This is a genomic window from Gluconobacter japonicus (assembly GCF_002723975.1).
Classification (GTDB): domain Bacteria; phylum Pseudomonadota; class Alphaproteobacteria; order Acetobacterales; family Acetobacteraceae; genus Gluconobacter; species Gluconobacter japonicus.
Genome location: NZ_BEWO01000012.1, coordinates 1 through 57,337 on the forward strand (window position 1 = coordinate 1; position 57,337 = coordinate 57,337).

General features: G+C 56.3%; 49 protein-coding genes (1 of these 49 cut by a window edge). 29 read left to right on the top strand and 20 right to left on the bottom strand.

All coding sequences use genetic code 11. The features are described 5' to 3' along the window. A partial coding sequence (locus GJA01_RS09445) for a TonB-dependent receptor domain-containing protein (RefSeq protein ID WP_169925633.1) occupies positions 1-373 on the top strand: 373 nt, incomplete at its 5' end. Between the two features lie 212 nt (positions 374-585). Here the strand turns inward: GJA01_RS09445 and GJA01_RS09450 are convergent. Genes GJA01_RS09450 through GJA01_RS09460 form a run of 3 tightly spaced genes read right to left on the bottom strand, consistent with a single transcriptional unit; the run spans position 586 to position 2,905 of the window. Beyond that, a complete protein-coding gene (locus GJA01_RS09450) occupies positions 586-780 on the bottom strand; it encodes a hypothetical protein (protein ID WP_253783238.1) in 195 nt (64 codons plus the stop codon). Beyond that, positions 777-2,645 carry a ferrous iron transporter B gene (gene feoB, locus GJA01_RS09455; protein WP_062503518.1) on the bottom strand — a complete coding sequence of 623 codons (1,869 nt, stop codon included), beginning with the start codon at positions 2,643-2,645 and terminating at the stop codon, positions 777-779. The genes GJA01_RS09450 and feoB overlap by 4 nt, the downstream gene beginning before the upstream one ends. Positions 2,646-2,653: 8 nt before the next feature. Further along, the gene (locus GJA01_RS09460; protein WP_034880933.1) at positions 2,654-2,905 is read right to left on the bottom strand and encodes a FeoA family protein; all 252 of its coding nucleotides are present in this window, start codon (positions 2,903-2,905) and stop codon (positions 2,654-2,656) included. 263 nt (positions 2,906-3,168) lie between these two features. Here GJA01_RS09460 and GJA01_RS09470 point away from each other — a divergent pair, with 263 nt between their 5' ends. Further along, positions 3,169-3,522, top strand: a complete 354-nt coding sequence (locus tag GJA01_RS09470; protein WP_010503891.1) for a metal-sensitive transcriptional regulator — start codon at positions 3,169-3,171, stop codon at positions 3,520-3,522. Between the two features lie 25 nt (positions 3,523-3,547). Here GJA01_RS09470 and GJA01_RS09475 read toward each other — a convergent pair whose 3' ends face one another. From GJA01_RS09475 to GJA01_RS09490, 4 genes are all read right to left on the bottom strand, one after another. Beyond that, positions 3,548-3,823 carry a hypothetical protein gene (locus tag GJA01_RS09475; RefSeq protein WP_062503516.1) on the bottom strand — a complete coding sequence of 92 codons (276 nt, stop codon included), beginning with the start codon at positions 3,821-3,823 and terminating at the stop codon, positions 3,548-3,550. A gap of 27 nt (positions 3,824-3,850) precedes the next feature. Next, positions 3,851-4,624, bottom strand: a complete 774-nt coding sequence (locus GJA01_RS09480) for a copper resistance protein B (protein WP_062503514.1) — start codon at positions 4,622-4,624, stop codon at positions 3,851-3,853. Then, the gene (locus tag GJA01_RS09485; protein WP_062503512.1) at positions 4,621-6,405 is read right to left on the bottom strand and encodes a copper resistance system multicopper oxidase; all 1,785 of its coding nucleotides are present in this window, start codon (positions 6,403-6,405) and stop codon (positions 4,621-4,623) included. The genes GJA01_RS09480 and GJA01_RS09485 overlap by 4 nt, the downstream gene beginning before the upstream one ends. A gap of 84 nt (positions 6,406-6,489) precedes the next feature. Then, positions 6,490-6,891 carry a hypothetical protein gene (locus GJA01_RS09490; RefSeq protein WP_062503510.1) on the bottom strand — a complete coding sequence of 134 codons (402 nt, stop codon included), beginning with the start codon at positions 6,889-6,891 and terminating at the stop codon, positions 6,490-6,492. A gap of 276 nt (positions 6,892-7,167) precedes the next feature. Between GJA01_RS09490 and GJA01_RS09495 the strand changes: the two genes are divergently transcribed. The 4 genes from GJA01_RS09495 to GJA01_RS09510 all read left to right on the top strand — a co-directional run bounded on the left by GJA01_RS09495 (position 7,168) and on the right by GJA01_RS09510 (position 14,013). Then, entirely contained in the window at positions 7,168-7,380 is a 213-nt protein-coding gene (locus tag GJA01_RS09495; protein ID WP_062503529.1) for a heavy-metal-associated domain-containing protein, read from the top strand. A 79-nt stretch (positions 7,381-7,459) separates the two neighbouring features. Then, positions 7,460-9,856, top strand: a complete 2,397-nt coding sequence (locus tag GJA01_RS09500; RefSeq protein WP_062503508.1) for a TonB-dependent siderophore receptor — start codon at positions 7,460-7,462, stop codon at positions 9,854-9,856. Then, positions 9,843-11,558, top strand: coding sequence for an ABC transporter ATP-binding protein/permease (locus GJA01_RS09505; protein WP_062503506.1), 1,716 nt, complete (start codon positions 9,843-9,845; stop codon positions 11,556-11,558). Before GJA01_RS09500 ends, GJA01_RS09505 begins: the two co-directional genes overlap by 14 nt. Positions 11,559-11,637: 79 nt before the next feature. Continuing rightward, positions 11,638-14,013 carry a heavy metal translocating P-type ATPase gene (locus GJA01_RS09510; protein WP_062503504.1) on the top strand — a complete coding sequence of 792 codons (2,376 nt, stop codon included), beginning with the start codon at positions 11,638-11,640 and terminating at the stop codon, positions 14,011-14,013. Here GJA01_RS09510 and GJA01_RS09515 read toward each other — a convergent pair. Then, positions 14,010-14,681: an RBBP9/YdeN family alpha/beta hydrolase gene (locus GJA01_RS09515; protein ID WP_062503502.1), complete on the bottom strand. Its 672-nt coding sequence runs from the start codon at positions 14,679-14,681 to the stop codon at positions 14,010-14,012. The genes GJA01_RS09510 and GJA01_RS09515 overlap by 4 nt on opposite strands. Before the next feature lie 111 nt (positions 14,682-14,792). After that, on the bottom strand, positions 14,793-15,788 hold the full coding sequence (gene cysK, locus GJA01_RS09520; RefSeq protein ID WP_062503500.1) for a cysteine synthase A: 996 nt from the start codon (positions 15,786-15,788) through the stop codon (positions 14,793-14,795). 310 nt (positions 15,789-16,098) lie between these two features. On the opposite strand from cysK, the gene GJA01_RS09530 reads away from it, so the two are divergent. From GJA01_RS09530 to GJA01_RS09550, 5 genes are all read left to right on the top strand, one after another. Next, positions 16,099-16,293: a hypothetical protein gene (locus GJA01_RS09530; RefSeq protein ID WP_062503496.1), complete on the top strand. Its 195-nt coding sequence runs from the start codon at positions 16,099-16,101 to the stop codon at positions 16,291-16,293. A gap of 119 nt (positions 16,294-16,412) precedes the next feature. Continuing rightward, a complete protein-coding gene (locus GJA01_RS09535) occupies positions 16,413-17,363 on the top strand; it encodes an ABC transporter permease (RefSeq protein ID WP_062503528.1) in 951 nt (316 codons plus the stop codon). Beyond that, complete coding sequence (locus GJA01_RS09540) at positions 17,360-18,343, top strand: ABC transporter permease (protein ID WP_062503494.1); 984 nt, start codon at positions 17,360-17,362, stop codon at positions 18,341-18,343. The genes GJA01_RS09535 and GJA01_RS09540 overlap by 4 nt, the downstream gene beginning before the upstream one ends. Beyond that, positions 18,333-19,286 (top strand): ABC transporter ATP-binding protein, encoded by a 954-nt coding sequence (locus GJA01_RS09545; RefSeq protein ID WP_062503492.1) that lies wholly within the window; start codon positions 18,333-18,335, stop codon positions 19,284-19,286. The genes GJA01_RS09540 and GJA01_RS09545 overlap by 11 nt, the downstream gene beginning before the upstream one ends. Further along, a complete protein-coding gene (locus GJA01_RS09550) occupies positions 19,283-20,218 on the top strand; it encodes an ABC transporter ATP-binding protein (RefSeq protein ID WP_062503490.1) in 936 nt (311 codons plus the stop codon). The genes GJA01_RS09545 and GJA01_RS09550 overlap by 4 nt, the downstream gene beginning before the upstream one ends. 3 nt (positions 20,219-20,221) lie before the next feature. Here GJA01_RS09550 and GJA01_RS09555 read toward each other — a convergent pair whose 3' ends face one another. After that, positions 20,222-20,836, bottom strand: a complete 615-nt coding sequence (locus GJA01_RS09555; protein WP_062503488.1) for a LysE family translocator — start codon at positions 20,834-20,836, stop codon at positions 20,222-20,224. Positions 20,837-20,948: 112 nt separating this feature from the next. On the opposite strand from GJA01_RS09555, the gene GJA01_RS09560 reads away from it, so the two are divergent. The 6 genes from GJA01_RS09560 to GJA01_RS09585 all read left to right on the top strand — a co-directional run bounded on the left by GJA01_RS09560 (position 20,949) and on the right by GJA01_RS09585 (position 31,485). Next, positions 20,949-22,394 (top strand): aminotransferase-like domain-containing protein, encoded by a 1,446-nt coding sequence (locus tag GJA01_RS09560; protein ID WP_062503527.1) that lies wholly within the window; start codon positions 20,949-20,951, stop codon positions 22,392-22,394. Positions 22,395-22,519: 125 nt separating this feature from the next. Further along, positions 22,520-24,922, top strand: a complete 2,403-nt coding sequence (locus GJA01_RS09565; protein ID WP_062503486.1) for a TonB-dependent receptor family protein — start codon at positions 22,520-22,522, stop codon at positions 24,920-24,922. Between the two features lie 265 nt (positions 24,923-25,187). After that, positions 25,188-26,648: a xanthine dehydrogenase small subunit gene (gene xdhA / locus GJA01_RS09570; protein ID WP_062503484.1), complete on the top strand. Its 1,461-nt coding sequence runs from the start codon at positions 25,188-25,190 to the stop codon at positions 26,646-26,648. After that, positions 26,641-28,968 (top strand): xanthine dehydrogenase molybdopterin binding subunit, encoded by a 2,328-nt coding sequence (xdhB, locus tag GJA01_RS09575; RefSeq protein WP_062503482.1) that lies wholly within the window; start codon positions 26,641-26,643, stop codon positions 28,966-28,968. Before xdhA ends, xdhB begins: the two co-directional genes overlap by 8 nt. Before the next feature lie 2 nt (positions 28,969-28,970). Next, complete coding sequence (gene xdhC / locus GJA01_RS09580) at positions 28,971-29,762, top strand: xanthine dehydrogenase accessory protein XdhC (RefSeq protein WP_062503481.1); 792 nt, start codon at positions 28,971-28,973, stop codon at positions 29,760-29,762. 181 nt (positions 29,763-29,943) lie between these two features. Continuing rightward, entirely contained in the window at positions 29,944-31,485 is a 1,542-nt protein-coding gene (locus tag GJA01_RS09585; RefSeq protein ID WP_373317479.1) for a glucoamylase family protein, read from the top strand. Here GJA01_RS09585 and treZ read toward each other — a convergent pair. Genes treZ through glgA form a run of 3 tightly spaced genes read right to left on the bottom strand, consistent with a single transcriptional unit; the run spans position 31,482 to position 37,112 of the window. After that, positions 31,482-33,239, bottom strand: coding sequence for a malto-oligosyltrehalose trehalohydrolase (gene treZ, locus GJA01_RS09590; RefSeq protein WP_062503480.1), 1,758 nt, complete (start codon positions 33,237-33,239; stop codon positions 31,482-31,484). The two genes, GJA01_RS09585 and treZ, sit on opposite strands and share 4 nt — an antisense overlap. An 18-nt stretch (positions 33,240-33,257) precedes the next feature. Continuing rightward, positions 33,258-35,459: a 1,4-alpha-glucan branching protein GlgB gene (glgB, locus tag GJA01_RS09595; protein WP_062503478.1), complete on the bottom strand. Its 2,202-nt coding sequence runs from the start codon at positions 35,457-35,459 to the stop codon at positions 33,258-33,260. A 12-nt stretch (positions 35,460-35,471) separates the two neighbouring features. Then, complete coding sequence (gene glgA, locus GJA01_RS09600) at positions 35,472-37,112, bottom strand: glycogen synthase GlgA (RefSeq protein WP_062503476.1); 1,641 nt, start codon at positions 37,110-37,112, stop codon at positions 35,472-35,474. Between glgA and GJA01_RS15255 the strand changes: the two genes are divergently transcribed. The 3 genes from GJA01_RS15255 to GJA01_RS09610 all read left to right on the top strand — a co-directional run bounded on the left by GJA01_RS15255 (position 37,111) and on the right by GJA01_RS09610 (position 39,738). Next, positions 37,111-37,266: a hypothetical protein gene (locus GJA01_RS15255; RefSeq protein WP_169925634.1), complete on the top strand. Its 156-nt coding sequence runs from the start codon at positions 37,111-37,113 to the stop codon at positions 37,264-37,266. The genes glgA and GJA01_RS15255 overlap by 2 nt on opposite strands. 62 nt (positions 37,267-37,328) lie before the next feature. After that, positions 37,329-39,482, top strand: coding sequence for a glycogen debranching protein GlgX (gene glgX / locus GJA01_RS09605; RefSeq protein ID WP_062503474.1), 2,154 nt, complete (start codon positions 37,329-37,331; stop codon positions 39,480-39,482). A 67-nt stretch (positions 39,483-39,549) separates the two neighbouring features. Beyond that, positions 39,550-39,738, top strand: coding sequence for a YqaE/Pmp3 family membrane protein (locus tag GJA01_RS09610; protein WP_023944648.1), 189 nt, complete (start codon positions 39,550-39,552; stop codon positions 39,736-39,738). A gap of 57 nt (positions 39,739-39,795) precedes the next feature. Here the strand turns inward: GJA01_RS09610 and GJA01_RS09615 are convergent, their stop codons facing one another. After that, on the bottom strand, positions 39,796-40,590 hold the full coding sequence (locus tag GJA01_RS09615) for an SDR family NAD(P)-dependent oxidoreductase (RefSeq protein ID WP_062503472.1): 795 nt from the start codon (positions 40,588-40,590) through the stop codon (positions 39,796-39,798). A 175-nt stretch (positions 40,591-40,765) separates the two neighbouring features. On the opposite strand from GJA01_RS09615, the gene GJA01_RS09620 reads away from it, so the two are divergent. The 6 genes from GJA01_RS09620 (at position 40,766) to GJA01_RS09645 (ending at position 48,392) form a co-directional block, all read left to right on the top strand. Next, positions 40,766-44,398 (top strand): PAS domain-containing protein, encoded by a 3,633-nt coding sequence (locus tag GJA01_RS09620; RefSeq protein WP_062503470.1) that lies wholly within the window; start codon positions 40,766-40,768, stop codon positions 44,396-44,398. A gap of 60 nt (positions 44,399-44,458) precedes the next feature. After that, positions 44,459-45,298: an aldo/keto reductase gene (locus GJA01_RS09625; protein ID WP_062503469.1), complete on the top strand. Its 840-nt coding sequence runs from the start codon at positions 44,459-44,461 to the stop codon at positions 45,296-45,298. Between the two features lie 93 nt (positions 45,299-45,391). Continuing rightward, positions 45,392-45,865, top strand: coding sequence for a flavin reductase family protein (locus GJA01_RS09630; RefSeq protein ID WP_062503467.1), 474 nt, complete (start codon positions 45,392-45,394; stop codon positions 45,863-45,865). A gap of 411 nt (positions 45,866-46,276) precedes the next feature. Beyond that, a complete protein-coding gene (locus GJA01_RS09635; RefSeq protein WP_062503466.1) occupies positions 46,277-46,549 on the top strand; it encodes a hypothetical protein in 273 nt (90 codons plus the stop codon). Further along, positions 46,546-46,854, top strand: a complete 309-nt coding sequence (locus tag GJA01_RS09640) for a hypothetical protein (protein WP_253783234.1) — start codon at positions 46,546-46,548, stop codon at positions 46,852-46,854. The genes GJA01_RS09635 and GJA01_RS09640 overlap by 4 nt, the downstream gene beginning before the upstream one ends. Next, complete coding sequence (locus GJA01_RS09645) at positions 46,851-48,392, top strand: PepSY-associated TM helix domain-containing protein (protein WP_062503465.1); 1,542 nt, start codon at positions 46,851-46,853, stop codon at positions 48,390-48,392. Before GJA01_RS09640 ends, GJA01_RS09645 begins: the two co-directional genes overlap by 4 nt. On the opposite strand, the gene GJA01_RS09650 is transcribed toward GJA01_RS09645, so the two are convergent. From GJA01_RS09650 to queF, 3 genes are read right to left on the bottom strand one after another with little or no spacing between them, the layout of a single operon-like run. Then, positions 48,382-48,993 carry an aminoglycoside N(3)-acetyltransferase gene (locus tag GJA01_RS09650; RefSeq protein WP_253783232.1) on the bottom strand — a complete coding sequence of 204 codons (612 nt, stop codon included), beginning with the start codon at positions 48,991-48,993 and terminating at the stop codon, positions 48,382-48,384. The two genes, GJA01_RS09645 and GJA01_RS09650, sit on opposite strands and share 11 nt — an antisense overlap. Then, positions 48,965-49,198 carry an AAC(3) family N-acetyltransferase gene (locus tag GJA01_RS15545; protein ID WP_253783230.1) on the bottom strand — a complete coding sequence of 78 codons (234 nt, stop codon included), beginning with the start codon at positions 49,196-49,198 and terminating at the stop codon, positions 48,965-48,967. The genes GJA01_RS09650 and GJA01_RS15545 overlap by 29 nt, the downstream gene beginning before the upstream one ends. Before the next feature lie 3 nt (positions 49,199-49,201). After that, complete coding sequence (queF, locus tag GJA01_RS09655; RefSeq protein WP_010503841.1) at positions 49,202-49,690, bottom strand: preQ(1) synthase; 489 nt, start codon at positions 49,688-49,690, stop codon at positions 49,202-49,204. A 171-nt stretch (positions 49,691-49,861) separates the two neighbouring features. On the opposite strand from queF, the gene typA reads away from it, so the two are divergent. Both typA and GJA01_RS09665 read left to right on the top strand, forming a co-directional pair. Then, entirely contained in the window at positions 49,862-51,682 is a 1,821-nt protein-coding gene (gene typA, locus GJA01_RS09660; RefSeq protein ID WP_023944660.1) for a translational GTPase TypA, read from the top strand. Positions 51,683-51,951: 269 nt separating this feature from the next. Then, positions 51,952-52,257, top strand: a complete 306-nt coding sequence (locus GJA01_RS09665; protein WP_070356591.1) for a hypothetical protein — start codon at positions 51,952-51,954, stop codon at positions 52,255-52,257. Positions 52,258-52,551: 294 nt separating this feature from the next. Here GJA01_RS09665 and GJA01_RS09670 read toward each other — a convergent pair whose 3' ends face one another. Together GJA01_RS09670 and GJA01_RS09675 are read right to left on the bottom strand one after the other, a co-directional pair. After that, positions 52,552-53,805, bottom strand: coding sequence for a D-amino acid dehydrogenase (locus GJA01_RS09670; RefSeq protein WP_010503838.1), 1,254 nt, complete (start codon positions 53,803-53,805; stop codon positions 52,552-52,554). 96 nt (positions 53,806-53,901) lie between these two features. After that, positions 53,902-54,924: an NAD(P)/FAD-dependent oxidoreductase gene (locus GJA01_RS09675; RefSeq protein WP_061930275.1), complete on the bottom strand. Its 1,023-nt coding sequence runs from the start codon at positions 54,922-54,924 to the stop codon at positions 53,902-53,904. A 46-nt stretch (positions 54,925-54,970) separates the two neighbouring features. Between GJA01_RS09675 and GJA01_RS09680 the strand changes: the two genes are divergently transcribed. Next, a complete protein-coding gene (locus GJA01_RS09680; RefSeq protein WP_062503460.1) occupies positions 54,971-56,047 on the top strand; it encodes a glycosyltransferase family 4 protein in 1,077 nt (358 codons plus the stop codon). Here the strand turns inward: GJA01_RS09680 and GJA01_RS09685 are convergent. Next, positions 56,044-57,337, bottom strand: partial view of a Hint domain-containing protein gene (locus tag GJA01_RS09685; protein ID WP_099282353.1) — the end only. The gene runs 3,932 nt beyond the window's last position; the window shows 1,294 of its 5,226 coding nt (coding positions 3,933-5,226); its start codon lies beyond the right edge, outside the window — the gene reads right to left on this strand; the stop codon is at positions 56,044-56,046. The genes GJA01_RS09680 and GJA01_RS09685 overlap by 4 nt on opposite strands.

Here is a 57,337-nt window from a genome sequence, read left to right on the forward strand (position 1 = left end):
AGCCTATTTGGATGCACGATATGTTCAGGCTGCAGCGGGCTATCAAAATCATAAGCTGGAAGCAGTTGCTCCCTTTCAGGCAGCATTCAATGCAGAATACCGGCTGAAGTCCGTGCGGGGTTTGAGTGTCAACGCCGGATTTAATTATGTTTCACGCAGTTGGCTGGATGCAGGCAATACGGTGCGGTTGCCATCTTATATCGTGGGCAATGTCGGTGCAGCGTATAGTATGAAAATTGCGAACCACCATGTTGTATTGCGGGCCGCTGTCGAAAATATTGGGAATGTTCGTTATTGGATGAGTCGGGGGAATAGAAACCTGTTTTCAGGTGCTCCTCGTACAGTTTCCCTTAATGCCCGGTTTGATCTTTAGACTGAGAAGTCATCGGTATAATTTGATGATTGCAGCACACTGTGGCCGATCTGCCGCACTTCGGATATCTGCCACAGTGTGCTGCAATCCGCTTTCAGTTCTTAAGCTGATTTGTACGACCTTCTTTGGAAAAAGGGACGTAAAATAATTCGTCTGCTCTTTCGTCAGGCCATTATAGACCATCTGTCTTCAGTCCCCTTCCGGGGGCTGATTTAATGGCAACCACCAGATTTTCCGCTACATGCAGAGCAGTTGTCACAGCCTTTGGCATGTGAGGGGGAGGGAACACTGGTTGCAAGACCCATGGACATTTTGAGCCTTCTCCATCCTGTAGGAAAGAGGCGTGTGTACCAGTAAAGCGCTGCAAGGGAGACAAGCAGCACGGCAATGATCGTTTCAATCATCATGCTTCTCCTGTGATGGCCTTGGTCAGGTGGTAAACGATAAACGCAGCCAGATATGCCAGCCCGAAAAGGTAGGTGGTTGCACCTATAACGACCTTCATGGATCGGGTTTCCCTGCGCATCACAGCTAATGTGGAAATGCACTGGGGCGCATAAACATACCATGCCAGCAGAGATAAAGCAGTGGCAATGCTCCATTGGCTCGACAGGAGGGGGAGCAGTTTTTCTGGGGCTGCTTCTTCACTAACGCCGAGCGCATACACCGTCGCCAGTGCACTGACTGCGACTTCGCGCGCGGCGAGACCAGGAATAAGCGAGACGCAGATTTGCCAGTTGAACCCTATCGGGGCAAAAACCGGCAACATGAGATGGCCAATGCGCCCTGCCAGGCTGTAATCAATGGCTGCACCTGTGGCTCCCTGCGGGGGAAGGGGGAAGCTTGAGAGCCCCCAAAGCAGGACGTTTAGAGACACGATAATCGTCCCGACACGCGACAGGAACATGACCGCACGTTGCCAAAGCCCCAATGCGAGGCTCTTGAGGTTGGGACGGCGATAGGGGGGCAGTTCCAGAAGGAGCGGATGCTCTTCGGACTTTACGCCACGCGTCATGATGCGTGCCGCGACAACGCCACTGACAATGGCGACCGCATACAGTGCGAACAGGACGAGGCCCTGAAGCCCGAAAATCCCCAGAACTGTTTTGTGCGGAATGAACGCGCCAATCAGAAGCGTGTAGACCGGAAGACGTGCTGAACACGTCATCAGCGGAGCAATCAGGATTGTGACCAGCCGGTCCCGGGGATTCTGAATGGTCCGTGCGGCCATAATGCCAGGAATGGCGCAGGCGAAACTCGATAGCAGGGGAATGAAAGACCGGCCGCTCAGCCCGGCAAGAGCCATCAGACGGTCCAGCAGGAATGCGGCGCGGGGCAGATAGCCGGATTCCTCTAGAGCAAGAATCCAGAGGAAAAGAATCAGGATCTGCGGGAGGAACACGATGACCGTGCCCGCACCGGCAATGACGCCATCAGCCAGAAGGCTTTTCAGAACGCCATCAGGCAATGGCCTGAGGATCAGTTCGCCAAGCAGGGTAATGCCACTTTCCAGAGCGTCCATGAGGGGCTGAGCCCACGCAAAGACGGTTTGGAACATGACGAACAGGACAATGAGCAGGATGACCGGACCCCAAACAGGGTGCAGGAACCAGCGGTCAATACGATCGACCAGTCTTTCCTGCCCTGCGGAGCGGTCTGTGACATAGGTCTGAATCAGTCTGCGTACTTCTGCGTGAATATCCAGGCCATTCTGCAAGGGGGCCGGAGGGGCGGGGACCGGGTGATCCAGGACTTCCAGAAGTGGTTGTACACCCTGCCGGTGCAGGCTGATGACCGGGACAATGGTCAGCCCCAGATCGCGCTCAAGCCCCGCAATATCGATGGTCATGCCATTGCGTTTGGCCTCGTCCATCATACTGAGGGCGACAATGATCGGCACGCCAAGCTCACGGAGTTCCAGCAGGAAGCGGAGATGCAGGCGGAGATTTGTTGCGGACACCACGCCGATCAGGAGTTGCGGGCGAGGCTCCGTACGATGTCGCCCAAGGCAGACATCGCGTGTGACATCTTCGTCTGGGCTGGTTGAGGAAAGGCTGTAAGCACCGGGAAGGTCTAGGACCCGGATGGATTTGCCTTGCGGTGTAGAAAAGAAGCCTTCTTTCCGCTCAACCGTGACGCCTGCGTAGTTCGCGACTTTCTGCCGGCTTCCGGTTAATTGGTTGAAGAGAGAAGTCTTGCCGCAGTTGGGATTTCCGACCAGTGCAATATGTAATGTGGAATCTGCGCGTAACGCTTGTGCTGGAGAAGCCATGGAACGTGTCAGACGGCACGTCGAAGCATGATTCGGGCAGCTTCCCCTTTCCGAAGAGCAAAACGCGAGGTTCCGAGGGATACGGCAATGGGGTCTGCGCCAACCGGGCCAGTGGCAACGATCTTAACGCTTTCCCCGGGAACAAAACCAAGCTCACACAGGCGCGCACTGATCGGATCGGCAGCGGTCCGCTCTTCAACACGATCAATAATGGCGTAATTCCCTTTGGGAAGCGTATCCAGAGACCACATCAACTTCATATCCTAATGCGCCCCAGCGTTCTTTTCGAAAGGCTGGCTGAACACTAGATAAGCCCATCTGGCAGCAGCGGAAAGGGAAAGATGAGAATTAATTGCATCCACATCTTTCTTTTTAAGATCCGGGTTCTTTTTATCCTGTCTTTTCAAAAGGGAGAGAGCCAGCTGGATTTGAGATTACGGGCATGTCTCTTTTTCCGGCATGGCCGGAAGGAGCAAGGGGGTGCTATGCACCTTCTGGCCCGAGTGTAGAGGAACTGTGCCCCATGAGTGCTTTGACAGCAAACGAAGACGAATTTCCGGCAGAAGGGTGCATCCATTGTGCCACGTCTGAGACATCCGGAGAAAAGCGCGTTGAGCAGCCTCAGAAAAAAGCACTCCTGAACCGTATTCGTCGGATTGAGGGGCAGGTTGGTGGTGTTCTGAATATGATTCAGGAAGACCGTTATTGCGTTGATATTCTGACGCAGATCTCGGCCATCAAGTCTGCACTGGATGGCGTATCCATTCAAATTTTGTCCACGCACGCCAATGGGTGCGTCCGAAAGGCCGTACAGGCGGATGGGGGCGAAGAGGCGATCGACGAACTGTTGCAGGTCGTGCGCCGGATGATGCGCTGACGCCTCTTCGGAGGTTGGGAAGGGTTTAGCGGTCCTGTGTGGCGTCGGGTGCCGTCTCAGGCATGGAGTCCATGGTCATGGCCTGACATGCTTTGAACTGTTGCTGCATCTTCGGCGAAAGCGGTTTGTTCTGCTTTTTCAGCGTCTCAAGGCGATCGCACAGTTCCATCTGCTGATCCATGCTCAGACCTGCAAGCGGGTCTGCCGGCGCTGTTGAGGGCTGCTTGGGCATTGGTGTCGGGGAAGCATAGGCTGCTGTTGCAAAGAGCAGGATTGCGAGAGCGGGAAGGCTTTTTGTCATGATGAAAACTCCTGAGAGATGTGAAAATCAAAACCAGCTTCGGATGCCAAGGCTGAAGCGGACCGAACCGGGCTGTTCGTTCTGATCGCGCGCAATTCTGCGAGCCTGCGTTAAATGGCCGGAGTAGGTGACGCCCACATACGGGGCGAATTTGCGCCAGAGTTCGTACCGAAGCCGCAGACCGGCATCCACGTCCGACAGGCCAGCGCCTGCCTGTCGAGACGGGTCTGACTTCGTGTAAAGATTGAACTCGGCCTGAGGCTGGAGGATGAGGCGGTTGGTCAGCAGAAAGTCGTAAGACCCTTCGATGCGCGCGCCGAACCGTCCCCGATCGCTGACATAGCCTGTGGCCTGAAACTCGAACTGATACAGGGCCAGTCCCTGAATACCGAAGGCGCCCCAGGTCCGTGTCGGGCCATCATCCAGATCGACGCGTACGCCGCCCTGAAGGTTCCAGTATGTCGAAATGGCACGGCTATAGAGAACGTCCTGCTGGCCGTCGCTCAAGCGACCTTTCTCCAAGGTGCCTTCGGACTTGATCCAGAGTCGGTCATAATCCGTGCCGTACCAGACTTCACCATCCCATCGGAAATCGGTTCCGGATGGTGCGTAACGTCCCTCCGCCTGCTCTAGAATACCGTGGAACCAACTGCTTTGATCCATCATGACGGGCATGATGTTGCCAAGATGCGTGACGGAGCCTGGAACGGGAGCGTCTGCGGCGTGATACTGCATGGTGTCTTCCGCGCCTGCTGTCCCCGCAGCCATCAGGAACAGTGCGGTTGTCAACGCGGCCCTCATGACACCACCACAGTGCGGAACATCCCAAGATCCATATGGTACAGCAGGTGGCAGTGATAGGCCCACATGCCGGGGACATCTGCCGTCACGAGATAGCTCATGCGGGAGCCGGGCTGGGAAATGATGGTGTGTTTGTAGGGGCGATAGTCTCCCTGCCCATTCTCCAGCTCGCTCCACAGACCATGCAGATGGATCGGGTGTTCCATCATCGTGTCATTGATGAGCGTGAAACGGACGCGCTCGCCTTTCTTCAGTTTGATCGGGCCGGATTCTGAGAATTTACGGCCGTTAAAGCCCCAGATATAGCGCTCCATATTCCCAGTCAGATGCAGGATGATTTCCCGTGAGGGGGGGCGCGGGTCCGCGCCGGGCCGTGTTGCCCGAAGCTGCTTGTAGGTCAGGACGCGACGGCCGTTATTCTCCAGACCGTCCCCCGGGCTGCCCGTCCGGTCCATAGGCATCATGGCGACGTTCTGGTTTTCCACGTTGATCGGAGGCGGGCCGGGATCGTCCACTTCGATTTTTGGCATGGCCATGTGCCCCATATGGCTCATGTCCATGCCTGCCATAGGCATGTGATCCATCTCCTTCATGTCCATGCCGGGCATGGACATATGATCCATGCTTTCCCCGGGCTTCATGTTTCCCATGCCCATATCCACCATGGTGCGAACAGGGCGGGGATCCATGGGCGGGATCAGACCGCTCATGCCGACACGAGGGGCCAGCGTTCCGCGGGCAAAGCCTGTCCGATCTTCGCTCTGGGCAAAAATCGTGTACGCGCGGTCTTCCTTCGGCTGTACGATGACGTCGTAGGTTTCGGCTACCCCGATCCGGAATTCATCGACCGGAACCGGCTCGACGTCATTTCCATCAGCCTGGACAACCAGCATTTCGAGACCCGGAATACGGACGTCAAACAGCGTCATGGTGGCGCCATTGATGAACCGCAGACGCACCCTTTCGCCGGGCCGGAACAAACCGTTCCAGTTCATGTCCGGGGCATGGCCGTTGAGCGTGTAGGTATAGATGATGCCGGACACGTCCGCGATATCGGTCGCGGCCATGTTCATCCGGGACCAGGCAAGCCGGTCTTTCAGCGCAGCCATGGCACTTCCGGCTTCACGGGCTTCCTTGGGGAAGGACGCAGCTGTGCGCTGACGGAAGACGTAATAGTCATCCTGCATTTTGAGATTGTTCACAATGTCATGGGGCATGACATCGGTCCATTCCCCCAGAAAGACGACATAATCCCGGTCACAGGCATTTGGGTCAGGCCGGATTGGGTCAATGATGATCGCGCCATACAGGCCCATTGCTTCCTGCATGTTGGAATGGCTGTGATACCAGTAGGTACCGCTCTGATGCAGCCGGAAGCGATAGGTGAAGGTTTCGCCGGGCGGGATTCCTGCAAAGCTGAGACCGGGTACGCCGTCCATATCCGCTGGGACACGAATGCCGTGCCAGTGGATGGATGTTGTTTCATCCAGCGTATTCCGAACGTTCAGAGTGACCGTCTCGCCCTGTTTCCAGCGCAGGATGGGGCCGGGGATACTGCCTCCTATGCTGGGCGCATGCATGGACTTTCCATCCAGAGAGACATGCGTTCGGCTGACCTTCAGGTCCCATGTATTGGACGGCATTGCGGGCAGGCAGCCGGACGAGGGGCGACCTTCTGCTTTGGCCTGTTGAGGCAGGGTGCTCAGGCAGGCCCCGGCGCCAAGACTTGTGACGAAGCGACGACGCGTCAGGCCGCGTGCGAGGCTGGAAAAACTGTGCATATGCTGAAAACCGGGAAACGGTGCAGGAAAACCGTAGCGTATTCAGACCCACGACAGATCAGAACGCTTACGGATCGGGACGTTTCAGGACAGCAGGAGTTTGGGAGGCGGAGGTGTCGGAATCCAGTCTGTACCAGACAAGGACGGATGGCCGGTCTGAACGAAACGTCCGGAAATGGCGATCTGAGCGGGAAGCGGTGTCAGATGCGCGAGCGTCAGAGCAGGCTCTGCCGACGCCGTATGGATATGGCAGCAGCCTTGCCCGTGACTGTCATGATGATGGGACGGCGCTTCTGACATCATGGCCCGCATATCATGCTGGTCACAACGAACAGTGGTCTGCTGTGTCATAGATGCGCAGTGCGCCATGGTCATGACGTGGGTTCTGGTTGCGGCATGTGCCGGGAATGCTCCCGCCATCAGCCCTATCTGCATCAGCAGACAGGCGATCAGGCCAAGCCATTTCCGGGTATGCGTTCTGAGCATCTCAGATCCCTGTTCCAGACAGACAGTTCGATTTTCTCTGTCTGCCTTGTATGGCTCAATCCTATACCCGGGCGGGGAATAAATGGAAGAGCGATTTCCAGTGAGATGTGTTTTTGATGAATACCCACCCACCGTATAAAAATTTTAATTCGTTCCATTAACGATTTTAATTTCAAAATGCTCTCTGAATTGCCTAAGGAAAAAGTACATACCCAAAGGGGGTATAATGGAATCGCAGAATTCCAGGGATGTTTGAGCATCGGGGGACAAAAAGTCATGACACAGACAGCACATCTGACGGTTGAGGGAATGTCCTGTGAAGGATGTGCGAAGCGTCTTCGCGAGGCGCTGGAGGGTGTCGATGGTGTTTCCGCCGTGGCTGTCGTTCTGGATGGTGGTCAGGTGGCGGTTGCCTATGATCCGGCTGTCATAACCGTGGCAGGTCTGCGCGAAGCCGTTGAAGAGACAGGCTTTGATGCAGTTCCATAGCGTGCGTCTGCCTTCTCATTCCTGAGGGTGCGCGATAGACAGTCATCCGGTTCAACAGGTGAAACCAGTACCGGGTGTCATGTCGCAGAATAATATTCTTAAAGTGAAACAGATCATGCGGCAGTCTTATCATTCCTGGACAGGTTTCATGGAGCACCACAGTGTAAACACGCTGCGGCGGTCCGCTCTTTTTTCTGTTTCCGGCTCGGCCCTTATTTGCGGAACTCTGGTGATAGGGAGTATTCCCCATGTACAGGCCTCAGAGCTGAGCGAAAAAGGTCGTCAGAAAGTGTCCCGTTGCCACGAGGCTCGGGGAACAGGGCCTAAAATTGCACAGACATGCAGGAAGCCCGCTGATCTTTCTGCTTCCTCTCAGTCTTCGGCTGCCAGCGCTTCAGGAAACGCTGATGAGACGTCCGCTGTGGACGGCGGAACGGAAAATCTGCACGTCTACGGAACGTCCCGCTCCTATACAGCTCCCGCTGTAGAAGCGTGGGGGAAAACACCTGTTGCCCTGAAGGATATTCCACACTCGATTTCCGTCATTACTCAGCAGCGCATGGAAGATTCCAACATGCTGACAATGACGGATGCCATGCGTCAGATAAACGGAATTCGCGTGCTGCCAGCATCAACGGCCAACAGCAATTTTTATTCACGGGGCTATCAGCTCACAACGTCGATTGACGGAACGCCCAATGCGGCCGGAACGCTGAACAACGCGAGTTTTGACCTCTCCATGTATGACAGGATTGAGGTCATGCGCGGGTCAGCCGGTTTGCTGCAAGGCGCGGGCGGCGCTGGTGGCGTGGTCAATCAGGTTACAAAGAAGCCCGGAAAGGAATTCGCCGCGGGTGGAAATGCTACTGTGGGCAGCTTCAATAACTACCGTGCGGATATGGATCTGACCGTTCCGCTCAACCGCTCCAAAACATTACGGTTCCGGACGGCTGATCTCTTTCAGGATAATGATTACTTCTACAAATATTCCCATAACCGAAGCTGGCAGGCTTATGGTGTGCTGGAATGGGATATCACGCCGTCCACCACGTTTCTGGTGTCTCATGCGGCGCAGAAGCAGAATATTGATGCGCCTTATTACGGACTTCCCGTCACAACGACACGTACCCTCTGGTATGGTGGCAGGGATGCAAATCCGACGCCACCCTGGGGTTACAGTGATTATATGACCCAGCAGACGATTGCGTCCCTGACGCAGAAGCTCTGGGGGGATTGGACAGTCACTGCCCGCGGGACCTTTTACGACCAAAGTTACAACACGTCCTATAACTCTCCAGATACACCTCCGAATGTGCGGACGGGCCTGACAAGTTATGTGGATGGTGGGACTTTTCCGAACCGGGGAACCAATACGTCCCGGTCAGCGGATGTCTATGCCACGGGCAGTTTCCGGCTTTTGCACCGCACGCATCACCTGCTGCTGGGTTTTAATTACAACTCTTATAATACGCATGTCGGGTATGGCGCCGTTACGTCGGATACGGAGTACTCGGATGTCAGTATTAACAATACGGCGGTTGTAAAGGCGCCTCCTGCGGGTAGCATTACTTATAATGCGGCGGACGGTGCGGAAGGAACGGATGACAATGCCTATCAATGGGGTTTTTATGGGCAGCTCAGGCTTGAAGTGACCCGTCACCTGTCCCTGATCCTTGGTGGGCGGGTGTCGCGTTTCTCCGAAAAAACGCGGGATGCCAGTCCTTCTCCAGAGGGGCCATGGAAGACAACCGCCAATATTCACGGTCAGCTGACGCCGTATCTGGGAACTGTCTATCAGATCACACCCAACCTTTCCTGGTATGCCAGCTACGCCAGTATTTTTACGCCTTCTGTCGGACGGCTGACTTACAATAGAGAAGGTCTGACGCCTCAGCAGGGCAATCAGGTCGAGACAGGTTTCAAGGGCGAGTATTTCCACGGTCGTCTGAATTTTTCGACAGCGCTTTTCCGTATGGAAAGTGTCAACCAACCCGTTCAGGACCCCGATCACACAAGCTTTTACATCACGACAGGGCCCATTCGTCGACAGGGCTGGGAAGCGCAGGTTGACGGACAGATCATTCCTGGGCTCGATGTGTCTATTGGATACACATATCTTGATACCAAGGTTTCCAATCCGAAAGTGTCTGATTTCGGAGGGGTTTTCTCACCGCGTCACATGTTCAAATCCTGGGTGCATTACAATGCGCAGCAAGGGCGCTTGAAAGGACTGAGCTTTGGTGTCGGGCTGGATGCTTACAGCAATCTTCGTGGCAGTTATGCAACGACGGTTCAGGGGGGGTATATGACGCTCGACAGCGTGATCGGATATCGCTTCAACAAACATCTGAAACTCCAGCTCAACACCTATAACCTGACCAACCGCTATTATTACGAGCGTGCCAGCGGTGTCTGGCAGTTCAATTTCCCAGCGGCTCCCCGCAGTTTCATGGCAACGCTTCGTGGCTCATACTGAAGACCCTACACCCGCGCATTCTCTTTCAGACTGGAAAGTTCTCCTGCCTTACTGGCGGTCGGAAGATCGCTGGAAGGCTTTGGGGCTTCTGACAGGAATTATTGGCCTGTCGTTTCTGGATGTGCAGGTCGCGGTCTGGTTCGGAAAATGGGACCAGATATTTTTCGATACGATGTTCGCGTATAAAGTTGCAGCCTGTATTGCGCTTATCCCGATCTATGTCGTCATGATGGGCTTGAGTGCAGGAATGCGTGTCATCCAGCGGTACATGACGCAGGTGCTCTCCATGCGCTGGCGTTTGTGGAATACGCGGGTTTATTTGCGAAAATACCTGTCCGAGAATGCGTATTATCATCTGGAACACGGAGAAAACCGGGCCGATAACCCCGACCAACGTATCGCGGATGATCTGGCGCAGATGTCGGTATGGACACTGCGTCTGGGGTTGGACGCCATTCAGGCTGTGACGACTTTCCTATCCTTTGCGATCGTTCTGTGGACCATCGGGGGCACGTTGTCCTTTGTCTGGCAGGGTTGGCACATCGTCATTCCGGGCTACATGTTTTTCGGGACGACAATTTCCATTCTGCTCATTTCTCTGGTTCTGGAAAAAGCGGGCGGCCCGCTCGTCAGCGCCAATTATCGCCAGCAGCATTACGATGCCGATCTGCGTGCAGCTCTGCTGGATGTGCGGCGTAATTCGGAACAGATTGCTTTTTATGGCGGTGAGGGCGCCGAACACTTTCGGCTTTCGGAATGTTTGCAGCGGATTGCGACCAACTGGCGCAGCGTGATGGCCTATACATGGCGCGCCAATACCGTGGTCGAGCTTTATACGGGTGGGATCAATATTGTCCTGTGGGCTTTGCTGATCCCGAAACTGCTGGCGCATACGCTGACGTTCGGTCTGTATTCCCGAATCAATTCGGCGTTCATGAATGTGCGTCGAAGCCTGCAATGGTTCATTGAAAATTACACGGACCTCGCGACGCTCCGCTCCATCCTGCAGCGTCTTAGCGAGTTCGAGCGCATTGTAACGGATCGTCCTGAAGGTGGCATTGTTCGTGTGCCGACAGAGCAGGGACAGATCGAAATCCGGGATCTGGTGCTTGATCGTGCCGATGGATCGCGACTTGCCAGCATTGGGGATCTGACAATTCCAGCAGGAAGTCGCTGGATCATTGGCGGGTCGTCCGGGGTGGGGAAAAGTACGCTTCTGCGGGCGTTGGCAGGACTTTGGACTTATGGGACGGGACGTGTCTCGTTCAACATGAGGGACGCCATGTTCCTCCCGCAGCGAAGCTATGTTCCAACGGGTACGCTTCGACAGGCCCTCAGTTATCCGGCGACACCAGATCGGTATGACCGGGCTGCATGCGAGGTTGCTCTCGAAGCCGCTAATTTGGATGGGCTCGTGTCAAAGCTGGATCAGAATGCCGTCTGGAGGGATGTGCTTTCCCCTGGCGAGCAGCAGCGTCTGGCCTTTGCCCGCGTTTTTCTGGCAAGGCCCACGGTGCTTTTTCTGGATGAAGCGACATCGGCGTTAGATACAGAGAATGAGACGCTTCTTTATACCCGCCTCCTTGCGTTTCTGCCGGAGGTAACCCTCATAAGTGTGGCGCATCATTCAGATCTGAAGCGATTTCATGATCGGGAAGCTCTTCTTTCGCAGCAGGGCATGACGATTCAGCTTCTTCCATAATACCATATGGGGGTATACTCTTCTTTCGTTTTCCGGAGCCGCCAGTGTCGCGACTCTCGCCCGCTCAGGAGATGTTCAGATGGCCCAGACAATCAGTTTTCCAGTTGGTGGAATGACTTGCGCAGCGTGTGCGGCCCGGATCGAAAAAGTGTTGAACCGGCAGAGCGGCGTTCATGCAACCGTCAACTTTGCGTCCGAGCGGGCTCAGGTTGATCTTGACGGACCGGAGGCCAGCGTTGGGACTGTTGTCGCTGCTGTTCGTAAAGCCGGGTTCTCCGTTGATGAACAGAGCGTGGATTTCGCGATTACCGGCATGACCTGTGCGGCCTGTGCCGCCCGGATTGAAAAAGTGCTGAACCGCATTCCCTCCGTTCAGGGGAGCGTGAATTATGCGGCGGAACGCGCCCACGTCACCTATATTCCCGGCATCGTGACACCAGAAGATCTGGCGTCCAAAATTACAAAAGCGGGTTTTGGTGCGACCCGGCTTGATGAAGATCAGCGCGAAGATCCGAAAGCAAAACGTGCGGCCGTCTGGCGGAAAGAGCGTAACCGCTTCCTGCTGACGTTCGTGTTGGCTCTGCCGCTCTTCGTTGAAATGTTCGGGATGTTGCTGGGGCGGATGGAAACCGTGCCGGTGGCCGTGCAGTTTGCCAGTGCCACATTGGTGCAGTTTGTCTGCGGGGCGCATCTGTATCGCCGGGCCTGGAATGCTGTGCGCGGCGGATCGGCCAATATGGATGTGCTGGTCGTTCTGGGAACGAGCATTGCGTATCTGTTCAGCGCGATTGTTGTTCTGTTCCGGCTGGACCAGCCTGTTTATTTTGAAGCGAGTGGCGCGATTATTACCCTGATTTCTCTGGGTAAGCTGATGGAAACACGCGCCAAGGTGCGTACGAGTGCAGGAATTGAAAGCCTGTTACAGCTTCAGCCGCAGACTGCACATGTGGAGCGTGATGGCGTTCTGGTTGATCGGGCGGTCGCGGATATGCACGTCGGAGACGTGTTTGTTGTTCGGCCCGGTGAGAGCATTCCGGTGGATGGAACTGTTCTGGACGGCTCTTCGGACGTCAACGAAGCCATGCTGACTGGTGAAAGTATTCCTGCTCTGAAGCAGACCGGAAGTGACGTCTTTGGCGGCACGACCAACGCGAATGGTGTGCTGAAGGTCAAAGCGACCGGGGTTGGCTCTGATACGGCGCTCGCGCGGATTGTGCGTATGGTTGAGCAGGCGCAGGGGTCGAAAGCTAATGTGCAGCGGCTTGCGGATCGTGTGTCCGGTATCTTTGTTCCGGTCGTCGTGGCGTTTGCTGTTGTGACGTTCCTGATCGGCTGGGCCGTGACGGGATCTGCGACGTGGAGTCTGGTTTCAGCGGTATCTGTGCTGGTCATTGCCTGTCCTTGCTCGCTGGGGCTTGCGACCCCGACCGCCATTATGGTGGGCACTGGTCGTGGGGCGCAGAATGGGATTTTGTTCCGGAATGCTGATGCACTGGAGCGTGCGGAAAAACTGTCGACGATCATTCTCGATAAGACAGGAACCCTGACGCAGGGACGGCCCAGCGTGACATGCCTGCATCCGGCATCTGGTGTTTCCATGGATCGACTTCTTGCCGTGGCAACGTCCCTGGAGCAGAACTCAGAACATCCGCTTGCCCGCGCGATTGTTGATCATGGAATGGCGCATCATGCGACGGTTCTGAGCGTGGATGGGTTCAAGGCCATCCCGGGGCTTGGGGTCGAAGCCCAGCTTGAAGGTGAGCCTGCGCTTCTTGGATCGCCTCACTATCTCACTGATGCCGGATATGACCTGACGCCCCTGCCAGTGAATGATCTGGAAAGCGAAGGACAGACGGTCATCGCGGTTGCGACGGGTGGTCAGCTTCTGGGGATTATTGCTCTGGGAGACACTCTCCGCCCCGATGCTGTTTCAACGGTTGCGGCTCTCAAGGCACGTGGCATCAAGGTTGTCATGCTGACGGGCGATAATGAGCGGGCCGCCGCAGTTGTGGCGCGGCAGGTCGGTGTGGACGATTATCTGGCTGGTGTCCTGCCGCAGCATAAAGCGGAAGGCGTAGCGCGCTACTGCGCTGAGGGACGAATTGTCGGGATGGTGGGGGACGGTGTCAATGACGCGCCTGCGCTGGCTGCTGCGGATGTTGGTTTTGCCATTGGTACTGGATCAGCCGTTGCGCTGGACACAGCGGATGTCGTGCTGATGAAGAGCGAATTGACGAGCGTTCTGGATGCGATTTCCCTGTCTCGGGCGACGCTGTCCAAGATCCGTCAGAACCTCTTCTTCGCGTTCATCTACAATCTTCTGGGTCTGCCTCTGGCAGCTTTGGGCCTGTTGAACCCGATAGTCGCAGGAGCCGCCATGGCGATGAGCTCGGTTTCGGTTGTAAGCAATTCGCTTCTCCTCAACCGATGGAAGCCGGAAGAAAAGCGCTCTTAAAACGTCTGAAGGCGGCGGTGAACGAAGGAGACAAGGGTCTTCGCGCCGTGGCTCCAGAGACCCAGAAAATCGTCGCTACCGACATGTCCGGTGAGGCCGGCATCCGTGAACTCTGCATGCCAGTGTTTGGCAAGGATCCGGGCACGTTCGCTTGAGAGCCACGGATCATTCCGGCTCGCCATTAAGGCCGTGGGAACAGGCGACGGCATTTCAGGTAAAGGCGCAAAAGCGCGGATGCGGGCGGCTTCCGGGTGTGTCGTGTGTTCGATATCCGCTGGCGCGACAAGAAAGGCGCCCGCGACTTGGGATGTCTCATGGCGCGCAAGCCAACGGGTCGTCAGAACTGCTCCCAAGCTGTGTGCAATTAGAAGGACGGGTTTCTCGGCCTGCTGAATTGCGTTCGTCAGGGATGCGTCCCAATCTTCGGGTGTCGGGTTTTCCCAATCCGTCTGGTACAGGCGTGTGAGGCCAAAGGCGCTTTCCCACCGGGTCTGCCAGTGATGTGGGCCGGAATTGAAAAGTCCGGGCACGAGAAGCGGCGTGAAATGTTCTTTGATGCGGTGAAATTCAGCGGCCAGAACCGTTTCTTCGGAAGAGCGCTGAAAAGCGAATGCGCGAGCACTTGCCGTAAGGTCCAGAGCAGTAGCGCGGCCGGAAAAAAGATTCATGCCCGTGATCTCCAGAAGCCTGACCGGGGACGATTCCCGATCAGGATTGAATGTCTGGATTAATAACGAACATAGATCAGTATTAAATAAAACAACTATATAATAATGTGATTATGCAAGGCCGTCAAAAAGCTGTGTGGAGAGATATCGCTCCGCAAAGGATGGCGCGATCACGACAATGGTTTTGCCACGATTGGACGCCTTCTTGGCTAGAGACATGCCCGCATAAAGGGCTGCACCGGAAGAAATCCCGATGGGAATACCTTCTACGGCGGCGCAAAGCCGGGCTGTCGTCAGAGCTTCCTGCTCAGAAACTTCAATGACGCTATCAAGCGCACGCAGATCCAGTGTGTCGGGTTGGAAACCTGGTCCAATACCCTGAATGCCGTGGGGGCCAGGCTCATCGCCATGCAGAACCGCACTTTCTCGAGGTTCCACACCAATGACCTTGATGGCTTTGCTGAATTTCTTCAGTCCATGCGCAATGCCGGACGCAGTGCCACCCGTGCCAAGACCGGCCACAACCATGTCCACCTGTCCGGCGGTATCATTCCAGATTTCGAGCGCTGTAGTCTGCTCATGAACAGCAGGGTTGGCATCGTTCTCGAACTGGCTCGGCATCCAGGCGTCCGGAAGTGTTTCCATCAGTTCTTCCGCGCGGCGGATGGCGCCAGCCATGCCATCATTGGCGGGAGTGAGTTCGGTTGTCGCGCCCATCAGACGCAGCATCTTCCGACGCTCGGTAGAGGCACTCTCCGGCATGGTGACGATCAGGCGGTAGCCCAGCGCCACGGCGGCAAAAGCAAGGGAAATGCCTGTATTGCCGGAAGTGGGTTCAATAAGGACGGTCCGGCCTGGTGTAATGAGGCCGCGCGTTTCCGCATCCCGCAGCATGGCAACGCCGATACGGTCTTTGACAGAGCCGAGGGGGTTGAAAAATTCAAGCTTGAGAAGCAGCCGTCCGTGCAGCTTTTCCTGCTCTGTCAGACGGGGGAGGGCAACGAGCGGCGTGCCCCCGACAGTTTCCAGAAAGGAGTTATAAACTCTGCCACGTGGAGCGGCATAACCTTCAAACGGAGCGGGGGAAGACACGACCTTTTTGTTCATGTCGTTTCTGTATCACAGGAGTTGAAAAAGGGCAGGCTCGAATTTCTCAGCATAACAACGATAACAAAATGTTATATAAAATATTTATACCCCAAATGTCTATTGTTAAAAGTTGTATATTGACGCTCAGATCCTTTCCTGCCTAAGAGGGTGCGTCATCGACCTCCATAAGAAGGGCATCTCCATGATGTGTCGAATGTGTAGCTGGCAGCCGTCGTGCTGCCATGGTTCCGCCGCCCGGAAACCTCTTTCCCTCTTTCCGTAATTTCCCGACAGCACAGACATGTCGGGCGCCTGAAGGTTCGACATCATGCTTGGTTCTACGGTTATCGAAATCAACGGTATTTTTTTTGGCGTTGCCATCCTCGTCAGCACGACGGGCGCACGTCGGTTCTATGCAGCCCATGAAAGCGTTCGTGCGCTGCATAACGAAACAGTAGCGGATATTTCTGCCCTGCGGCGGCGTGTGGCCCAGCACGCCCGGACTGTTTTGAAGCCGGTCTGAAACTCACACATCACGTTTCTTTCCTCACGGCTCTTCTCTTCCCTGAATGGTCAGCTAGAACGGAATGCTGAACAGGTCATTGGATGGGAGTGCGCGTGGGGGAAAACGGTTTTTTGCGAATGGTCCGTACCCTTTCGGTGAAGAGGGACGTTGTCTTCGCCATAGTGGCACTGGGATTCGTTGTTCTGGCCAGCCTGTCTGCGCCCCTTTATGCGCGGATGGTGGGCGTAGATCCGTTTTCTTCCAATGTCGCCGGGACGACTATGCGTCACGGGCAGACACTTGACCTCATGCAACCCAATGACAATTCGCTTCACCTTGGTTTGACCCCACTGGGACCGGACTGGACCGGACGCGCCTACAGTCTGGGCGCGGATTCTCAAGGACGGGATGTGGCGTCCCGTCTTCTTTATGGGGGGCGAAGCTCGCTTCTCATCGCGTCAGCCGCGGCGTTCCTGTGTCTTTGCCTGTCGGGCAGTATCGGAATCTGTGCGGGATATTTTGGTGGCTGGGTGGATATTCTGCTGTCCCGGCTTCTGGATATTCTCTGGGCGATTCCGGTTTACCTGTTTGCCATTTCCCTTTCTGTCGTCACGGTCGGCCACGGGATTCACTTGGGGTTCGTGACGCTTGGTGCTGACAGCTTCCTGATTCCCATTGGCATTATTGCGCTGGTTTATGTCCCTTATGCTGCCCGCCCGCTGCGCGCCCGCGTTCTGAGTCTGTCACGGGCGGAATTCGTGACGGCAGCGCGGGGTATGGGTGCCTCTGATTTTCGTATTCTCCGACGTGAAATCCTGCCCAATCTGGCACCGTCCATGGTTGTTCTGGCGCCTCTGGTCATGGCGCTTTGTCTGCTGGCGGAATCGGCGTTGTCGTTTCTGTCTCTTGGCGTGCAGGCTCCTGCTGCCTCTTGGGGAACATTGATTCAGGATGGCGAAGGGTTGCTCTATACGCGTCCGATTGTGGCGATTGCTCCAGGTGTCGCGATTGTCATCACCGTTTTGGCCCTGAACATTCTCGGAAATGCTCTGCGCGATTATCTGGACCCGAAGGGAGCAGGCCGATGATCGCAGCGCTCTTGTCCCGTATCGGCCAGATGGCTCTCGTTATTTTTGGTATCTCCGTTCTGGTATTCTGCATCTTCTTCGCCACGCCGGGGGCAGACCCGACGGCGCGGATCGCCGGGCGTGGAGCCAGCCCCCAGGTTATGGAACGCGTGCGGGCGGAATACGGGTTCGATCGGCCGTTGCCCGTTCAATATGTGCGCATGATGGAGAAGCTGTTCGTCAGTCGCGATCTGACGTCTTTCGTCAACCATGGTCAGAAAGTCGTGCCGGAAGTAGCCTCTGCGGCTCCCGTGACCTTATCGCTCGTGCTTTGGGCAGCGTTCTTCTGGGTCATGGGGTCGCTGGGAATTGGAATTGTCTCCGCCGTGCTGCGCGATAGCTGGGTGGACCGGTTTATGATGGTGTTGGGGCTGATTGGCTTGTCCATGCCGGTCTTCTGGCTTGGCGAAGTCGTAAACCTGTTCACGCAGAGCCGCTGGCATGACACGTGGATGTTCCGTTGGGTGCCGCCATTGGGATATGTACCGCTTACGGAAAATCCGCTTGGCTGGGCGCGGTCCCTGCTGTTGCCGTCCCTGACGCTGGCTGTGTCTTTTATGGGGTTATACGCGCGCATTCTTCGTTCGGAACTGCTGTCCGCCATGGGTGAGGACTCCATTCGTACCGCTCGCGCCAAGGGAGCGGGACCTGTTCGTGTCTGGCTGTGGCACGGCTTGCGTTTGTCGTGGTTAAGCTATGTGTCGCTCTTCGGGCTGGATTTCGCACAGCTTCTTGGCGGCGGGGCGTTGCTGACTGAAGTCGTGTTCGCTTTGCCGGGCGTGGGGCGGCTGACCTATCAGGCTCTCGCCACACTTGATCTGCCGCTCATCATGGCAACGGTTATGTATGCCGCGATCTTTGTCGTGATTGCGAACGCGCTAGTAGACGGAATTTATGCGTTGCTGGATCCCCGCATTAGGGAGGGGCAATATGGGCGCTGACTCCTTGCTCGATATTCAGAACCTGAAGCTGGATCTGCCAGATGGTCGACGTCTTTTGGAAGGCGTGTCCTTTCAGGTGCAGGCCGGAGAAGCGCTGGGTGTGGTCGGGGAATCCGGTTCTGGGAAAAGTCTGACGGCAATGAGTGTCATGGGGCTTTTACCGGGCCTTTATGCGTCTGGTCAGATCGTGTTTGCCGGACAGAATCTTGTTGGGCTGCCGGACAAATCCATGCGAAAGCTGCGTGGCGCCCGGATTGCTATGATCTTTCAGGACCCCATGACGGCTTTTCTGCCTGTTCGTTCCATCGGGGCGCAGATTGATGAGCAGATCCGGCTGCATCAGCCTCGGAGCCGACGGGAAGCACGCGCCCGGACGGTGCAGCTTCTGGGGCGAATGGGCGTGCCCGACCCGGCTATGGCGGCCAAGCGCTATCCCCATCAGCTTTCAGGGGGTCTGCGGCAGCGTGCGATGATTGCCATGGCGTTGTCCTGCTCGCCCGATCTGCTGATTGCGGACGAGCCGACGACGGCGCTTGATGTGACGGTACAGGCCCAGATCCTAACGCTTTTGCGAGAAATCCGGGATGAGGGCGCGGGCGTGATGCTTATTACCCATGATATGGGCGTGGTTGCGCAGGCCTGCACGCATGTGGCGGTGATGTATTCCGGGCTGGTAGTGGAGCGTGGTCCGGTGCGGGATGTTCTCGACCGTCCGCTCCATCCTTATACACAAGCTCTTTTAGCCGCCATTCCGCCCTTGGAAGGGCCAAGGCCGGAGCAGCTTCCAACCATTCCCGGACAGCCACCTACCCCGGAAAATCGACCGTCCGGCTGTGTGTTCGCCCCGCGATGCGGCTTTGTGCGACCGGATTGTGGAGTCCGGCCCGCATTGATCGAAACAGAGGAAGGACGGCGCGTAGCGTGTGTCCTGTACGCAGTATGAATGTTCTTCTTGAAGCTCGGAGGCTGGAGAAACAGTACAAACTGGGCGGCGGTCGTGTGCTGCACGCTGTTTCGGATGTGTCGCTTCAGGTGCACCGGGGGGAGGCGCTGGCGTTGGTTGGGGAATCTGGCTGTGGCAAGTCGTCTTTGGGACGTACGCTGATTGGTCTGACCCAGCCGACATCGGGTGAGGTGCTGTTTGACGGACACCGGATTTCCGGCCTGTCAGACCATGCGCTGCGGCCGTGGCGTGCGCGGATGCAGATGGTCTTTCAGGACTCCTCTGCGGCTTTTAATCCGCGCAGAACGGTAGGGGAGTCTCTCGCCGAACCTCTGCGGATTCATGGTCGTAAAAACATTCGTGCCCGCGTTGACGACTTGCTGGATCAGGTGGGTCTGGCCCGTTCGGTGGCTGATCGATACCCGCATGAATTTTCCGGTGGGCAACGGCAGCGGTTGAACATTGCCCGTGCGCTAGTACTGGGCCCGGATCTTCTGGTGGCGGACGAGCCTGTCTCCGCGCTTGATGTGTCGGTTCAGGCGCAGATCGTGAATCTGTTCCGGGATCTGCGTGCATCGCTGGGCGTAGCGTGCGTCTTTATTTCCCATGATCTGTCCGTCGTCCGACAGATGGCGGACCGGATTGCGGTCATGTATCTGGGCAGCATCGTGGAGGAAGGCGACGGACTGGAGGTTCTGGATCGTCCAGCGCACCCTTACACAAAGGCTCTTCTGGATGCTGTTCCGCGACCGGACCGTCCTTTGCCGCCACCGTTGAAGGGCGACGTTCCCAGCCCGGTCAATCCACCGTCAGGGTGTCGCTTCCACACACGGTGCCCGATCGCGCAGCCGAAATGTGCGACGGACCGCCCCAGTCTCCAACCCTGTGGAGTGGGACGGCGCGTGGCCTGTCATTATCCGTTGGTAGCCTGAGTATCAGTGTGACGCTGTTTCGAACGCCAGCGGATAGAGGGACGCGACCAGAAGCAGGGCCATCGTATAGTTGAAGCTTTTCAGCAGCAGGGGCCGATGCAGCCAGCGTCTCATGCCTGCGCCAAACCCGGCCCATAGTGCCACGGATGGAAAGTTCACGATGCCGCAGATCAGGCTCGCGATGGCAAGGTTGAAGAAGAATCCTTCTTTGGGAACGTAAGCTGCAATGATCCCTACCGCCATGACCCACGCCTTCGGATTAACCCACTGAAATCCGGCCGCTTGTAGAAAGGTGATCGGCTGACCCTTGCTCTTGGCTTCTGGTGCGGAAGATGACGTGGCAATCTTCCAGGCCAGCCAGAGCAGGTAGGCTGCGCTGGCATATTTCAAAGCCACATAAAACCATGGTGCATGTTCAAACAGGCCTCCCAGACCCAGCCCGAGCAGAACCACCATCACGACGAAGCCGAGTGCCACGCCGAGCATGTGCGGAATGGTTTTCCGAAAGCCATGTGTCAGCCCTGATGAGGCCAGCATCATGTTGTTCGGTCCGGGCGTTACGGAGGCGACAAACGTGAAGAGAACGAGCGGCGCGAAAGCCTGCCAGTAAGTCGGCATGACGGAATTTCCTGTTGCAGACGGGAGCGTCCTGCAGACTATGACAGTTGCTACCGGAACAGTACCGGTACAATCTGACGATATTCTTTCAGACTGTACCGGAGGTTTGACCATGCCAGTTTCCATCGCTTCATCCGGAATGCTGCCTGTGTGGCAACCTGTTCGTGGGGCGGACAGAACTCTGGTTGAACAGCTTGAAGCCGAATTGGTCGGGCGGATCGAAGCGCATATGCTCAGGCCGGGCAGTCGTCTGCCGTCTGTCCGTAAAATGGCAGAAAGCGCAGGGTTGAGCCGTTATACGGTGATAGAGGCTTATGAGCGTCTTCAGGCTCGGGGGCTGATCCTGTCCCGGCCGGGTGCTGGATATTTCGTGCGACCACCCGTGGATCTCCCTGTTGTGGCAGAGGCTGTCGTACAGGAACAGACCGAGCCCTCCCGGTTGGATGTGACATGGCTCCTGCGTGAAATGTTTGGAACCGGAACGTCCGTAAAGCTCACAGCGGCATCAGGTGTTTTGCCACAGCACTGGCTGGATGCTGATCTTGTGGCGGGTGCCATCCGGGCCAGTGCCCGTTCGGATGTCGAGGGGCTTTTGCATTACGGTCATCCGCAGGGAAGCCCGCACTTGCGTAAACACATCGCTGCGATGTTGGGTGCACAAGGCATAGCGGCACATCCGGATCATCATCTGATGACAACTTCGGGTGTGACGCATGCGATAGATCTTGTACTTCGGTTGATGGTTCAGCCTGGCGATACGGTTCTGGTCGAAGACCCCGGCTGGCCTCTGATTTTTGGACGTCTCGCAGCTTATGGCGCCCGGATCATCAGTGTTCCGAGAAGGCGGGAAGGTCCGGATCTGGAGGTTCTGGAGCGACTGGCTGCGGAGCATCGTCCCAAGCTCTTTCTCATCAACAGTGTGGTCCATAATCCGACGGGTTACACGCTCGGAGCCGCCGCTGCGCATGACGTGCTTCGTCTCGCTGAGAAGCATGATTTCATGATTCTGGAAGACGACACTTATGCGGATTTCCATGATGGCACAGCCATCCGTCTTGCCTCCATGGACCGTCTGCAACGCGTCATTCTCGTTACGGGGTATGCCAAGACACTGGCCGCCGGGCTGAGGGTGGGCGTTCTGGCCGCGAGGCCGGATCTGGTGGTCCGTCTGATTGATCTCAAGCTTCTGGCGGGCCTCTCTACGCCACAACTTGGGGAAAATGTCATGACGCGACTACTGAGAGAGGGGCATTACGGACGGCATCTGCTGAGGCTGCGACAAAAGGTCAATCAGGCCCGGCAGCAATGCGTTGATGTCCTGACGACTTGTGGTTTGAACGTGCCATACCTGCCGCCGGCTGGCATTTTTGTCTGGGCGGATTGTGGGCAGGATTCAGAAACCGTTGCGCGGGCAGCATCTGAAGGAGGCATGTTGCTGGCGCCGGGGACGCTTTTCTCATCTACGCAGGCGCCGTCCACCATGCTGCGTTTTACGGTCAGTGCTGTGGAGCAGGCAGAACTCTGGCCAGCTTTGGCATCGCTGCTTGGACGGTCATAATTCCTCATGTTGCGAAATTGCAACGGGTGACAATTTAGAGTCAGAAATTATATGATATGAAATTGACACACTAAGAATAAAAACTTTCCAATGCGGGGTCTGATATCCAATGAAACGGACTCCTAATGCCCCGAGCATCTCGGCTTCTTCTTTCTGGCGTTGCTCTGGCTGGTCTGATTGCTGGCCCCGCCAACGCAGCGTCCCATAAAACCCGGCATCATCACGCGACGTCTGCTCCCAAAGCTGTTGCTCCTGTGAGAGCGGCTGGGGTTCGGTCTAAGCCTTCCGTCAAATCCGGCTCGGAAGCTATGACTGTTCATGCGCATCGGAGTGGTCCTCATAGTGCCGTGGAAGTTGTCAGCCGTCAGACGCTTGATCATTTCGTGGCCGGGACAAGCCCGATGCAGGTTCTGGCCCTGACGACGCCGGGCGCGAATTTTGCATCGGATGATGCTTTTGGTCTCGATACTGTGGCGAATACGCTCTATGTGCGTGGTTTCAATCAGACCCAGCTTGGTGTCTCTCTGGATGGTATTCCAATGGGCGGGCAAGGTTTCCATAACTGGAATGGCCTTGGTGTTGACCAGATGGAAATTCAGGAAAATATCGAAAGCCTGACCATGTCTCAGGGAGCGGGGGCCTTGGATACCCCGTCTGCACAGACCCTGGGTGGGGCAATTACGTTCACGTCCAGTGATCCGGAAAACAAAGCTGGCGGGCGTATCAGCCAGCTTTTTGGTAGTAATCACGGCTTCAGAACATTCGCCAGAGCTGATAGTGGCGTTCTGAACGCAAGCGGGACAAAATTTTACGCTGCTTATGCCCGGACAGCACAGGATCTGTGGAAGGGCTATGGAGATCAGCAGGAACAGCAGGCCAATTTCAAGCTGGTGCAGCCTGTAGGAGATCGCGGTAAGATTACGGCCATTTTCGATTATTCAAATTTCGAGCAGTACAATTATCTCAGCGTGACAAAAAACATGTGGCAGAAGATGGGACGCAAAACGACCTATCTGAAACCAAATTACGAACTGGCCAAAGAATACGCGATGTACGCCCAGAATGGGGGAGTGCCGAGTAATCTGGAAGGCGTATTGTCCAACGATGAGATTGGTGATTACGCTTATGACGGAACACAGACACAGCGCAATTACATGTCTGCCATTACCGGGGATTTTAAGCTTTTCCCGAATGTGGATTCCAAGACGATTGCGTACGCACATGTTTCAAATGGCGATTACAGCGCAACCAATCCCTTCCTGACCTCTCCGACCTCACAGGTTCCAATGGCCATGGAAACGGGTCATCCGGATGTTCGGCGACTTGGGTTTGTGCAGAGCTTCGATATTCATGCCGGACATCATAACGATATCAAGACGGGTATCTGGTATGAGAACAACCGGTTTAATTACCCGATGGAGATGTATGAAGATGGAGTGGACAAACCACATTCTTCCATTTCCAATTTCAAGAACGGGACGAAATGGTGGGAAGACTCTTTCAATACCAATACCTTTCAGTTCTACTTACAGGATACCTACCATATTCTGCCGGAAATGACGGTGACGGCTGGGTTCAAATCCCTGCTGCAAACGACGCATGGTGGTACCAGCGTTGATAATACAGACACGCTGTCACAGTGGGGCGTTTATTACAGCCATCCGGCGTCTGGCAGCCTGACTGCAGCGAATGCCTTCCTGCCGCATTTCAACTTCGATTATCATTTCCTGAACCAGCATGAAGTCTATTTCGACATTGCTGAAAACATGCGTGCCTATGATTACGGGGCCCAGAGTGGCAGTGGAAACCCATGGGGCGGTCTGGGGAGTTCTGCAAACCCGGCCCAGTCGGTATTCAATGCGAACAAGCAGACCTTACGGCCGGAACGGACATGGAATTATGTCGTCGGCTATCGCTTCAATTCGCATTTCTTTTCCGGCAGCGCGGATTTTTATCATACGGACTACTACAACCGCCTGGCGGCCATCACGAGTGGATCGACGGGGAACACTTACAGCGCTTTCATGAATGTTGGTCGTGAAACGATGAATGGCGCGGATGTGGCTGGGACGATCCGTCCTCTTCCGGGGTTGGCGATCACCAACAGTTTTAGCTGGAATGATGCGACCTATCAGGACTCACATCTGCCTTATAACGGTGCTTACATCAGCATCAAAGGCAAGCAGCAGGTCTACTATCCGAAGTTTATGTACAAGGCGAACGTGACCTATACATGGAAGCGCGCGACCTTCAACTTCAACACGACCTATACCAGTGCGCGTTACATGACATATACGAACGACGAAAAGATCCCCGCATACTGGACCTCCAACCTCAACGCGACATACGATTTCGGCAAGATTGGATTTGTTCAGAACTTCCAGACGTCGTTTGGTGTCACGAACCTGTTCAATCAGGTTTATATCGGGGGTGTTTACGGCGCTGCCTCTGTTTCGGGGGATGATAACGCCAATCTGTTCATCGCTGCCCCCCGACAGTTTTTTGGAACGGTTTCCGCGAAATTCTGATATCGGGTTCCAGAACCTCTCCATGCACCCGGCCTTCGTGCCGGGTGTTTTTGTATGAGAGGTTTTGAGGAAATGTGCTCTCGAAAAAGCAACGCGCTATGCGTATCTTGGTACTGGACGGCAACACCCCCGATAGTGCAGGAGTCTGCTAATCTTCCCCTTTCCGTGTGCGGGGTTTCTCGCTTTTTCAGGGTCGCATTTTGCCAGTCCAGCCAGAATTTCTTCTTTTTTCAGTACAGACTTCTTGTTCAGGGGGGCAGGTGTGATGAGACAGGCCGTTCAGTTTTATCTCGGCGATGACCGCATCGTACTTGGGGATGTCTCTCCGACACTGACCCTGCTGGACTGGCTGCGTGAGCGTGGCCGGACTGGAACGAAAGAGGGTTGCAATGAAGGGGATTGTGGCGCCTGCACGGTTCTGGTCGTTCGGCTGGAACAGGACCGGCTTGTCTGGCGCGCGGTCAATGCGTGCATCCAGTTTGTAAGTATGCTGGATGGGGCGCAGGTTTATACGATTGAAGATCTTGGAACACCGGATGCCCCGCACCCGGTTCAGACGGCAATGGTCGAGCAGCATGGCTCCCAGTGTGGCTTCTGTACGCCGGGTTTTGTCATGTCCATGGCCGCCTATCGCAAGACACCGGGCGCTACGGATGACGATGCGAAGATTGATGACGCGTTGGCTGGAAACCTCTGCCGTTGTACGGGGTACGCACCTATCGTTCGGGCTATGAAGCAGTCCATGACCGCGGGGCCTGATCGTTTCGATGTACAGGTTCAGACCATTACGGAGCGTCTGGTTGCTCTGAATGATGGTGAAACCGTGCAGCTTTCCGGCCCGGAAGGGACGCTGACGGTTCCGGGGAATGTGGATGTCCTGGCGGAAGTGCTGGAACAGAACCCCGACGCCACCATCGTTGCCGGTGCGACGGATGTTGGCCTGTGGGTCACGAAAGGGATGCGGCAGCTTCGGCATGTTGTCGCCATCGGTCGTGTACCGGAACTTCGTCGGATGGAACGGACAGCAGAAGGTCTGACGATTGGAGCTGCCGTGACCTATCAGGAAGCCCAGTCCCGCATTGCAGAACTATTGCCGGATGCAGGGGAGATGATCCGTCGTCTGGGTTCAACGCAAGTCCGCAACAGCGCAACGGTGTGTGGGAATATCGCGAACGGCTCCCCGATCGGGGACGGGCCGCCGATGTTCATTGCGGCTGGAGCCACGCTTCATCTGCGTTTGGGTAATGAGCGCCGTTCTTTGCCGTTGGAATCCTACTTCATTGCCTATGGAAAGCAGGATCGTCGTTCTGGCGAGTTCGTGGAAGGTGTAACTATTCCGGTTCCCCCGCAGAATGCACAGTTTCGGGCTTACAAGATTTCCAAACGCTTCGATCAGGATATTTCCGCTGTTCTGGGGGCTTTCATGATGGAGCGGAATGCTGAGGGCGTGATTACGTCCGTACGTCTGGCTTATGGCGGCATGGCAGCAATACCGAAGCGGGCCGAACAGGCGGAAGCCGCGCTGCTGGGACGTGTCTGGGATGAAGAGGCACTTGAAGCGGCACGTGCTGCCATTGCACAGGACTTCACACCGCTGACCGATATGCGTGCAACGGACTGGTATCGTCGCACGGTGGCGGCCAACCTGCTGACGCGTTTCTTTGAGGAAACGACGGGCGGCCCACAGGCGCGTCTGGCCCGCACCGGAGGGCTGGCGCATGTCTGAGGCTCACAAGATACTGGTTCAGGGGGCTGCCTCGACCAGCATGAAGCATGAAAGCGCGATCCTGCATGTGACAGGGCGCGCAAATTACATCGACGATATGCCCGAGCCGAAAGGTATGTTGCATGTCGTTCCGGGACTGAGCACCAAGGCTCATGCGCGGATCGTTTCCATGGATTTGAGCGCGGTGCGGTCTGCGCCCGGTGTGGTGCGGGTTCTGACGGCAGAGGACGTTCCGGGCGAGAATGAGATCAGCCCGGTGCATGCGCATGATGAGCCCCTGTTGGCCACGGATCATGTCTATTATTGGGGTCAGCCGATGTTTGCCGTGGTGGCGACGTCCCGGCAGGCGGCCCGTCAGGCCGTTCGGCTTGCGAAGATCGAGTATGAAGAAAAGCCCGCTATCCTGAATGTGGCTCAGGCGCGGGAAGCTGGCGGCGATCTGGTCTGGCGTCCGCTCGTCATGAAGCGCGGTGATGTGGATGCCGGGCTGGCTGCTGCACCGCGTCGTCTGTCTGGCAGTATCACGATGGGCGGGCAGGAGCACTTCTACCTTGAAGGGCAGGCCGCTCTGGCTCAGCCAGGTGAGGCCGGGGAAATGCGCGTCTGGTCTTCCACGCAGCATCCATCTGAAACGCAGCATCTGGTGGCGTGTGTTCTGGGCCGGCCGCATCATCTGGTCACGACGGAAGTGCGCCGGATGGGTGGGGGGTTTGGTGGCAAAGAAACGCAGGCCAATGCTGCGGCCTGTCTGGCGGCTATTGCGGCTGATCTGACCGGCCAAGCTGCCAAGATGCGTCTGGACCGTGACGACGACATGATGATGACCGGCAAGCGGCATGATTTCGTCGTGGATTATGATGTCGGCTTCACGGATGACGGGGACATTCTGGCGGTCGATATGGTTCTGGCTGCCCGCTGTGGCTGGTCCGCCGATCTGTCCGGGCCTGTGGTGGATCGTGCGCTGTTTCATGCAGACAACGCGTATTTCTATCCGGACGTACGGTTTCGTTCTGAACCACTGCGGACCAATACGCAATCCAATACGGCCTATCGAGGGTTTGGTGGCCCGCAGGGTATTGTCGCGGCAGAACGGGTGATCGAGGAAGTCGCATTTGCGACGGGGCTTGATCCTGTGACGGTGCGACTGCGCAATTTCTATGGAACCACAGACCGGAACGTCACGCCGTATCATATGACGGTGGAAGACTCGATCAGCCGCGAAATCGTCACGGAACTGGTGCGGCGCTGTGATTATGCCAAGCGCAAGGAAGAGATCCGCGCTTTCAATAAAACCAGTCGTTACATCAAGCGCGGGATTGCACTGACGCCAGTAAAATTCGGCATTTCCTTCACGGCGACACATTACAATCAAGCTGGTGCGCTGGTTCATGTTTACACGGATGGTTCCGTGCAGGTGAACCATGGCGGGACCGAGATGGGGCAGGGTCTGCACACGAAAATGGTGCAGATTGCCATGCGTGAGTTTGGCCTGACGTCCGACCGGGTTCGCATTACGGCCACCACAACTGGCAAGGTTCCCAATACATCCGCAACGGCGGCGTCTTCCGGAGCGGATCTGAACGGCATGGCAGTTCTGGATGCCATTACCAAGATCAAGCGCCGCATGATCGCGTTTGCTGCTGAGAAGTGGAGCGTCTCTGAAGAAGACGTGCAGTTTCTGCCGGATGGTGTGCATGTCGGGTCAGATGTCATGACTTTCCAGCAACTGGCCTGGCAGGTTTATTTCGCCCGTATTTCCCTGTCTTCCAACGGGTTCTACAAAACGCCCAAGATTTCCTGGGACCCGGCAACGGGGCGGGGACGTCCGTTTTTTTACTTCGCCTATGGCGCGGCCTGTGCGGAAGTGTCCGTTGATCTGCTGACGGGTGAGAACACCATGGATCGCGTGGATATTCTCCATGACGCAGGGCAGTCCCTGAATCCGGATATTGATGTCGGGCAGATCGAAGGTGGTTTCGTACAAGGCGCAGGCTGGCTGACGATGGAAGAGCTGGTCTGGGATCCTGCGGGTCGTCTGCGGACACATGCGCCCAGCACTTACAAGATCCCGGCCTGTTCCGATCGGCCACGGATTTTCAATGTGGAATTGCTGGAAAATGCTCCGAACCAGGAGGAGACAATTTTCCGGTCCAAGGCCGTTGGGGAGCCTCCTTTTGTGCATGGTGTGGCCGTCCTTCAGGCCATTTCGGATGCTCTCGCCAGCCTGAATGACTACAAGACCTGTCCGCAGCTTGATGCGCCCGCCACGCCGGAACGGGTTCTGCGCACTGCCATGAGCCTGCGTGCCGAGATCGACTGATCATGCTGGAAGCCATCCGCTGCTGGCGTGATGCGGGGGAGGCAGTCGCCAGAATTACGGTTCTGGTCGCCAAAGGGTCTACTCCGCGTGAAGCCGGGGCCTACATGCTGGTGACGTCGCGCGAGCAGGTTGGAACGATTGGCGGTGGCCGTCTGGAATGGGACTGCATGGCAGAGGCCCGTACTCTTTTGATAGAGGGCGGGGAGCGTCTTGAGCGACATATTCCGTTGGGTCCGGCCATCAATCAGTGTTGCGGGGGGGCAGTCACGGTCGGCATCGAGCGTGTCGTGGACATGGATGCGCTTGAACGTGAAGCCTGGAAAGAGCGGGAGGGGCTGCCTCAGCTGATCCTGTTCGGGGCCGGGCATGTTGGCAGGGCTTTGGCAAAATCGCTCGCTTTACTGCCTTTGCAACTCATCTGGGTGGATGCCCGGGAGGATGAGTTCGGACCGGTTCCGCCAGCCGTTGACGCGCAGGTGACGTCCGACTGGGAGAGCGTTCTTGATGCTACGCCTGCTGGGTCTGGGATTCTGGTTCTGACGCAGAGCCATACGCTGGATGCTCTGATCACGGGGGCTGCGCTGGCCCGGAACGATTTGCGATACGTGGGCATGATTGGCTCCCGGACGAAGCGTAAGCGTTTTGAAAGTGCCTTCCGGGCAATTGATATTCAGCAGGAGCAGATTGATAAGCTGGTCTGCCCGATCGGGGATTTTGGCGTTCGGGACAAAAGACCTGAAATGATTGCTGCTTTTGTTACGGCAGAAATTGCGGCCCGGTTTCTGGGAGAGTGAGATTCCCCCGTCGAGCGGGAATCGGGCGTGTAACGGAAGCTTGCAAAATAGTATTGATTCTTGAATTTCGGAGCTAATGATATTCGTTAATATTCGCAGTTTTCTGCGGGTAAAAATCATCACGATGTTGTGATCTTACTCCACGTTCAAGTAATGCGTTGTCTGCGCTTATGCTGAGCGCATGAGCACTGACTTTCGAATGCAGCCTGCGCCGGGCAACAGGTTTCTCTCGACAGCACGACGTGCAGGACAAAAGTTCTGTGCCTCCTCTTCCCGTCTTCTCAGAACCGGGGCGGCGGCAGGGGTTGTGCATCTGGCACTCTCTTCAGGAGCAGCTCTCGCAGCGAACACGGTGGTGGCGCAGCTTAATAAGCCAGCGTCCCTGACGAAAGCCGATCAGGCCTTCGTGGAAGATCTGGAGCACCGGACATTTCGGTGGTTCTGGGATACAGCCAACCCGAAAAACGGGCTGGTGCCGGATCGTTCGCCGCTTCCCAATGGTGCAGCCAGTATCGCCAGTGTCGGGTTCGGGCTGACGGCTTACGGAATCGGTGCGGAGCGCGGTTATGTTACCCGCGATCAGGCGGTGGACCGCACGCTGACGACGCTACGGTTTCTCATCAGTCTGCCACAGAATGACAAGGTTTCTGGCGCAGCCGGGTACAAGGGTTTTTTCTACCATTTCCTTGATCCGAACACGGGTTTGCGCGTCGCGGATTGGTCCGAACTTTCAAGCGTAGACACAACACTTCTGATGGGCGGCGTTCTGTTTGCACAGTCCTACTATGATCAGGACAATGCGAAGGAAAAGGAAATCCGCGACATTGCGGATCGTCTGTATCGCCGGATTGACTGGACATGGATGAAAGCCCATGGCCCTTGGCTCAGCATGGGTTGGTCCCCGCCGAACAACTTCATTACGACGGACTGGAAGGGCTATAACGAAGGTCTGATCATTTACCTTCTGGCCATCGCTTCTCCGACGCATCCTCTGCCTGCCGACACATGGAAGACGTGGACTGCGACTTATGATGGGCAGTGGGGAGATTTTCAGGGGCATCAGCTTCTGAATTTCGCGCCGATGTTCGGTCATCAGTATAGTGAATCCTGGATTGACTTCCGTGGCATTCAGGATGACTTCAATCGCAAGCATCATGATGATTATTTCCAGAACGGACGTGAAGCCGTGTATGCGCAGCGCGCCTATGCACAGGCCAATCCAGGCGACTGGAAAGATTATGGCGCGAATATCTGGGGCCTGACGGCGTGCGATGGGCCGGGTGACGCCCATCAGGATTATGACGGTAAGCCGCGTCATTATCTGGCGTACAGTGCGCGTGGGGCCGGACGCGATTACATTCTGGATGATGGAACGATTGCGCCGACTGCGGCCGGCGGATCCATTGCTTTTGCACCGGAAATTGCACTTCCTGCTCTTGAAGAAATGCAAAAGCGCTATGGAAACCGGATCTATAACCAGTATGGCTTCCTGGATTCCTTCAATCCGTCCTTCAAGGACAAGAACGATTATTGGGTAGATGGGCAGCAGCTTGGCATTGATCAGGGGCCAATCCTGCTGATGCTCGAAAACTGGCGCAGCGGTTTCGTATGGGACGTGATGAAAAAGAACCCTTACCTGCGTGATGGTTTGCAACGCGCAGGCTTCCAGGGGGGCTGGTTGAGTGAGAAGACTGCGTCCAGCGGGAGCGATCGTCCCCTTTAAAGAGGACGATCCAGTCCTGCGACTAAACTTTCAGCAGGAAGCGTGCCGGGACGGCGATCGGAAGCGGTGTCGTAGAAAACCGTTTCCGGGTCTGTGAAAGAGGCACTTTCTTTTCCAAGATTAACGGCAATCGTCAGCAGACTGCCATTTGCCAGCGTCCAGCGCGCCACGACAGCCTTATCTCCCAGAATGTCGGCGCCTGCACTATAAGCGCCTTTCAGATAGGGCGTAATTTTCGAGTGTCGGAGCGACAGGAGCTCTCTTGTCATGGCCAGCCAAGCCTGTCCCGCTGGGGAGTCTCGTTGGCTTCTGTCCGGTTTGGAAAGTCTGAAGGTTTTCGGGTCTATGGGATTGGGAAGTGTCTTGAGGATCTCCGGATCCGTCAGGTTGCAGTATTCCGCAAACTGTTCCTCACGACCGAGAATGACTTTTTTGCCAATTTCTCCATGGAAATCCGAGAAAAAGTAGAAGGGTGTTGTGGAACCCCATTCCTCGCCCAGAAACAGCATGGGTGTCATGGGGCATAACAGCAACAGAGCGTAAGCGGCCTGAAAGGCATCAGGGTTTGAGAGAGTAATCAGGCGCTCCCCAAGCGGACGATTGCCGATCTGATCGTGGTTCTGGAGAAACGTGACGAACTTGGTGGGAGGAAGGTCACTGCTGGGTGTGCCGCGTGCCTTTTTCCGGGGTGGAAAATATTCTCCCTGCCAGGCAAAACCTTCCGTCAGAACGCGTTTGAGAAGAGCGGTTGTCTCTGTATGGAAAGGCTGGAAAAAGCCTTTGTCCTCGCCGCTCAACATGACGGTCAGGGTATGGTGCCAGTCCTCGCACCACTGCCCCGAGTAGCCATCCCTCAACAGGCCTGAATCATTGTTCTCGTTTTCAAGAATGAGATGGACGTGGCGTCCTTTTTCGACGGTCTTATGAATTCTGCTCTGGAGTTTATAGAACCATTTTCGATCCGTAATGGCCCATGCAGCATCAATGCGCAGACCATCAAAACGATACTCCATCAGCCAGTACAGCGCATTATCGATGAAGAAATCCGCCACGATGGGATTGTGGAAATCAATGCCGTCGCCCCACGGTGTATCATACCGGGGGTCGAAGAAGCCCTTGGCATATTCCAGAAGGTAATTTCCGTCAGGCCCGAAGTGATTATAAACGACATCCAGAAAGACCATCAGTCCCAGTGAATGGGCATGATCGATCAGGTCTTTGAGATCATCCGGGCGTCCGTAAGCCGGAGTGGGTGCGTAGACAAGCACGCCATCATAACCCCAGTTCCAATGCCCGCTGAAACTGTTGACGGGCATGAACTGAACAGTCGTGATGCCAAGGTCGGCCAGTTCCTGAAGGCGCGCTTTCATGCCTTCGTAATTGCCTTCAAGGCCCAGATGCGTCTCGTAAATGATCGTTTCTTCCCAAGGACGTCCCTTCCAGTCCGGATGCTTCCAGTCGTAAGTGTCCGGGTCCAGAACTTCGCTGCGGCCATGCACACCGTCGGGTTGAAAGCGGCTTGCAGGATCTGGAACCGTTATTTCGTCCCGAACCCTGTAGAAATAGCGTGCTCCGGCCCCACAGGGCGCTTCGGCTGTGAAGGTTCCGTCTGAATGACGACGCATGGTGATGGGAGCAAGGTCTTCCACCTCGACGACGACCCTGTCACAGGAGGGTGCCCAGAGTGTGAAACGCGTCTTGTCCGGAGCAATAAGTTCCGCACCAAAGCGGTTCCTGAACCTGAATGAAGACATGGAATGACCCCTTGTTTTTCAGGAGGCGGGAGAAAGATAGAGAACAGACAGAGGAGGGAGCGTCAGGCTGACAGAATGGTCCAGTCCATGAGAAGGAATATCCTGCGCATAAACCTGACCCTGATTGCCCAGATGGCTACCGCCAAAAATATCAGCGTCCGTATTCAGCAGTTCCTGCCATGGGCCACCCCATGGAACGCCAATGCGATAATCCCAACGCGGAACGGGTGTCATGTTTCCTACAATGAGCACTGGAGGGGCATTGGGGGTGTATCGGACCCAGGCAAACACACTGTTCTGTGTATCGTCCGCGATCAGCCACTGGAAACCTTCGGGGTGATCATCAAACGTATGAAGCGCTGGAAGATGCCGATAGAGCCAGTTGAGGGAACGGATCAAGGCATGAACACCGCGTCCAAGCGGGTCTGAAAGACGATGCCAGGCGAGTTCCCCGTCGTGATTCCATTCCTGTGGTTGAGCCATTTCTCCGCCCATAAACAGGAGTTTGCGACCGGGATAAGCCCACATCAAGGCATAAAGGGCGCGAAGATTGGCATGTTTCTGCCAGTCGTCTCCCGGCATTTTGCCCAGCAGGGAGCCTTTGCCATGAACGACCTCATCATGCGACAGTGGCAGGATGAAGTGCTCAGAATACGCATAGACCATCCCAAAGGTAAGGTCCGACGGGTGGTAGCCGCGCCAGAGCGGGTCGCGCTGCATGTAGCGCAGCGTGTCATGCATCCAGCCCATGTTCCATTTATAATCGAAACCGAGGCCACCAGTCCGGGCTGGTGCAGTCACTCCAGGCCATGATGTTGACTCCTCTGCAATCAGGAGGGTGCCTGGATGCAGGTCATGGAGTGTTTCCGAAAGATGATGCAGGAAATTGACGGCCTCAAGATTTTCGCGGCCGCCATGAATGTTTGGGCGCCATTCTCCATCTTTGCGGCTGTAGTCCCGGTAGAGCATGGACGCGACGGCATCCACACGCAGACCGTCAATGTGGAACTGTTCCAGCCAGTGCAAAGCGCTTCCTGCCAGAAAGCCACAGACCTCGTTGCGCCCGTAATTGTAAATGAGCGTATGCCAGTCCTGATGGTAACCTTCCTGCGGGTCAGCATGCTCGTAGAGATGCGTTCCATCGAACTGGGCGAGACCGTGCTGATCGGCTGGAAAATGCGCGGGGACCCAGTCCAGAATAATTCCCAGGCCTGCCTGGTGGCAGCGGTCAACGAACCTGGCAAACTGTGCACGGGATCCATGACGGGCTGTTGGGGCATACAGGCTGAGAGGTTGGTATCCCCAGGAACCGGAAAATGGATATTCCGCAATAGGCAGAAGTTCCAGATGGGTAAAGCCGAGGTCCTGAAGATACGGAATGAGGGTATCCCCCAGTTCGTCCCAACTGATGATCTCACGACCATGCTGAGGGTGACGCCAGGAAGGCGCATGAATTTCATAGATTGAAAGGGGGGCAGTATTGGATTGTCGAGAAGGGCGAGCAGCCATCCATTCCTCATCGTGCCACTCAAATGCATCTGGATGAGCAATAACGGAGGCATTGGCCGGTGGGAGTTCTGCCGCCTTGGCATATGGATCCGCCTTTGCAGGAAGTACTTTTCCGCTATGGGATACTATTTCGTATTTGTATCGTTCTCCGGCCTGGACGCCAGGAATGAACAGTTCCCAGATGCCTGATCCATGGCGAAGGCGCATGCAGTGTCTGCGGCCATCCCAGATATTGAAATCACCGACAACCGAGACGCGCCGGGCATTGGGTGCCCAGACGGCAAAACGCACGCCTTCTATACCGTTCACGGTCATGGGAATGGCGCCCATCATACGATCGATCTGCTGATGCTTTCCTTCCGAGAACAGGTAAAGATCAATATCCCCTAACAGCAGACCGAAACTGTAAGGATCATGTGTTTCCTGCCAGGCATCGGCCCAGCGGATACGCAGGAAATAGTGTGCCGAGCGTGGCAATGTCGCTGAATAAAGCCCCCGATCATCAATTCGGCGCATGATTTTTTCAACAGTTTGGCCAGAAGCTTGCTGGATCATCAAATGCACTTCTACGGCATCAGGGTAGAAGACTCTGACGATATCCTGTCGATGGTCCCGATGACGTCCCAGCACTGCGAAAGGATCGCCACACTGACCCGTCATCAGGGTGTCAATCATGTTTTGCAGTGCTGGATCGACCGTACGAGCGTGCATAGGGGAAAACTTTCAGGGGCCGGTGCCCGTACGGGGTGAAAAGGGAATAAGAGAAGATATGGTCGTTCCGCCGGATGTCCGGGGCATGCGGGCGACCTGGCGAGACAGACGGGGGCGTGCTGAAGCAGGATCTGCGCGCCGGGGGGCGATATCGGTACCCGTATCAGTGGTTTTTGTTTCGTATCCGGACATTTCCTGCAGTACCTGAGCGTACTGAGCAGCCTTCCCATTCCACGAGACATCATGGAGGGCTCCATTGCGCTGCATCCGTGCCCAAACGGCTTTCTGGCGGAACAGGGTTTGAGCCCGACGGATGGCCAGATACAGCATGTCTTCCGTGGTGGGAGAGAACAGGATGCCGTTTGCGACGCCTTCCGAAACCGCAGCGGAGTTGGCGTCAATGATCGTATCGCTTAGTCCCCCAACACGTGCGGCAATGGGAATTGATCCGTAGCGGAGTGCATGAAACTGGGTCAGGCCACAGGGTTCAAACCGCGATGGAATCAGGGAAGCATCTACGGCAGAATGCAGTCTGTGTCCCAGCACTTCGCTGTACCGAAGGTGGCAGACGAAATTGTCAGGGTAGCGGCTCCGAAGTGCTGCAAATTCCTGCATGATGGCCTCGTCACCTGTGCCAACCACCGCAAGCTGGATATTTTCCTGAAACAGACGCGGAGCCAGCCGGGCCAGAAGATCAGCACCTTTCTGTGTAGTCAGGCGGCTGACCATTCCGAGCAGGAGGGCGTCCGCTTTCTGCGGGAGACCAAATTCTGCCTGGAAGACACGTTTGTTGGCGCGGCGCGCGATAATGTCGCCTACAGCATATGGGAAGAATACAGACGGGTCCGTCATGGGGTTCCATTCCCGAAGGTCCACGCCATTCAGGATGCCTGTCAGAACATTTGAACGGGCCCGTAGAACGCCATCCAGCCCCATGCCTTCTTCCGGTGTCTGGATTTCTTCGACATAGGTTGGAGAGACGCTGATCAGCCGGTCGGAGAGCTGAAGCGCTCCCTTCATGAAGCTGATCTGCCCGTAATACTCCAGCTTGTCAGGGGTGAAGGCATCGTCAGGCAGGCCGAAGGTTTGGAGCATGTCATAAGGATAGAGCCCCTGAAACGCGAGGTTATGAATGACATGCGCGACCGGGGGGGGCGTGCCTTCCATGTAGTGGAGGTAGGGAGCCACAAGACCGGCGTGCCAGTCATGTGTCAGAACCACATCAGGTTTCCAGTCTGGGAGCAGTCCCGCGGCGATCAAAGCTCCAACGCGGCTCAGAACGGCATAGCGGATGCCATTGTCGCTCCAGGGTTGTCCGGAAGGTTCAAGGTAGGGATTGCCCGGCCGATCATAGAGTGCAGGGACATCCAGAGCATAAACAGTATTGCCCTCTGTTCTTCCGCACAGGACTGTCCCTGTATGTCCAAGAACATTATCAATCCGGATTATTTCTTCTCTGTTGGAGAGAGCGCGAAGAACAGCCGGATAACCTGGTAACAGGGTTCGTGTGCTGACGCCCTGCTTCTCAAGCGCATCTGGCAAAGAGCCAACAACGTCTCCCAGTCCGCCCGTTTTGATGAAAGGATACATCTCGGCAGCGACCGATAGGAGCTGTAACTCCCGTTTTGTCGAGGTGGGCGTATTCTGGAGCATGGCACACACCCTTCTTGCTGTCGGCCCAGTTATTCAGGGACGTTTGTTGATTTTTGGCTTTCTGATGGCACAACGCCTGACAGGGGATGTTGGAAACGGTATCACGGATAAGTTATCGCCTCTTTCAGAGGCTCTTGCCGCGTTACGGATCTGAAGGCTGCGCGGCTCTGCCATGGGGCAGGAAAACCGGCGCGCGTCTTTTCTGGAACAATGACTATGAGCAGTTCGCGCCAGAAGGGATTACAGGAAGGTTCTCCCAATCGTCTGGGAGCCATGTTTGAAAATGACGGGGTCAATTTCGCAGTTTTTTCGGCCCACGCGAAATCGGTCGAAGTGTGTCTCTTTGATGACGATGGCAAGCGGGAAACAGACCGGATCAAGCTTCCGGAATATACGGATCACGTCTTTCATGGTTGGGTTCCTGATCTGAAGCCAGGGCAGCTTTATGGCTATCGTGTTCATGGACCGTATGAGCCGGATGAAGGGCACAGATTTAATCCGAATAAACTGCTGTTTGACCCGTATGCCCGTGCGTTTCATGGAGATCTCACGTGGGACCCGGCACTTTTCGGTTATGTGCTTGACCATACTGACAAGGATCTGAGCTTCAATTCAGAAGACAGTGCGCCTTTCGTCCCTAAAAGCATTATCATTGATCCGACGCCGCAGCATTTTGAGAGGCCGCAAACGTCATGGACGGATACGGTCATCTACGAAATGCATGTGAAGGGTTATACGAAGCTTCATCCGCAGGTTCCTGAAAAAATTCGCGGAACTTATGCTGGTTTGTCTGATCCGACATTGCTGAAAAATATTCGAGATCTGGGCGTGACGGCAGTTGAATTCCTGCCAGTTCAGAGTTTTGTGAACAGCAAATTTCTCGCGGACAAGGGGCTGAGCAATTACTGGGGCTATAATACGATCGGGTTCTTTTCTCCCGAAAGTCATTATGCTTCCGAACCAGACAATGCGGCTCAGGAATTCAGGGCGCTTGTTCGGGCCTGTCATGAGGCAGGCCTCGAAGTTATTCTGGATGTTGTTTATAATCACACGGCAGAAGGCAATGAACTGGGGCCAACGCTCTCTTTCCGTGGTCTGGACAATGCGTCCTATTACCGTCTCATGCCAGAGAGTAAAAGACATTACATTAACGAAACAGGAACAGGGAATACGTTTAGTCTGACGCATCTGAACTGCATCCGGTTTGTTGCAGATAGTCTGCGGTATTGGGTGGAGGAAATGGGTGTTGATGGATTTCGGTTTGACCTTGCAACGATACTTGCGCGTGAAGATGATGGTTTCCATAAGGACTCGAGTTTCCTGCGTGTTTGCCAGCAGGACCCGATCCTCTCTCATGTCAAACTGATTGCAGAACCTTGGGATGTAGGGCCAGGGGGATATCAGGTTGGGAATTTTCCCCCGGGTTGGGCTGAGTGGAATGATGTTTTCCGTGACACGACACGTGATTTCTGGCGAGGCGAGGCAAAATCCGGTGCGTTAGCCCCTCGGCTGCTGGCCAGTCCAGACCGTTTCAATCATAGCGGCCGTCGGACATGGGCCTGCGTGAATTTCGTCACGGCGCATGATGGTTTCACGCTGATGGACTGCGTGTCCTATAATGAGCGCCATAACGAAGCGAATGGCGAAGACGGGAAGGACGGCTCACCGGACAACCGCTCTTACAATTACGGGGTTGAGGGGCCGACAGACGATCCGGACATCAATGCCGTTCGCTGGCGTCAATGCCGGAATATGCTGTCTACCCTGCTTTTGTCTCAGGGAACGCCAATGATTGTCGCGGGAGACGAGTTTGGCCGGACGCAGCAGGGTAACAACAATGCGTATTGCCAGGATAATGAAATTTCCTGGCTGCATTGGGATATCAGCGATGAAGGCAAGAGGCTTCAGTCTTTTGTGCAACGTCTGACAGAACTGCGTCATCGGTATCCGATCCTGCATCGCAGCCGGTTTCTGACGGAAGCCTACAACAAGGAACTGGATGTTCAGGAACTGAGTTGGGTTACGGCAACGGGGGGGCTAATGATGCCGGAAGACTGGCAGCACGATCAGTGTTTCGGGCTCATGATTGATGGCCGAAGCCAACGCAGTGGTATCATGCGCCGTGGCTCGGATGCGACGGTTCTGATCGTGCTCAATGGATGGAAAGACTCTGTTCCTTTCATTCTGCCGGAAACTGGGCAGGGGCGCTGGAAGCTTCTGCTCGATACCAATCAACCGGATGCAGGTGCTGCTGTGGAACAGGAAGTTTTTGAGCAGAAGTTTGAATATGTTGTTACGGGACGTTCCGTGCTTCTGCTGGAACTGATCTGCCGGGACGGAGGAGACTGCAAGGAGGGGAAGCTTAGTTGAGCCAGTGTTGCATCTGAGGCGTTCCTCGCGAACAATGGTTCACCCCGTTTAAGGAAAGGAACATTTCATGCGTCTTATTCTGGCACTTCTTCTGCCCTGGCTTCAGTTCTTCACCATTGGTCGCCCGTTTGCGGGGATCATCTGCCTGTTGCTTCAGGTAACGGTTATTGGCTGGATTCCGGCAGCCATCTGGTCTGTTTATGCACTCAGCCAGTATCGCACTGACCAGAAAATTGCCGCTGCCCGACGCGGTTGAAGTCAAAAAAACCGGGTCCTGAAAGGCCCGGTTTTTTTTATGCGCTGTTTGAGAACGTCAGATCGTATCGATTGTCCCACCATCTACGCGCAAGGCGGCTCCCGTTGTTGCTGATGCAAGAGGCGAGGCTGCATAAACGACCATATTGGCCACTTCATCCACAGTAGCCATGCGCTGAAGGATGTTGCTGGGGCGATGTTTTTTGACAAAGTCGGCACCCAGTTCAGCAACAGGCTGGCTGCTGTCGGGGTTTTGAGCTTTCAGCATGGCTTCAACGCCTTCTGACAGTGTCGGGCCGGGCAGGATCGAATTCACCGTTACATTTGTGCCTGCCATGTCCTTGGCCAGTCCACGCGCCAATCCCACCATGGCTGTCTTGCTGACGCCATAGTCAATCATTTCAACGGGGATATTGAACGCGGATTCAGAGGCAATGAACAGAACGCGTCCCCAGTTCCGTTCTTTCATTCCTGGCATGTAAGCCCGGGCGAGGCGTACTCCGGAAAAGAGATTGACCTCAAACAGCTTCTGCCAGCTTTCGTCGGTCGTTTTGAAAAAGTCGCTCGGGCCGAAAATGCCCGCATTGTTGATAAGAATATCCACCTGGCTTTCTGCTGCGACCAGGGCATCACAGCCTTCCGCCGTACCAACATCCGCAACCACACTGCGAAAGTTCCCGCCAGGAACATGCGTGCGCAGGGTCTCGAGAGCGCCGTCGAGCGTATCCTGTTTGCGGCCATTGAGAATAACCGTGGCATCGGCTTCTGCCAGTCGACGGGCAATGGCCAGACCAATCCCGCCGGTAGAGCCGGTCACAAGGGCTGTTCTGCCACTCAGATCAAGACCGAGCATGATGAAATCTCCTGTTAATGAAATGTTCGTGACGGCAGAAACGCCTCACCCTCGGCAAAGTCGCATGGGATTTGTGCCAAAGGACGCATACGGTCACAGGACGTGTCGACCTAGATCTGTTAGACTGAAGGACAGTACTGTCTTGTCCATGGACAGGACTTGACTGAGGAAATGCATGATGAGCAGCGAAGAGGGACAACTGGCCAACGAAGAAAGACTTCTGTCTTCGGAAATGCGTCAGACCCGCGCGGCTTTTCAGACGTCCTCTATCAATCATTGCCTCGCGCTCGCCGCCACTCTTGGCGGTGGTGCGGCTCTTCTTCTGGCGCAGGCGCGTGGGCAGGAATGGCTTCTGGCTTCTGCGGGGGATGAGACCCGTCTGGAAGTTCTGAAATCTTCTCTAAAATCCTCCTCGACCTGTCGTTTGTCCGTTCATATGGGCTCTCCGGAAGTGTGGTTGTGTGTCAGTCAGGCCGGTTCAGGTCTGGAGAATGTTCGTGCCTTGTGTGAGCAATACGCGCAGGACATTTTCAGACCTGAACCGGACCGAACCCCGGTCGTCATGGCGGATCAGCTCAGAAGGCTGGAGCGTCGCGTCAAACGCATGGCCGAAGCCGCAGAAATGGGCTTTTTCCGGGCCAATCTTGTGAAGCGTACCGTTTCCGGGGATGAGCGTTTTGCAATGATCTGGGGCGTGCCTTCCGCGCAGATGGCGCATGGTTTGTCTCTGGAGACTTTCTACAGTCGCCTTCATCCCGAGGACCGGAAAGCCTACGAAACCGTCGCGGAGGAAGAGCTCCTTCAGGAAGGAAGCTGCGAACTCCGTTTTCGGATCATTGTTTCACATGAGCATGGCCCGACCATGGTTCGGCATCTGCTCATGCGTGCCTGGATGGATGATGAGAAGCCAGCCGGAGAGGAGCTGTCCTGCGTCGGGGTTATTGTCGATCTGTCGAATGCCACTATGACTGCTGAAGCTTTGCGATCCAGCGAGGCATTTACCCGGCTGCTTCTGTCCAGCTCTCCAGACTGCATTCATATTCTTGATCGCGAGGGCTGCATTCGTTTTGTCAACGAAGGCGGGATACGCGCCATGGAACTGGACAGTCCGATTATCCTGCACGGTATTCCATGGGTTGATCTTTGGCGGGCACAGGCACGGGCGCGGGCGGTGCAGGCCGTCAATGCTGCGATTGCGGGTGAGACCGGCCGTTTCCAGGGGTATGCAACCACGATGCGGGGCAATCGCCGCTTCTGGGATGTGGCTATCACGCCGGTCTTTGATGAAGAGGGAGTTGTCCAGAAACTGCTGGCGATCGGGCGCGACCTGACGGAAGTGAACCAGTCCGCGGTGCGGCTCAAGCTTGCGCTTGATGCTGGAGCCATCGCTGGAACCTGGGTCTGGGACGATAACTCCGGTCTGGTGATTGGGGATGCCCGACTGGCAGAAACCCTGGGGCTGGATACTCAGGCCCTTCAGCAGGGTGTACCGGTTACCGCGTTCTATGATGCGATCGATCAGGATGATCGCGCCTCTGTTGCCGAGGCCATAACACAAGCCGTGCGGATGGGAGGCAAATGTGATTTTGAATTCCGCGTTCAGACGCCGAGCGGTCTTCGCTGGTTTGAGGGTAACGGGCGTTGTGATCTGAATGATGAGCGGCGAGCGATCCGGTTTACGGGTATCGTTTTCGATATTGACCAGAGCAAACGGCAGTCGCTTCGGCAGATCGCGCTTGTCGAGCTTGGTGATCGTCTGCGTGCGCTGGAAACTGCAGATGAAATGGAAGGCGTTGCCGCACACATTCTGTGTCGGGAGCTTGCTGTGTCCTGTGCGGCTTATGGCGCTGTTGATGAAGCGGGCACCGGTCTGCTGATCGGTCCTGCCGGAACAGCGGGGCTGGGCAAAGGCATCAATCTCCAGCAGCGTGTGTCTGTTCGGGGTTTCCATAGTTTTCGGGATTATGGAGATTATGGGCCGTTATTGGCCCAGGGCCGGACAATTGCCATTGCCGACGTGCAGCAGGACCCGATGACGGCAGGGCGGTCGGAGCGGTTCGGGCCTTTGGGTATTCGTGCCATCCTGAATGTCCCGCTTTTCAAATTCGGACGTCTTGTTGGTGTGATGTGCGTTTATGCGTCCGTTCCCCATGTCTGGACTGAAGAGGAAATTGTTTTCACCCGCGCCGTTGCGGACCGCACCCATGCTGCCATGCGTCAGGCCAAGACGCAGCAGCAGCTTCGGGAAATGAATGTGATGCTGGAGGAACGTATCCGCCAGCGCACGCGGGAACGTGATCGCCTCTGGACGATCGCCAAGGATCTGTTTGTTATCATCAGCCGGAGTGGGCACTACCTTGCTGTCAGTCCATCCTGGTTGCGGGCCTTGGGTTATGCGCAGGAAGGGCTGATTGGTCTGCGGATTGATGCGTTGTGTCATCCCGACGATCAGGCTGCGGTTTGTGAGGCTTTTGACCGGTCGCATCAAAGTTCGTCCTGGTCTGATCTTGGGCTGGATGTCCGGATGCTGCATCGCAACGGGACGTGGCGGATCTACAACTGGAACTTCAATAATGAAGGCGACAGTATCTATGGTGTAGGGCGCGACATTACCGAGCGTAATGATCTGGAGGAACAGCTGCGCCAGTCCCAGAAAATGGAAGCTGTTGGTCAACTGACAGGCGGTCTGGCGCATGATTTCAACAATCTTCTGGCCGGGATCGGTGGGAGTCTCGAACTTCTGGAGATGCGCCTGTCGCAGGGCCGGACAGGCGGTCTGGAGCGTTATCTTACGGCTTCGCAGGACGCCGTTCGCCGCGCTTCATCCCTGACGCATCGCCTGTTGGCATTTTCGCGTCGTCAGCCACTTGATCCAGTGCCGACGGATGTCAATGAACTGGTCAGTGGTCTGGAAACCCTGTTGCAGGGCAGTGTCGGACCAGCCATTTCGCTCGGATTTACGTTGGCTCCGCAAATCTGGACAACACGGATTGACGCCAATCAGCTTGAAAATGCGATTTTGAACATCTGCATTAATGCGCGCGATGCCATGCAGGAGAAAGGTAACCTGCTTCGGATTTCAACCAGTAATGCCACTTTGGGAAATGTCGCTGCACATGAAGTCGGCGTTCCCCCTGGGGATTATGTCCTGCTTCAGGTGGAAGATGATGGTTGTGGCATGGCTGAAGAAACAGCGAAACGGGCTTTCGATCCTTTTTTTACCACCAAGCCGTTAGGGAAGGGGACGGGGCTGGGGCTGAGCATGATCTATGGCTTCGCCCGCCAGTCTGGCGGTGGCGTATCTCTAAAGTCCCGGCTCGGGCAGGGGACGTCCGTCTATCTTTTTCTGCCGCGATATGATGGGCCTTCTGGGCACGTCTCGGCTGTTGAGAGCAATTCCGTGATGACGCTGGGTGGCCCATCCTGGATGTCCGGGAAGCTGATCATGATTGTGGATGATGAAGAAGCTGTTCGACTGATTGTCAGTGACGTCATCGGAGATCTGGGTGCGAGGATTTTGACGGCGGAGGATGCAATTTCCGCGATGGAGCTGGCAGATCGTCTTCCTGCCCTCCGTCCGGATGCGCTGATTACGGATATTGGCATGCCAGGTGGACTGAATGGTCGGCAGCTTGCGGCCAGGATGAGGGAGAAATTTCCGGGTTTGAAAGTTCTGTTCATTACCGGATACGCCGAGCAGAATATTCTGGATGAAGGGCTTCTGGAACCTGGGTGTGCGTTACTGGTCAAACCGTTCAGTACGGATGCGCTGCTTCGCAAGCTCTGTCATCTGCTCGAACAGGTCTGAACCGGGGTCGACGAAAAGGCGTTTTGGTCAAGAGCACAGATAATCGGCAAGGAGTTTTTCATGATTGATCCGGTTGCTTACATGGATAACCAGAAGCGTATTACCCTCAACGACGGGTGCGTTATTCCGCAGCTCGGTCTTGGTGTTTGGAAAACACCTCCTGAAGAGACGGCTCATGTTGTTCGTGAGGCGATAAAGCTTGGATATCACTCTGTTGATACAGCGCGGCTCTATCAGAATGAAGCAGGTGTTGGCGAAGGTCTGGCTGGTTCGCCGGATGTTTTTGTCACCACAAAAGTCTGGAATGACGAACAGGGGTATGACAGCACGATCCGTGCTTACGAGGAAAGTTGCCGCCTACTAAAACGGTCGGTTCTCGATATGTATCTGATTCACTGGCCTATGCCGGGGCAGGGACAGTACGTCGAGACCTGGAAAGCGCTTGTTGACCTGCAGAAAGACGGACGCGTCAAATCCATTGGCGTATCGAATTTCGAACCTGAGCATCTGGAGCGGATCATGGATGCCACAGGTGTGGTGCCGGCGGTCAATCAGATTGAGCTTCATCCATTCTTTCAGCAGGAAAAGGTTCGGGCCTTTAACGAACAGCATAACATCCGCACGGAGGCATGGCGTCCGCTCGGGAAGGGGCAGCTTCTGGACAATGCGACCATTGGTGCGATTGCCCGTCACGTTGGACGAACGCCGGCGCAGGTTATTCTTCGATGGCATTTGCAGAGCGGATTTATCGTGATTCCGAAATCGGCAAACCTGAAGCGTCTGGCCGAAAATCTGGATGTTTTCGACTTTTCTCTTGATGATGCTGATATGGCTGCCATTACGGCGCTGGACAGGGAAGACGGGCGCATGGGCGCACATCCCATGACGGCTCGCTTCTGAGAGGGGATGTTTCCGCTGGGGTTCTGGTGAGGGCCGGAGTTCTCCTGTAAGGGTGCCGGGATCAAAGATTCCGACGATGGCAGGAGAGTTGTCATGACGACACTGAATGAGCAGGACTTTCGCCGGGCCATGTCCCATTTTGCAACAGGTGTCGCTGTTGTGACGGCCAAGGGAAGCGAGGGGGAGCAGGGTGCGACCATCAGCGCCCTGACGTCAGTTTCCCTTGACCCGCTGTTGCTTCTGATCTGTCTGCACCGTGGTAGCTCGACCTATAAAGCGATTGCCGAGGCTGGTCGTTTCGGCCTGAGCATCCTGAACAACAGCCACAAGGATGTGGCCATGCTCTTTGCCAGCCGCACGGCCGACAAATTCGGCTCGGACGTTGTGGTACGTGCGGAAGACGGTACGGCCTTCATCGATGGCGCATTGGTGCAGATGCATTGTGAGCTTGTCGAGACGTTCCAGGGGGGGACGCATGCGCTCTTTATGGCGCGCCCCACCAACATCACAGTCCGGGATGAAGCGCCGTTGCTATACTTCCAAGGGCAATTGGGAATCGAGGCGTAATCGCGCGCCTCGTTCAAGGGCATTTCGCCTCTCGGTAGTGGCTTGAAAAAGTGAAGGGAATCAAAGGGGATTTACTTTACTTTTTTTTGTTGAGAATAATTATCATTAATGTTATGCCGCAGCTCGATTTTCGGAGAAGCTGTGGTGCGGGTCAGATCGTATCTTATTTCCCGTAGAACGGTGTTTCCGGGGCTGTCTTGTGAACTGGTTGATGTCAGACGCGTAGAGCGAGGCTGCCTGTCGAGGCTTTGGCATATTCCCCAAAGCCATGGGAAATCTGGTTTGTATTTTGGACAGACGGGTTGTCTGACAGTCCCATCAGTGGCCGTTCCGTTGCAGCCTGTCTGTGATCCGACCTTTGTGTCCGGAAATCGGGGCAGGTCGTTTCCTTCTGTTATGAGTCACTGACTCGTGGCGTTTGAATTGCTGTCTGTAGCCCTGACGGCCCTGGCGGCCGGACTGTTCTATCTGTCCGCGCCATCCCAGTGTTTGTTGCGCCATCCTCTTTCAGCGGGGCGAGGAGTGTTGCCGGGAGGAGGATGTCTTCTTCTGGCTGTCGCGGTCATGGCTCAGGAACTGCATGTTCTGGCAGCATGTCTGGCCGTGGGGGCGCTTCTGATGCTGAGTAGTATGCTCGTGCCATTCCTGATCGCGGTTTTCAGAACACAGGGGCGTCTCTTGTGAAGACTGACGTTCAGCAGAAGCCTTTGGATGGCTCAGGCTGGTTGGGAAAAGTGATGGCAGGGCTTGTTCTGGGGGCCGCACTGGCTTGCGGTTTGCTCGGGGTCCTGGGTCTGCTCTTTCACGCAGATGCCCAGTTTAAAACCGTCACATCGCAGCTTCTGCGCTGGTTTCCGGGGCCAGTCTGGGGGCTTCTGGTGGCGTTTTCATTCCTGTTCCGCTCCTCTCGGCAGGCATGGCTTGTTCTGGCTCTGCTGAACGGAAGCGTGTGGGCGCTGTTCTTTTTTTTGCATGCCCTAATGGCATGAAGATACGTGGCGATATCATCCGGCTTTACCGGAACGTCCATAGCTGGGCGGGCATCATGGCCGGCCTGTTTCTGTTCATTGCGTTCTATGCTGGTGGCATGACGATGTTTGAACTGCCGCTGGAAAACTGGGCATCCCAAACATCAACACTTCCTGCTCCCGTTCCTGTCCAAAGCCTGTCTGAGCTGGTGCAGAAGGCGCGGGCTTCTGACCCGTCCATGGCGACTGCTTACACGCTGGTGCTGCATCCCGACGCTGCCACCCCCTCCAGTCTCATGTGGACGACGTCTTCTGAAAAGGAGCACGGTCCGGCACGGACCATTTATGCGGGACTTGATCCGGATGGTCGCCTTGTCACCCGGACGCGCACGCCTTCCCAGGCTATGTATTTTCTCAATATCCTCCATCAGCGTATTGGCCTGCCCCTGAACCGGGAATATGGACGGCTCGTCATGGGTATTGTGGCGCTGCTGTATGCAGTGGCTCTGGTGTCTGGCACGATTGTTCTGCTGCCGTCTCTGGTCCGTAATCTTTTCGCTCTGCGAATGACTGAGACTCTGCGTCGGGTCTGGCTCGATTTTCACACGCTTCTTGGGGTTTGCTCGCTCCCATTTCATATCGTGATGGCAGCTTCCGCTGCGGGGTTTGCATTTCAGCAGCCGATCATGGCGCTGGAAAAAACCCTGTTCCTCCCCGCTGCGGTTCATCCGTCGGCGAAAGGTGGTGTCCACTCCGATCATGGCTCACAACTCCCGCTGGAGCCGATGGCCATTGTAGAGGCTTTCAACAGGCAGGCTCCGGATCTTGAGGCTGATGCGCTGGTTTATTCCAGCCGGGGAGGAAAACTTTCCCTAAGAGTTATGGTGCAGAGCAAGGCACAGATCGTGCGTCGGCCGGAGGGAGGATACGCAGATATGAATCCTTACACCGGTCGTCTGATCGCAACGGATTTTCTTCCCAACCATCAGACATCCGCATTCCAGGCCCTGACGTTGATTTACGCGCTGCATTTCGGGACTTACGGAGGGTGGCTGGTCCGCTGGACTTACGCTGTTCTGGGTTTTGGAGGTGCGTTTCTGTTTTATTCTGGAAACCAACTCTGGCTTTCAGCGCGTCGACGGCGAGAGCGTTCTGAAGGGCTGACTGCAGACAGTTTTGGAACACGGTGTCTGTCAGTGCTGACAGCGGGCTGTATGATCGGGTGTGTCAGCGGGATCTCTGCCGTGCTGGCCGCTATGCCTTTCCTTCCCGAAGGTGGCCATTATCAGACTGTGGAAGCTCTGTTTTATGCAGTGCTTCTGGTCTGTCTTCTGGTCGCGATGTGTTTGGGCGGTACGCGCAGTATCGGGTCGCTACTGTGTCTTGCAGGTCTTCTGACACTTCTGATCCCGATCACAGACATGGCGCGTTCCCTGACGTCTGGATCAGTGCTGCATCCGGGGCTGGAGAGTGTGACGCTGCTCTATGGTATTGCCCTGATGGTTCTTGCGTTTAAAAAGCGGCCGCGTCAGATCATGGGTGCCGCCCTTACGGTGTAAGAGCGCGTTCACGCCATGACTGTACGGCGATGCTGACAGCCTGATCGATTGGAAAGAGGCGAGCAGACGCGGCCCCGACATGGCCATGGCGCAGCATTGGGTGTCCGTCCAGTTTTGCGCCCAGAGCCGGGAAGCGGTCTACATCTGTGTGCGGCATCCGGAAACGGACCCATTTGCGTTCCCCCTCCACCAGAATGGCCGTTGCGTCCTCGAAAGTCGGTCCTTGTGGATCGGCCAGACGTTCTGCCAGATGAAGTGCCGTGCAGGTTTCCCAGCCTGTCCCGATCATCAGAACGGATGCGCCAACCTGTTTCAGGGCAGCGAGAGGGGATATGACGCCAAATGGATCTTCAAGGGGCTGGCTGGAGAGGATTTCTGCTGCAAGGGGGCCGTGAGCGCTGAAAGAAACCTGCGGATGCAGGCTCCGGCGTGTGCCCGGCCAGGTGCGGAACATTTCTGCCACAGTCCCCACGCCGCGTGTGGGCGTGAGGCGGGGATCGAACGCCGGCATGCTTGCCCGGATAGTGTCCCACCAGGTCTGAGGAACCGATGGCTCGCACCATCCGGCAGGGTCACTGAGTTCCGAGGATTGGGCTGGCATGACAAGCGTGCCCTCCGGCCCTACAAGCCTGAAACAGGGCTTCGATCACGGTTCTGGCCCCGCCACACACCCAGCCGATCCGGCTCATGGTGGTATGGACCAGAACAGTCATGCCGGGCTCAAGGCCCAGTCGTCTGAAATCGACCGTAAGGCGTGCCTGAGTGACAGGACCGCCCGACCGGGCAACGGCAGCCGCTTCTGTCATGCCTCAGCCGCGACCCCGATAGCCTGGAACATCCTGCGACGGAATCCACACGCCTGCGGGTGGCTCGCCCGTCTGCCAGAACACGTCGATCGGGATGCCGCCACGTGGATACCAGTAGGCACCAATTCGCAGCCATTCCGGATCAAGCAGCTCGACCAGACGCTCTGCGATGGCGACTGAGCAGTCTTCGTGGAACGCACCATGATTGCGGAAGCTGGTGAGGTACAGCTTGAGGGATTTGCTCTCCACGATCCATTTGCTCGGGATGTAGTCGATCACGATGTGTGCGAAGTCCGGCTGGCCTGTGACCGGGCAGAGAGACGTGAATTCCGGTGCCGTGAAACGAACAACATATTTGCGGCCCTGATGCGGGGAGGGGACGCGTTCCAGAACGGCTTCTTCAGGGCAGCTCGCAGCAGGCGTATTGCGGCCAAGCTGGCTCAGGGCATCTGTTCCCGGGGCGGATGGCCCGGTTGGTATCGTGTTGGACATGATGGAGTCTACTCGCAAAAAGACAGTGTTTTCTGATGATTTGGACCAGCTTCCGTCCATGCTCAAGTCGTGATTTATGCGAAAAGACTGCGACAGAGTTTGCATATTCGCGGGATTCGGTGCAGAAGACGGCGCAAATTCTTATCTTCGATGCACCGTCTGGAAGACCACATGGAAATCCGTAACATCGCCATCATCGCGCACGTCGATCATGGCAAAACCACGCTGGTTGACGCGCTCCTCAAGCAGTCCGGCTCTTTCCGCGAGAACCAGCACGTTGCTGATCGCGCGATGGACAGCAATGACCTCGAACGCGAGCGTGGCATCACCATTCTCGCCAAGTGCACGTCCGTTGTCTGGAAAGAGACGCGCATCAACATCATCGACACCCCGGGCCATGCTGACTTCGGTGGCGAAGTCGAGCGTATCCTGAGCATGGTGGATGGCGCGATCATCCTCGTTGATGCTGCTGAGGGCGCTCTGCCGCAGACGAAGTTCGTTCTGGGTAAGGCTCTGGCCCGTGGCATCCGTCCGATCGTGGTCGTGAACAAGATCGACCGTAGCGATGCGCGTCCGGACGAAGTGCACGAAGAAATCTTCGATCTGTTTGCCTCCCTCGGTGCTGACGAACACCAGCTCGACTTCCCGATGCTGTATGCTTCTGGCCGTCAGGGCTGGGCAGATCTGGAACTGGACGGACCGAAGAAGGACCTGTCCCCGCTATTCGATCTGGTTCTGCGCCACGTCCCGACGCCAAACGTCGACAAGGATGCGCCTTTCGGCATGGTTGCTACCATTCTCGAGAGCGACAACTTCCTTGGCCGTATCCTGACGGGTCGTATCGACCAGGGCCGTGCAAAGGTGAACATGCCGGTTCGCGTGCTGCGTCCGGACGGAACGGTTGTTGAAACCGGTCGTCTGACGAAGCTGCTGTCCTTCCGTGGTCTGGACCGCGTGCCGGTTGAGGAAGCCGAAGCCGGTGACATCGTGGCCGTGGCCGGTCTGTCCGAAGCGACGATTCCTGACACGATTGCTGATCCGTCCATCAGCGAGCCGCTGCCGTCCCGCCCGGTTGATCCGCCGACCCTGTCCATGACCTTCCGTATCAACGATGGTCCGCTGGGTGGCCGTGAAGGCAAGAAGGTGACGTCCCGTCAGATCCGTGACCGTCTCTTCAAGGAAACCGAAGGCAACGTGGCCATTAAGGTTACGGAAAGCCCGGAAAGCGAAGCCTTTGAAGTTGCCGGCCGTGGTGAACTTCAGCTTGGCGTTCTGATTGAAACGATGCGTCGTGAAGGCTTCGAGCTGACGATCGGTCGTCCGCGCGTTCTGTTCCGCGAGAACCCAGAGACGGGCGAGCGTGAAGAGCCGTTCGAAGAAGTTCTGGTTGACGTGGACGAGCCGTATTCCGGTGTCGTTGTCGAAAAGATGTCCCTGCGTAAGGGTGTGATGCAGGACATGCGTCCGTCCGGTGGTGGCAAGGTCCGTCTGACGTTCCTGATCCCGTCCCGTGGTCTGATCGGCTATCATGGCGAGTTCTTGACCGACACGCGCGGCACGGGCCTCATGAACCGTCTGTTCGATGGTTATCATCCTTATGTCGGCACGATCGAAGGTCGCCGTAACGGCTCCCTGATCTCCGCTGAAGATGGCCAGACGACGCAGTACGCCCTGTTCTCTCTGCAGGACCGTGGCACGATGTTCGTGGACGCTGGCGAGAAGATTTACACAGGCATGATCCTGGGTGAGCATTCCCGCGAGAACGATCTGGACATCAATGCCGTCCGTGAAAAGAAGCTGACCAACATGCGTGCCTCCGGCAAGGATGAAGCCCTGCTTCTGACGCCGCCGCGCCGCATGAGCCTTGAGCAGGCCATCGCCTACATCGAAGACGATGAACTGGTTGAAGTGACGCCGTCCGCCATTCGTATCCGTAAGCGTTATCTGGATCCGAACGAGCGTAAGCGCGCCTCCAAGAGCCGCGAAGCCTGATCTTTCTTTTCAGGAAAAGCATGAAGAGCGCGCATCGGGTTTCCGGTGCGCGTTTTTTTGTTCGAGAGTCGTGGGAAAGAAATCAGGAAGTCCTGATTGGGACTTTGGCGGAATTGAGGCGTATTTACGAAGACAAGCGGCTATCCCCCTGAAATTTCAAAAAGTTAATGCACGACGAAGGCGGTGTCTGGTGCTAGTTTCGAAGTATGGCCTCTGCAGTTTTTCTGACATGTGGTTTGTTTTTCAGTTTTCTGGAGCTTCGTTCTCAGATGCGCCTTTTCAACCGTTCCCTTATCGCTGCCGTTTCCGCTCTGGCCCTGACGGCTGCTCCGGCTTTCGCTGACCCTGCCGCTCCGGCAGAAACCACTACAGCTCCGACGGCTGCGGCTCCTGCTGCAGCGCCAGCCGCTCCGGAAGCTGCCGCTCCGGCTGCTCCTGCCGCCACGGATGCTGCAACGTCCACGGACACGACGACCAAGAAGAAGCACCACCACAAGAAGAAGCATCACAAGAAGCACAAGAAGGCTGCTGCTGAGACGTCTGCTCCGACGGACGCTGAAGCACCATCCAACTGATTTTCAGGACGAGCCCCACTTTGGCGGGGTGAGTGTGATGGAAACGGGGGTCGACTTTCGAGCTGGCCCCGTTTTTTTTGTTTTTGGACTACAAGACGACTGTTTTTCCTGCAGAACTCTGTGGCAGAGAGTGCATTGTCAGCGCGGAAGGTTTCGCATCAGGGTGTGCGAGCCGCTAAATAGCGATCTGCCTGACTGTCAGAGCTGCACTGCGGCTCGACGTTTGGACGCAGGTAATCCAAGAAAGCTTTATTCCGGCAGGGACGCTAACGCCCCTGCCGGGAGACAGAAAACTTACAGATAACGGTCCAGAGACAGGTCCAGTGATGGGATCGCTGTCTGGCGGCCAGAAATCTGGTCTGCGATGATCTGTCCTGAACCTGCTGTCATCGTCCAGCCAAGGGTCCCGTGACCTGTGTTGAGCCACAGGTTGTCGTAGCGCGGTGCCGGGCCGACGATGGGGGTGCCGTCTGGAGTGCAGGGGCGCAGGCCTGTCCAGTAGCGTGCAGCAGAGAGGTCGCCGCCGCCGTACATCTCGTTGAAGGACAGTTCCAGCGTTTCACGACGGTCCGGGCTAAGACGCAGGCTAAAGCCCGTCAGTTCAGCCGTGCCGCCAATGCGGATACGGTCCCCGAGGCGCGTGATGGCAACCTTGTAGGTTTCGTCATTGACCGTCGAAACCGGCGCACGGCTCTCGTCCGTAATCGGCATGGTGAGGGAGTAGCCCTTCACCGGATAGATCGGCAGACGCAGCTCCAGTGGCTTCATCAGGCGAGGCGAGTAGCTGCCCAGAGCGAGAACATAAGCGTCCGCCTTCAGGCGACCTGCACTCGTGCGGATGCTCAGGATGGAATCGCTGGTGGCCTCAATCGCTTCAATGTTCGTGCCAAGACGGAACTTCACGCCTTTCTGCTCGGCCATGGCGGCGAGGCGGCGCGTGAAGAGATGGGCATCACCCGTCTGATCACCCGGAAGACGCAGGCCGCCGCGCAGGCGATGGCGGGCATGGGCCAGCCCAGGCTCATGAGCGATGATTTCATCGACGTTCAGAAGCTGATGGTCGATGCCGCTTTCGGCCAGAAGACGCATGTCTTCGGCAGCATGTTCGACTTGTGCGTCCGTCCGGAAAAGCTGGATCAGACCTTTCTGGTCGCCGTCATACGTAATGCCGGTTTCGTCGCGCAGGGCGTCGATCTTGTCGCGGGCATATTCCGCAATCCGGAGCATACGGCTCTTGTTGATATCGTAGGCTTTTTCCGAACAGTTCGCGAGCAGTTCGCCCATGAAGCGGAACATGGCGGTATCAAAGCGTGGACGGATGATGAGCGGGCTGTGCTTGCTCATCATCCACTTTGCGACCTTGAACGGCAGACCCGGCATGGCCCATGGAGTTGAGTAGCCAGGAGACACCTGACCGGCATTGGCGAAGGATGTTTCTAGCCCTACGCCTGGCTGCCGGTCAATGACTTCAACCTCATGGCCTTCCTGAGCGAGGTACCATGCGGTTGTGACGCCGATGACACCGGCGCCCATGACGATGATTTTCATGACAGTTCTGCTGCTTTCCGATTGGTAGAAAACCGTTTTTTCGATTTGGTACCGATCAGATCAGCACCAGCGGAAACGGTTGTCTACCCCCGGTTTTCAGCCCGGAACGCCCTTGCTGGTGGAATATTCGAAGTGCAGGGCTGTATCCGGATGAACTATGGCGTGGATGGCATGAACTGCCATTGCGCCTTCCGAAAATCCCTGAAGAATTAATTTAAGCTTGCCGGGATATGTGGCCACGTCGCCGATGGCAAAAATGCCCGGTGTGCTGCTCTCCAGTGTGGCTGGCGTGACAGGTACCGTGTTGCGGTGCGTATCCAGTCCCCATAGGGCGATCGGGCCGAGATCGGTGGACAGACCGTAGAACGGCAGGAGCGTGTCAGCCTCCAGATGACGGGAGTCGCCGGCGAGGGTGGTGACTTCAACGGCAGAAAGCTGCCCGTCTGTGCCGTGCAGGGCATGAAGCTGGTAGGGAACGACCTTCTCGATGCGTCCGGCGGCAATCTGCTCTTCGATCCGGGACAGCGTTTCCGGCGCGCCGCGGAAGCGATCACGGCGATGCAGAAGATAAATCTTCTCGGCCACTTCGGAGAGGGACAGAGCCCAGTCGAGCGCGGAATCGCCACCACCGGCGACGACAATTGTCTTGCCTGCAAAATCAGCACGCTTCTTGACGTAATACTGGACCGCACCCGTCCGCTCGTAGGCTTCCAGTCCATCCAGTGGCGGACGGTTCGGGCCGAACGCCCCCGCACCCGCTGCGATGATGACAGCCTTGGCTTTTACGGTGTCGCCACGCGCCGTTGTCAGCGTGAAGTCTCCACGATGGCCCGTCAGGGTTTCCACACGGGAGCCGAGCAGACGCGGAACGTCGAACGGGGCAATCTGCTTGTCCAGAGCGTCGATCAGTGCGCCGCCCTCAATGGAAGGGTGAGCCGGAATGTCGTAGATCGGCTTTTCCGGATAGAGCGCTGCACACTGGCCGCCAATGCTGTCAAGAGCGTCAATCAGAACGCAGCTCAGTTTGAGCATTCCGCATTCAAAAGCTGCGAAGAGGGCGGTCGGGCCGGCGCCAACAATCGCGACGTCGGTGGAGAGGGTTTGAGGTGAAATCGTCATCTCTGTTTCTTAGGCGTTTTGAGTTGAATGGGGTAGACCATCCCGCATGCGGTGCGCCTTTGTCATCCAACATATTAATGCAACAGGCGGAACCGAGCGCTCTGCCTGTGCGGTGATGAACGGACTTGTTCAGCGGGATGTGACGGTTCATCTGCTGGAACTGGTGGGAAACGGCCCGCCCGTTTTTCCGCTGGATGACAGAATTCCCGTAAAATCCCTGTTTGAAAAGCCAGTAAAAATTTTCAATTCCTGGCCACGGATTGTCGGGAGACTGGTGCGTTATCTGAAGCGTCACCGCATCGACACACTGGTTGTCGTGGAAGCCACACATGCTCTGTATGGCGTGGCTGCAGCCCGTCTGGCCGGATGCCGCTGCATCGTGTGGGAGCACTTCAATTTCAACATTACGCTGGGACGTCGCAAACGGGTCTGGGGGCGGCAGATTGCGGCCAGATGGGCTGACGATGTAGTCGTTCTGACGGCTTGGGACAAAGCGCTTTGGCGGGCAGGACGGGACGTTCGGGCTTCTTTGACCGTCATTCCCAATATGGCGCCTCCTGTCTGGCAGACGCCTTATGATGAGACATCCCGAACCGTTCTGACGGTAGGCCGGCTGACGTCACAGAAGGGGTACGACCTTCTGTTGGCTGCGTGGCGGATAGTAGAAGCTGATGGCCGCGGAGCAGATTGGTCTCTGAGGATCCGTGGGGATGGGCCTGAACGGGATCGTTTACTTCAGGTCGTAGAAGGGCTTTCGCGCGTGACGCTGGCTCCGGCCACACATCAGATTGACGCGGAGTATCGGCGGGCTGGACTGTATGTTTGTTCTTCCCGCTATGAAGGGCTTCCCATGGTTCTGCTGGAAGCAGCATCGGCCGGGCTGCCGGTTGTGTCTTTCGATTGTGAAACCGGGCCGGCGGAGATCGTGGAAGACGGCGTGAGTGGAGTTCTGGTTCAGCCGGGAGACGTTCACGCGTTGGCCGATGCGCTTCTGTCTCTGATGGGGCAGACAGAAAAACGGCGGACCATGTCTGCCATGGGCCGCCGCAAAGCATTGGAGTTTCAGCAAGAGACAGTCATGGTCCGATGGATGGACCTGCTGTCTCTCCCGCGGGGTGTTTAGCCTGCCTCGCGAAGGGCAGCCTTCTGGTCCAGCGCGTTGTTCAGTGCTGCCATCACGGCCTTTTCGGAGAATATTGCCTGTGTGTAGGCCCGTCCTACGTTTGTAACGTCCGACAGGTCTTCGGCGGTGTGCAGCGCGACGATCTGGCGAGCCAGATCTTCTGCTGTCGTTTGTACGAGCGGCTGAAGGCTCTTCGGAAGGCTCAGGCCTTCGGCTGCAACGGGTGTCATGATGCAGGGAACACCTGCGGACAGGCTTTCCAGAACCTTACCCTTGATGCCTGCACCGAAACGCAGCGGCGCAACGCTCAGGCGTGCCTGACCGAGAACGCTGGCCAGATCCTGCACATGCCCCAGAACGCGGACACGGTCGCTGGCCAGAGCATGGATGCTGTCTGGCATCTCTGCGCCTGCGAGGGTGCAGGTGATGGTCGGTTCCATGGCCCAGACGGCTGGCATGATGTCCTGAACCAGCCAGCGGGCGGCATCACCGTTCGGCGCATGGGCGTAATTGCCGACGAACAGCACGCCAGTGCGGTTTGTGGCCTTGGAAGTGGTCTGCGACACAGCCCAGGGCACGATATGCACATTCGCCTGAGGCAGATCCATGCGAAGCTGTGCGGCTTCGGTCTGGGAATGCGTCAGCACTGCATCGGCCTGAAGAGCGGCACGATATTCTGCGATCCGAACCTGATTGGCTTTGGCCATCAGTTCCGGCCGTCCCTGAATGGCGGCCTGACGGGCCAGACGCAGGAAGTGCAGGTCCGCCACGCTATACAGCACACGGGCCTTGCTCTGGTTGCGACGGACAAGCGCCATGTAGCGCGTGGCGACGTCTTCCCGGTGCAGATACACAACGTCGAAGCTGTCTTTCTGGCGGGAGAGTGCATCCTCGACGGATGCGAAGACCGGTGCGCCCTGAACAGTCACGGTCGGGAGGGTTTCCAGACGTGTGATCAGGGTCATCTGGTCCGCTGCGATGAAGCAGACGTCGTATCCCAGACCTTCCAGTGCAGTCATGTGAGATAGAATGGCCTGTGATCCCGCGTCCCGCTTCGCATCCGGGCGCAGGCTGTCAATCACCAGAGCGCGTTTGCGCTGTGGTGCGCTGGCAGTTTTCATGCCACGGCGACGGCGTGTGGCGTTGAGCGCCTGATCCGTCAGGCCGCTGATGGCCTGCGCCCGGGACTGGCGGAGTTTCTCGACCTGACCCAGCAGGAAGGACAGAACCTGATCGCCAGCCTGTTCGTCAGCGGCTGCTTCGACGGCGCGGGCGACGGTCTGCTCCATA

What these genes read in the sequence shown, in the direction of transcription:
- GJA01_RS09645 (WP_062503465.1), top strand. Translation starts at nt 46,851, where the DNA reads ATGAAGATACGTGGCGATATCATCCGGCTTTACCGGAACGTCCATAGC.
- GJA01_RS09495 (WP_062503529.1), top strand. Translation starts at nt 7,168, where the DNA reads ATGACACAGACAGCACATCTGACGGTTGAGGGAATGTCCTGTGAAGGA.
- cysK (WP_062503500.1), bottom strand. Translation starts at nt 15,788, where the DNA reads ATGAACAAAAAGGTCGTGTCTTCCCCCGCTCCGTTTGAAGGTTATGCC.
- typA (WP_023944660.1), top strand. Translation starts at nt 49,862, where the DNA reads ATGGAAATCCGTAACATCGCCATCATCGCGCACGTCGATCATGGCAAA.
- GJA01_RS09650 (WP_253783232.1), bottom strand. Translation starts at nt 48,993, where the DNA reads ATGCCAGCCCAATCCTCGGAACTCAGTGACCCTGCCGGATGGTGCGAG.
- GJA01_RS15255 (WP_169925634.1), top strand. Translation starts at nt 37,111, where the DNA reads ATGGCACACACCCTTCTTGCTGTCGGCCCAGTTATTCAGGGACGTTTG.
- GJA01_RS09450 (WP_253783238.1), bottom strand. Translation starts at nt 780, where the DNA reads ATGATGATTGAAACGATCATTGCCGTGCTGCTTGTCTCCCTTGCAGCG.
- GJA01_RS09470 (WP_010503891.1), top strand. Translation starts at nt 3,169, where the DNA reads ATGAGTGCTTTGACAGCAAACGAAGACGAATTTCCGGCAGAAGGGTGC.
- GJA01_RS09530 (WP_062503496.1), top strand. Translation starts at nt 16,099, where the DNA reads ATGCTTGGTTCTACGGTTATCGAAATCAACGGTATTTTTTTTGGCGTT.
- GJA01_RS09625 (WP_062503469.1), top strand. Translation starts at nt 44,459, where the DNA reads ATGATTGATCCGGTTGCTTACATGGATAACCAGAAGCGTATTACCCTC.
- GJA01_RS09500 (WP_062503508.1), top strand. Translation starts at nt 7,460, where the DNA reads ATGTCGCAGAATAATATTCTTAAAGTGAAACAGATCATGCGGCAGTCT.
- GJA01_RS09615 (WP_062503472.1), bottom strand. Translation starts at nt 40,590, where the DNA reads ATGCTCGGTCTTGATCTGAGTGGCAGAACAGCCCTTGTGACCGGCTCT.
- GJA01_RS09510 (WP_062503504.1), top strand. Translation starts at nt 11,638, where the DNA reads ATGGCCCAGACAATCAGTTTTCCAGTTGGTGGAATGACTTGCGCAGCG.
- GJA01_RS09680 (WP_062503460.1), top strand. Translation starts at nt 54,971, where the DNA reads ATGCGGTGCGCCTTTGTCATCCAACATATTAATGCAACAGGCGGAACC.
- queF (WP_010503841.1), bottom strand. Translation starts at nt 49,690, where the DNA reads ATGTCCAACACGATACCAACCGGGCCATCCGCCCCGGGAACAGATGCC.
- GJA01_RS09555 (WP_062503488.1), bottom strand. Translation starts at nt 20,836, where the DNA reads ATGCCGACTTACTGGCAGGCTTTCGCGCCGCTCGTTCTCTTCACGTTT.
- glgB (WP_062503478.1), bottom strand. Translation starts at nt 35,459, where the DNA reads ATGCACGCTCGTACGGTCGATCCAGCACTGCAAAACATGATTGACACC.
- xdhB (WP_062503482.1), top strand. Translation starts at nt 26,641, where the DNA reads ATGTCTGAGGCTCACAAGATACTGGTTCAGGGGGCTGCCTCGACCAGC.
- GJA01_RS09460 (WP_034880933.1), bottom strand. Translation starts at nt 2,905, where the DNA reads ATGAAGTTGATGTGGTCTCTGGATACGCTTCCCAAAGGGAATTACGCC.
- GJA01_RS09485 (WP_062503512.1), bottom strand. Translation starts at nt 6,405, where the DNA reads ATGCACAGTTTTTCCAGCCTCGCACGCGGCCTGACGCGTCGTCGCTTC.
- GJA01_RS09610 (WP_023944648.1), top strand. Translation starts at nt 39,550, where the DNA reads ATGCGTCTTATTCTGGCACTTCTTCTGCCCTGGCTTCAGTTCTTCACC.
- xdhC (WP_062503481.1), top strand. Translation starts at nt 28,971, where the DNA reads ATGCTGGAAGCCATCCGCTGCTGGCGTGATGCGGGGGAGGCAGTCGCC.
- GJA01_RS09675 (WP_061930275.1), bottom strand. Translation starts at nt 54,924, where the DNA reads ATGACGATTTCACCTCAAACCCTCTCCACCGACGTCGCGATTGTTGGC.
- GJA01_RS09480 (WP_062503514.1), bottom strand. Translation starts at nt 4,624, where the DNA reads ATGAGGGCCGCGTTGACAACCGCACTGTTCCTGATGGCTGCGGGGACA.
- GJA01_RS09620 (WP_062503470.1), top strand. Translation starts at nt 40,766, where the DNA reads ATGATGAGCAGCGAAGAGGGACAACTGGCCAACGAAGAAAGACTTCTG.
- GJA01_RS09560 (WP_062503527.1), top strand. Translation starts at nt 20,949, where the DNA reads ATGCCAGTTTCCATCGCTTCATCCGGAATGCTGCCTGTGTGGCAACCT.
- glgX (WP_062503474.1), top strand. Translation starts at nt 37,329, where the DNA reads ATGAGCAGTTCGCGCCAGAAGGGATTACAGGAAGGTTCTCCCAATCGT.
- GJA01_RS09665 (WP_070356591.1), top strand. Translation starts at nt 51,952, where the DNA reads ATGCGCCTTTTCAACCGTTCCCTTATCGCTGCCGTTTCCGCTCTGGCC.
- xdhA (WP_062503484.1), top strand. Translation starts at nt 25,188, where the DNA reads ATGAGACAGGCCGTTCAGTTTTATCTCGGCGATGACCGCATCGTACTT.
- feoB (WP_062503518.1), bottom strand. Translation starts at nt 2,645, where the DNA reads ATGGCTTCTCCAGCACAAGCGTTACGCGCAGATTCCACATTACATATT.
- GJA01_RS09550 (WP_062503490.1), top strand. Translation starts at nt 19,283, where the DNA reads ATGAATGTTCTTCTTGAAGCTCGGAGGCTGGAGAAACAGTACAAACTG.
- GJA01_RS09535 (WP_062503528.1), top strand. Translation starts at nt 16,413, where the DNA reads ATGGTCCGTACCCTTTCGGTGAAGAGGGACGTTGTCTTCGCCATAGTG.
- GJA01_RS09630 (WP_062503467.1), top strand. Translation starts at nt 45,392, where the DNA reads ATGACGACACTGAATGAGCAGGACTTTCGCCGGGCCATGTCCCATTTT.
- GJA01_RS09670 (WP_010503838.1), bottom strand. Translation starts at nt 53,805, where the DNA reads ATGAAAATCATCGTCATGGGCGCCGGTGTCATCGGCGTCACAACCGCA.
- GJA01_RS09475 (WP_062503516.1), bottom strand. Translation starts at nt 3,823, where the DNA reads ATGACAAAAAGCCTTCCCGCTCTCGCAATCCTGCTCTTTGCAACAGCA.
- GJA01_RS09565 (WP_062503486.1), top strand. Translation starts at nt 22,520, where the DNA reads ATGCCCCGAGCATCTCGGCTTCTTCTTTCTGGCGTTGCTCTGGCTGGT.
- GJA01_RS09515 (WP_062503502.1), bottom strand. Translation starts at nt 14,681, where the DNA reads ATGAATCTTTTTTCCGGCCGCGCTACTGCTCTGGACCTTACGGCAAGT.
- GJA01_RS09490 (WP_062503510.1), bottom strand. Translation starts at nt 6,891, where the DNA reads ATGCTCAGAACGCATACCCGGAAATGGCTTGGCCTGATCGCCTGTCTG.
- treZ (WP_062503480.1), bottom strand. Translation starts at nt 33,239, where the DNA reads ATGTCTTCATTCAGGTTCAGGAACCGCTTTGGTGCGGAACTTATTGCT.
- glgA (WP_062503476.1), bottom strand. Translation starts at nt 37,112, where the DNA reads ATGCTCCAGAATACGCCCACCTCGACAAAACGGGAGTTACAGCTCCTA.
- GJA01_RS09585 (WP_373317479.1), top strand. Translation starts at nt 29,944, where the DNA reads ATGAGCACTGACTTTCGAATGCAGCCTGCGCCGGGCAACAGGTTTCTC.
- GJA01_RS09545 (WP_062503492.1), top strand. Translation starts at nt 18,333, where the DNA reads ATGGGCGCTGACTCCTTGCTCGATATTCAGAACCTGAAGCTGGATCTG.
- GJA01_RS09540 (WP_062503494.1), top strand. Translation starts at nt 17,360, where the DNA reads ATGATCGCAGCGCTCTTGTCCCGTATCGGCCAGATGGCTCTCGTTATT.
- GJA01_RS15545 (WP_253783230.1), bottom strand. Translation starts at nt 49,198, where the DNA reads ATGACAGAAGCGGCTGCCGTTGCCCGGTCGGGCGGTCCTGTCACTCAG.